This window comes from Sulfitobacter sp. 1A12157 (assembly GCF_043557345.1).
Taxonomy (GTDB): Bacteria; Pseudomonadota; Alphaproteobacteria; order Rhodobacterales; family Rhodobacteraceae; genus Sulfitobacter.
The window spans coordinates 442,268-497,065 of sequence record NZ_JBIFFV010000002.1; the positions used below are offsets into that span (position 1 = coordinate 442,268).

Genomic DNA, 54,798 nt, shown 5'->3' on the forward strand with positions numbered 1-54,798 from the left:
GCCAAGGGGCAGCAGTCGCTTGATGAGGTCATGACCGGCTGGACCAACTCGCCGGGGCATTACCGCAACATGGTCGACGCCCGGGCCGAGGAGATGGGGCTGGTCCGGGCCGATGACGCGGTCTGGGTCATGGTGCTGGGCGCGCCCTGCTGAGCCCAGCTCTCGGCGGGAGGCGCGTTACGCCGTGCCGCCCCGCCGTGCGCCCGCCACCCAAACATCCGCAATCGCGCGGTCGTCGCCCATCATGATCGTGGCGAAGAGGCTTTCCCAAATGTCTTTGGCCGCCGCGTGACGTTGCGCGATGGCGGGGGTGGAGTCGAGAGACAGCACGGTGATGTCGGCCTCCATCCCCTCGGCCAGTGAACCGACATGATCTTGCAAATGCAGGCTGCGGGCCGAGCCTGCGGTGGCCAGCCAAATCAGCTGCGCGGCGTGCAGCGGCGTGCCGCGCAGCTGCCCGACCTCATAGGCCGCCGCCATGGTCCGCAGCATCGAAAAGGACGAGCCGCCTCCGGTATCCGTCGCCAAAGCCAGCGGGATGCCCCGCGCGGCAAGGCCGGTCATGTCGAACAGCCCCGAGCCGATGAAGGTATTGGAGGTCGGGCAGTGGACCAGCGCCCCGCCGACCTCCGCCAGCCGGTCGATCTCGCGCGGTTCCAGATGGATCGCATGGCCGTAGAGGCCGCGTTCGCCCAGCAAGCCATGGGCCTCATAGGTATCAAGGTAATCGCGTGCCTTCGGGAACAAGGCGCGGACCCATTCGATCTCATCTGTCTGCTCGCTGAGATGGGTCTGCATCAGGCAGGTCGGATGCTCGGCCCAAAGCGCGCCGAGGGCGGAAAGCTGCTCGGGCGTGGAAGTGGGCGAGAAACGCGGCGTGATCGCATAGGTGGCGCGTCCCTTGCCATGCCAACGCTCGATCAGCGCCTTGCTGTCGTCATAGGCCGATTGCACCGTGTCGCGCAGCCCTTCGGGCGCGTTGCGGTCCATGCAGGTCTTGCCCGCGACAATCCGCTGGCCCCGCTCCGCCGCCGCTTGAAACAGCGCATCGACGCTATGGGGGTGAATGGTGCAATAAGACGCGACCGTGGTGGTGCCATGGCCCAGCGTCAGGTCCAGATAGCGCGCGGCGATCTCGCCCGCATAGGTGGCATCGGACAGACGCATCTCTTCGGGGAAAGTATAGGTGTTCAGCCAGTCGATCAGCCGCTTGCCCCATGAGGCGATGATGGCGGTCTGCGGGTAATGCACATGAGCATCGACAAAGCCCGGGCAGATCAGCGCATCGGCGTAGCGTGTCACCTCGGCCTGCGGATGAGCGGCGCGCAGGGCGTCCCCCTTGCCGACGGCAGCGATCCGGCCATTTTCGATCAGCACACCGCCTTCGGTGTCGATCTTCACGGCATCCTCCCAGGCGCTTTGCATCGGGTTGCCGGAATAGGTGAGCGTCGCGCCCAAAAGGAGTCGTTGATTTGTCATCCCAGTGGTTTAGGTGAGGGCGGGACGGGGAACAATACCGAAGCGTCGCAGGTGCCGTTGTACGGGCTTGGGCGCTCGCATATCATCCTTCCCAATAGAGGCGCAGAGACGGAGAACAGCGGATGTCAGAGCAGATCGAAGAACTGGATCCGGCAGCATCCCCTGATGAACGTGCCGAGGCCTATGTGCTCGACCGGAAAGCCGTGGCCGCGATCCTTGAGGCGGTGGCGGCCGATGATCAGGCGCATCTGACCCAACTGATGGAGCCGCTGCACGCGGCGGATATCGCCGACCTTCTTGAACAGATCGACGAGGACGACCGCGCCGCCCTGATCCGGCTTTACGGGCAGGAGTTCGACGGGGAAATCCTGTCGGAACTCGACGAGTCGGTGCGTGAGGAAGTCATCGGCATCCTGACGCCGCAGGTTCTGACCCAAGCGGTGCGCGAGCTGGACAGCGACGATGTGGTCGACCTGATCGAAGATCTGGAAGACGCGCAGCAGGAAACCATCCTTGAGGCGCTGGAAGAGACCGACCGCGTCGCGGTGGAACAGGCGCTGAACTGGCCCGAATATTCCGCCGGTCGTCTGATGCAGCGCGAGGTCGTCATGGCGCCAGAGCATTGGACGGTGGGCCAAGCCATCGACCATCTGCGCGCCACCAAGGAAGAAGACCTGCCGGACCAGTTCTATCACATCGTCATGGTCGACCCGCGCCTGCATCCGGTGGGCAATGTGACCCTGGGCAAACTCATGCGCTCGCGCCGCGAAACGCGGCTGGCGGATATTCTGGAGGAGACCTTTCAGATCATCCCCGCCATGCGCGATGAGGGCGATGTGGCCTATGCCTTCAACCAGTACCACCTCATTTCGGCCCCGGTGGTCGACGAAGAGGGGCGGCTTATCGGGGTCATCACCATTGACGACGCCATGGCCGTGCTCGACGAAGAACATGAAGAAGACATCCTGCGACTGGCGGGTGTGGGCGAGGGGTCGCTCTCGGACCGGGTGACGGAGACGACGAAGCAGCGCCTGCCGTGGCTCGCGGTGAACCTTGTGACGGCGATTGCGGCCTCGATGGTGATCTCGCAATTCGAGGCGGCGATCGCGCAGATCGTGGCGCTTGCCGTATTGATGCCGATCGTCGCTTCCATGGGCGGCAACGCGGGCACGCAGAGCTTGACGGTGGCGGTGCGCGCCATCGCGACCAAAGACCTCACCGGCTCCAACGTTTGGCGGGTGATCCGGCGCGAGGTTCTGGTGGGGCTGGTCAACGGGCTGATCTTCGCGGTGATCATGGGCATCGTCGGCGTGCTCTGGTTCGGCTCGCCGGGGCTGGGCTATGTCATCGCCACGGCGATGGTGATCAACCTCGTGGTGGCGGGGCTTGCGGGCACCGGCATCCCGATCTTGCTGGAACGGTTCGGGGTGGACCCGGCGCTCGCCTCGGGCGCTTTCGTGACGACGGTGACGGATGTGGTGGGCTTCTTCGCCTTCCTGGGCCTTGCCGCCATGGTGCTGTTGTGAGCGATTGCGCCGCCCGGAAGGCCGAGGCGCGCAAGGCGGCCTTTGCCCGCCGTAAGCCCCTGTTCGAACAGGCGAATGCGGCCCAAGCGGGCTATCTTTCCGAGGTTTTGGCAGGCTACCGTGGGGTGCCACTGTCGGGTTTCATGCCGATCCGAACGGAGATTGATCCACGCCCTGCCATGGCCGAGGCATGCGCCCATGGTCCCGTCGGCGTGCCGGTGATCGAAAAGCCGAACCACCCTCTGTCTTTTGCCCGTTGGACGCCCGAGACACCGATGGTGCCGGGCACCTTTGGCGCGATGATCCCCGCAGAGACCGATTTTTTCGAGCCGGAAATCGTGATCGTGCCGCTTTTGGCCTTCAACCGCGCGGGCGCGCGGCTGGGCTATGGCGGCGGCTTTTACGACCGAACGCTGACGATGCTGCGCGCGCGGCGGGCCACGCTGGCCATTGGCTTTGCTTTTGCGGGGCAAGAGTGGGACGACATCCCGCTGGAAGACACCGACGCGCCGCTCGACCTGATCGTGACCGAGGCCGGGGTGATCGAGGTGACGCCGGGCCAACCCCCGTCGCAAGCGGAATAAGGGTTGCCGCCAAGTCGCCCGCGTCCTAGTCCATAGGGCATGAAGATTTTGTTTCTTGGCGATGTGATGGGCCGGGCCGGACGGCGGGCGATCACCGAAAATCTGGCGCGTCTGCGGCGTGACTGGAAGCTCGATTTCATTGTGGTCAACGGCGAGAACGCGACCGGCGGCATGGGGCTTTCGGGCGCACATGCCAAGACGCTGCTCGATGCCGGGGCCGATTGTCTGACCCTTGGCGATCACGCTTTCGACCAGAAAGACATGCTCAGCTTTATTGAGCAGGAGCCGCGGGTGATCCGCCCGCTGAACTTCTCCAAATCCGCGCCGGGCAAGGGGGCCAAACTCTTCACGGCGCAGAACGGCAAGAAGGTTCTGGTGACCCAAGTGCTTGGCCAGGTCTTTATGAAACGGCCCTTCGATGACCCTTTCTCGGCGTTGGAGCCGGTGTTGAAAACCCATCCTTTGGGCGGCATGGCGCAGGCGATCATCGTCGACATGCACTGCGAAGCCACGAGCGAAAAGATGGCCATGGGCCATTGGTGCGATGGGCGGGCGAGCCTTGTGGTCGGCACCCATACCCATGTGCCCACGGCGGATGCGATGATCCTGCCGGGCGGGACGGGCTACCTCAGCGATGCCGGCATGTGCGGCGATTATCATTCGGTGATCGGCATGGACAAGGCCGAGCCCTTGCGCCGTTTCATTACCGGCATGCCGCGCGAACGCTTTACCCCCGCCAATGGCGAGGCGACCCTCTCGGGCGTCTATATCGAAACCGATGACCGCACGGGGCGGGCCACCCGGATCGTGCCGGTGCGCGAGGGCGGAACGCTTCAGGCCAGCGCGCCCTGAAGTCTGATGTTCCTCGCCTAAGCGTCAGGCTTGCGCAGGGGGCGGCAATCGGCGTAACTGGACAACGGCCTTTTGCCCGAATGACAGGTTCTTGATGGAATTTTTCAGCTTCTCTCCGATGGAGACGGCGGTGCTGACCCTCGTGGTCGTCGGCATAATGTTCGTGCTTTTCCTGCGCGAAGCCTTTCCGACCGAAGTGGTCGCCATCGCCGGGGCGGCCTTGCTCTTGGCGCTTGGCGTGCTGCCCTATGACGACGCGCTTGAGGTGCTGTCAAACCCCGCGCCTTGGACCATCGCGGCGATGTTCATTATCATGGGGGCCTTGGTCCGCACCGGGGCGCTGGATGTTTTGACGCGGCTGGCCGAACGCTCGGCCAAGACGCATCCCAAAACGGCGGTGGCGGGGGTGATCCTGTCGGTCATGGCGGCCAGCGCCATCATGAACAACACGCCCGTCGTGGTGGTGATGATCCCGGTGGTGGTGCAACTGACCCGCACGCTGAACACCAAAGCCTCCAAGCTGTTGATCCCGCTTAGCTATGCCGCAATCATGGGCGGCTCATTGACGCTGATCGGCACCTCGACCAACCTATTGGTCGACGGTGTGGCGCGGTCGCAGGGCATGGCCCCTTTCGGCATTTTCGAGATCCTGCCCGTGGGCCTTGTGGTCTGCGCTTGGGGTCTGCTTTACATGCTGCTTTTCGCAGACAAGCTGCTGCCCGCGCGCGACAGCATGGCGAATATGCTCTCTGACCGCTCCAAGATGAAATTCTTTACCGAGGCGGTGATCCCGCCCGAAAGCAACCTGATTGGCCGCGAAGTGCTGGACGTGCAGCTTTTCAAACGCGAGGGCGTGAGGCTGATCGACGTGGTGCGGGGCGACGATTCGCTGCGGCGCAATCTTAAAGGGGTCGAGCTTCAGGTCGGCGACCGCGTTGTGCTGCGCACCCAAATGACCGAGCTTTTGAGCCTGCAAAACAACAAGGAATTGCGCCGGGTCGATCAGCTTTCCGCGGTGGAGACCACGACCGTCGAAGTGCTGATCACCCCCGGTTGCCGGATGGTGGGGCGCAGCTTGGGCTCGATGCGGCTGCGGCGGCGCTACGGCGTCTATGCGCTGGCGGTGCATCGGCGGAACCAGAACATCGGCCAGCAACTCGACCAGTTGATCGTCAAGGTGGGCGACACGCTGCTTCTGGAAGGGGCTGCCGAAGACATTCAGCGGCTGGCGAGCGAGATGAACCTCGTCGATGTGACCCAGCCTTCGGCCCGGGCGTTCCGCCGGGGCCATGCGCCGATTGCCATTGCCGCCCTCGTGGGGATCGTGGCGCTGGCGGCCTTCAACGTGGCGCCGATCCTCCTGCTGGCCGTAATCGCGGTGGCGGTGGTGCTGGTGACGGGCTGTATCGACGCGGAGGAGGCTTTTTCTTTCGTCGAGGGGCGTTTGCTGGCGTTGATCTTTGCCATGTTGGCGGTTGGCGCGGCTTTGCAGAACTCCGGTGCGATCACGCTGATCGTCGACAATATCGCGCCGGGGCTGGCACAATTGCCGCCGTTTTTCATCATCTTGGCGGTGTTCCTGCTGACCACGACCCTGACCGAGATCGTCAGCAACAATGCGGTGGCGGTGATTATGACGCCGATTGCCATCAGCCTCAGCACCGCGCTTGGCATGGACCCGCGCCCGCTGGTGGTGGCGGTGATGATCGCGGCCTCCTGCGCCTTTGCCACGCCCATCGGCTATCAGACCAACACGCTGGTTTACGGGCCGGGGGGCTATCGCTTCACCGATTTCATGCGCATCGGGATCCCGCTGAACCTGAGCATGTCGCTGCTGGTCAGCGCGGTGATCCCGCTCATTTGGTAGCTCAGGCGCTGCGCGGCACGTCGGACTGGGCGACAATCGCGTCAAAGCCCGCCTGTGCCTCGAGGAAGTTGCGGGTCAGCGGGGCGGTGAGTTCGGATTGGTCCGAGAAATAGGCCCCGACCCGGCAGATATGCGCCGCGAATTCAGGATGCACCCCGGCGTCGTCATAGCGCCGGATGCGATCCTTGCTCAGCCAGCCTCGTTTCTTGGCCTCTTTGCTGATCAGTTTGAGCCGCTGCACCGCGTGAAAGGTCAGGTAGACGGAGAGATAATCGAGGTAGTCGGGCAGGGCGATGCCGCAGGTTGGATCGAAGGTGTCAATCACCACATCGACCATATCCGACGGGGCGATGGGCCATGCCTCATCCCCGATCAGCCACGCGATGTCTTCGGCCCCGTGGCGCAGCCCGGCATATTCGAAGTCAAACCAGCGCAGCTTGTCATCCGCGCCAATCGCGGCATTGCCCGAGCGGCAGTCCCATTTGACGAATTGCCGCGCCGGGGCGTTGATGCGCTCATAGGCGGCGGTGCGGTCGAACTGGTCTGAGATGCCGCCGCCGAGGTCTTTGAGGAAGTCCACCGCATCGACGAAATTCAGCACCCAGTCGCGGTTGTTGCCCAGATGCGGCATGATCGCGTTTAACTCGGTCTGGCGCGCGGCGCCGTGGATGCGGAAGATGGCCGAGACGGCCTCGGCTGCGAGGTCGAGTTGTTCGGCGCGTTCCACCCGCGCGACTTCGACGTTCAGGCGGCGTTTGCCGACGTCGGATTGAAACATGATCTCGCCCACCACGCCCAGACATTCGGGCAGGTCGCTGCAATGGCGGCCAAGTTCGGTCAGCACATGGGCTTCGAGATGGGTGCGGCGGAAGTTCGGGCGGAGAGTGGCGATCACCGTGCGGTCGGTCAGATGCAACCGAAAACTCGACCGGTTTTCGCCGCCCGGCGCCGATACCCGCGCCACGTCTTGCCCGAAATGCCTGCGCGCCGCCGCGACGATCTGGGCCTGAGCGCTTTGTTCCTTGGGTCGTGCCATGAAGCCTCCGCTGGTGTTTTCGCCTGTCTAGCTCAGCTCGCTGACGAGGGTACGGCGGGTTCTGGGCAAAACAAAGGCAATTTCTACCTATCCCAAGGCAAGTGATTTGGACCCCCTCCGCACATTTGACCTATACGAAAGAACAATGCCCTCTCTGGCTATCTCACTGTTTCGGTTTGGCGCGCATTATCGGCCTAATTTACCCGAAAGATGGAAAGAATTTGGCGTAAATAGACGGCACCTGCTAGGTTCATAGGTCAGTGGGGGACGCGGCGCTGCAAATTGGCCGCGGCTGCAAACGGATATGAGGGATTGGCGTCATGGGTTACAGATTCTCGAAGGGTTGGAACAGCAAGGACAATAGCTGGTCCACCGGCGGCGAAGCGGGCAGCGGTTGCGATGCCAGTGGAACGAAGTCCTATCATAACGGCGGGGTAGAGGGCTCCTCCTTCGCGAAGTGGTACGACGCGCATTTGGCGGGCAAGTTCGACGGGAACGATGACGGCAAAGGCTCCGGTTCGGGTGGCACGAAGGGTTCCGGTTCTGGCGGGACTAAGGGCTCCGGTTCCGGCGGCACCAAAGGGTCCGGCTCGGGCGGCACCAAAGGGTCCAACTCTGGTGGCACTAAGGGTTCCTGTTCGGGCGGTACAAAAGGCTCTGGATCCGGCGGGACAAAAGGCTCCGGTTCCGGCGGCACGAAGGGCTCCGGCTCGGGTGGCACCAAGGGCTCCGGCTCAGGCGGCACTATGGGCTCCGGTTCTGGCGGCACGAAGGGCTCCGGGTCCGGCGGCACCAAAGGTTCCGGCTCGGGTGGCACCAAAGGGTCCGGCTCTGGCGGCACCAAAGGTTCCGGCTCCGGCGGCACGAAGGGCTCCGGCTCGGGTGGCACCAAGGGCTCCGGGTCCGGCGGCACCAAAGGTTCCGGCTCTGGCGGCACCAAAGGTTCCGGCTCGGGTGGTACGAAGGGCTCCGGCTCTGGCGGGACGAAGGGCTCCGGCTCTGGCGGGACGAAGGGCTCCGGCTCTGGCGGCACGAAGGGCTCCGGCTCGGGGGGCACCAAAGGGTCCGGCTCTGGCGGTACGAAGGGCTCCGGTTCCGGCGGCACGAAGGGCTCCGGTTCTGGTGGCACGAAGGGCTCCGGTTCTGGTGGCACGAAGGGTTCCGGCTCGGGTGGCACCAAAGGTTCCGGCTCCGGCGGTACGAAGGGTTCCGGCTCCTGCGGCACCAAGGGCTCCGGTTCCGGCGGCACCAAGGGTTCTGGTTCTGGCGGTACGAAGGGTTCCGGCTCCTGCGGCACCAAGGGGTCCGGTTCCGGTGGTACGCAAGGCGGTGATACCGGCGGCGCTGATAAATCCGTTCTCAATTTCCTGATGGGAGAGAACGGAGAGATCACAATCGCCGTCACGGAAATGCCGAACGGGCAGTTGCACTTCAACCTTTCGCCCACGGATCCTGAGGCCGACTCACACGCCGACATCAACGGGCTTTTCTTCAACGTGACCGATGGCAGCGCAATCGAAGAACTGAACTTCTTCCCTGACGTGAACGCGGAAGGCTATCACCTGACGGACGTGAAGGCTGTGGATGACGGTGTCGACGGCTTCGCGGGTGGTCCCCAAGCAGGGGGCAGTTTCGATGTGGGTCTGCAATTCGGCACGACCGCTGACAGTTCCGATGGCGAAGTCACGAGCACGAACTTCACCCTATGGACCTATCCCGGCTCCCTGTCTTTCGAGGACATCGATCTGAGCGGTATGCGTGTTGTTGTGGACTCGGATGAAAGCGGCGGTGAGGTGCTTGAGGTGTCCGGTATGGTCGATCCTGACATGGAGGGTCCCGAGGCCGATACCTCCGACCCCGCCTCCGCTCTCATGGACGCGCTGACCCTCACCTCCGTGCCGGAGGAGGAAGACGAAGGGGCGGACAGCTATGAGGAAGACGCTTTCGACATGGCCTAGGGGGCCGTCAGTTTAAAAACGAAAGGCGCGTCCCGCGGGGCGCGCCTTTTGCTTGGTGGCTCACGCCCTCAGCGCCCGCGCATCCAAAGGACGAAGGGCAGGGCCACCAGATACATCGTAATGCCATAGACCGCCGAGGGCAGGGCGTAGGCGCTGAACCCCGACGCTTGGCCCGAGATCAACCCGGCGAGGGTGATGCCAAGCGTCGCGTTCTGGATGCCCACTTCGATCGAGATCGCCTTGCGGGTCTGCCACGCCAGCCCGGCTGCCGCAGCAATGCCCAGCCCCAGCAACATCAGCGCCGCATTCATGCTAATGAGCGCGGGACCAAGCCGGGCGAGGTTCTCGGTGAAAACGCTCCAATTTCCGGCCAATGCGGCGAGGACGATCAGCACGAAGAGCAGCGCGGCGAGGGCGGATAGGCCCGGTTCGATCCGCGCGGCAAAGCCGGGGGCGAGGTGACGCAGGGCGAGCCCAAGTGCCACGGGCAGGGTGGTGATCACGAACATGGCCACCGCCAGCGCCGCGACCGAGACATCCGGCGCGGCATCGCCCATGAAGTGCCGCACGGCTATGGCGGTGAAGACCGGCACGGTCAGGATGCTCAGAAGCGAGACCACCGCCGTCAAAGTCACCGACAGCGCCACATCGCCCCGCGCGAATTTGCTGATCATATTCGAGGTCACGCCGCCCGGGCAGAAGGAGAGGATCATCAGCCCCACGGCCAGTTCTCCGCGCAGGCCGAAGGCCATGGCCACCGCCCATGCGGCAGCGGGCACCAACACCACTTGGCAAAGCGCGCCCAAGGCAAAGGCGCGCGGGTATTTCGCCACGCGGGTGAAATCTGAAACCGTGAGGCCCACCCCCAGCGACAGCATGATGACCGCCAATGACAGCGGCAGTACGACGTTGATCAGAATGTCCATTTGTCCCCCCAAAGCTGACACTCAGCCTAGGGGCGGCAAATATGCTCTGGCAAGTCCGACGCCGCGGGGGGCGGCTGTTAAAGCGGCCAGAAGAACAGGATGGCGGGGATCGACACGGCGACGACGATGATCTCCAGCGGCAGCCCCATGCGCCAATAGTCGCCAAAGGAATAGCCGCCGGGGCCGAGGATCAGCGTGTTGTTCTTATGCCCAATCGGCGTCAGGAAAGCCGAAGAGGCCGCCACCGCCACCGCCATCAGGAACGGATCGGGAGAGACGCCAAGCGACTGCGCCATCTGGATGCCCACGGGGGCCGCGACGATGGTCGTCGCCGTGTTGTTGAGCACATCCGACAGCGACATGGTCACCACCATCAGAACCGTAAGGACCACCCAAGCGGGCAGCCCCTCGGTCAGCCCCACCAGCGCGCCCGCGATCAATTCGGTCCCGCCCGAGGTCTCCAACGCAGCACCAAGCGGGATCATGGAGCCCAACAACACGATCACCGGCCATTCGATATGGGTATAGAGTTCCGACAGCGGCACGATCTTGGCCAGCACATAGCCGACCACCACGATGCCAAGCGCGATGGGCAGGTAGATCAGCCCGAAGGAGGCCGCGGCCACGGCCCCTGCGAACATCGCGATGGCGAGCCATGTCTTGCTGTCTTGGGTCACCGCAAGGCCCCGGTCGGCCAGCGGCAGCACGCCCAGCCAGTCGGTGACATGGGCCACCGTGTCGCGCGGGACCAGCAGCAACAGGATATCCCCGGGTTTCAGCTCGGTCGTGCGCAGTTGCGAGGTGATCTTGCGGCCCTGCCGCGACAGGCCCAAGAGCACCGTGCGCTGCCGCCACGACAGGCCCACCGCCTGCGCCGTGCGCCCGTTGAGCCGCGAGCCATCGGTCACCACGACCTCGACGATTTCGACCCCGTCGCCATCGGCCAGCAGCAGGTCTTCGCGGTCCCGGTCGGCCAGCGCGAGGTTCAGCGTGCTGCGGAATTCGTCCAGCGCGTCGGGCGTGGCCTCAAGCACGATCGCGTCTCCGGCTTGCAAAACCACGTTGCGGGCCGTGCCATAGCGCCGCTTGCCGTCGCGCATCAGGCCCAAGATCGCCACATCGGCGCGATGCGCCTCTTCTTGCAACTCGGCCAGACGTTTGCCGATCTGTTTGTTGCCCTCGGGCACGGTCAGCTCGGCGATATATTGGGCGATGTCCTCGGCCTCGATCATGGCGTCTTCGCGAGCGGGGATCAGGCGCCAGCCGATCAGCGCGACAAAGACCAGCCCCGCGATGGCGGCCAGCCCGCCCACGGGGGCGAAGTCGAACATCTTGAATGGCGCGCCCAAGGATTCCTGCCGGATGGAGGCGATGATGATATTGGGCGGGGTGCCGATCAGCGTGGCCATGCCGCCAAGGATGGTGGCGAAACTGAGCGGCATCAGGCTCAGCCCCGGTGCGCGGCCCGCTTTGCGTGCGGTCTGGATGTCGACCGGCATCAGCAAAGCCAAGGCCGCCACGTTGTTCATAAAGGCCGATAGCACCCCGCCGACGGCGCCCATCATGGTGATATGCGCGCCCAGGCTGCGCGAACTGTCGACCAGCGTGCGGGTGATCAGCATCACCGCGCCCGAACGAACCAACCCAGCCGAGACCACCAAGACCAGCGCCACGATAAGCGTGGCCGGATGGCCGAAGCCGTCAAAAGCGTTTTTCGTGGGCACCACGCCCAGCACCACCCCAAGCATCAGCGCCCCGAAGGCTACGATGTCATAGCGAAATCGCCCCCAAAGCAGCAGGCCAAAGACCGCGCCGAAGAGGGTGAAGAGGATGATCTGATCAGGTGTCATAAATCCGGTCTAACTTGGTTGCCCCATCGGCGGAAAGCTAAGCACAGGCCGGGTGGCTTGTTCCAGCGGTGATGCTGGCATATAGAGTGGCGCAAACGCATTGCCAGAACGAGGTATTCATGGCCGGTCACTCCAAATGGGCAAACATCCAGCATCGCAAGGGCCGTCAGGACAAGCTGCGCGCCAAGGTGTTTTCCAAACTCTCCAAGGAAATCACCATCGCGGCCAAGATGGGCGACCCCGACCCGGACAAGAACCCGCGTCTTCGTCTGGCGGTGAAAGAGGCCAAGGGCCAGTCCATGCCCAAGGACAACATCGAACGCGCCATCAAGAAGGCGATCGGCGGCGAGGGCGAGGATTACGAGGAAATCCGCTATGAGGGCTATGGCCCCAATGGCGTGGCGGTGATCGTCGAGGCGATGACCGACAACCGCAACCGCACCGCGTCGACCGTGCGTTCGACCTTCACCAAGAACGGCGGCAACCTGGGCGAGACCGGCTCGGTCGGCTTCATGTTCGAGCGCAAGGGCGAGGTGATCTACCCGGCCTCCGTGGGCGATGCCGACACCGTGATGATGGCCGCGATCGAAGCGGGCGCCGAGGACGTGGAAAGCTCCGAAGAGGGCCATGTGATCTATTGCGCCGACACCGATCTCAACGACGTGTCGACCGCGCTTGAGGCCGAATTGGGCGAGTCGGAATCGACCAAGCTGATTTGGCGTCCGACCACCACGACCGAGATGGACCTCGAGAACATGGAAAAGCTGATGAAGCTGATCGATGCGCTTGAGGAGGATGACGACGTGCAGCGCGTCACCACCAATTTCAAGGCCTCTGACGAGGTTATGGCGCAGCTTTAACGCGCCCCTTGCACCAGCGCCTCGCGCGCCGCGGCCCGGACGGCGGCGGTGAGCGGGGCCAGCGCGGGCGCCATGATCCGCGCGACCTGCCAGTAAAGCGGCACATCCAGTGGCAGCGCGTCGTCCAGCGACACGAGCCGCCCCGCCACCAAATCCTCGGCCACCAGCGGCGCGGGGTTCATGCCCCAACCCAGCCCTTGCCGCGCCGCTGCGACAAAACCATGGCTTGAGGGGAGGTGGTGGCTCGGCGGGGTCAGCCGCTGCCCGGTCTTTCGCTGCAGCCATCGCCCTTGCAGTTGATCCTTGTGGTCGAAGGTGAGCATCGGCGCGCGGGCCAGTGCCTCGGTTGTGACGCCCTCGGCAAACCACTTTTGCCGATAGGCGCGGCTGGCGGTGGCATGATAGCGCAGCGCCCCCAAGGGCAGCACGTCGCAGCCCGGGGCCGCGCGGGCTTGTCCCGTCACCGCCGCGCTGACCTCTCCCCGACGCAGCCAATCGGCCGAGGTGTCTTGATCGTCGATCATCAGATCGAAAAGCATGTCGGGCACCCGCGCCAGCGCCGGGATGAGCCATGTGGCCAAGACATCCGCAGGCACCGCCAGGCGGAGCCGGGGCGGGGCGGTGGCATCGCCTGCCCCAAGCGCCTGCGCTTCGAGCAGGGCCACATCCTCTGCATGTTTGGCAAGACGCTGGCCCATGGGCGTGCCGGTGCAGGGCTGGCCGCGCAGAACGAGCGTGGCCCCCACACGGTCCTCAAGCGCCTTCACCCGCTGCGAGATTGCCGAGGGGGTCACCCCCAGCACCGCCGCCGCGGCGTCAAAACTGCCGAGCCGCAGGATATGGGCTAGAGCGGTCAGCTGCGCGCTGTCGAGCTGCATAAGTTCTGCTAATCCTGACGTAGACTATTGAATTTGAGTAATCTGAGCCGAGGGGCTAGGCAAGGGCAACCCGTTTTACAGGATGCCTTCGATGTTGACCTCTTTCCTTCCCGGCTTTGCTCTTAGCCTTACCCTCATCATGGCCATCGGGGCGCAGAACGCTTTTGTCTTGCGCCAAGGGCTACGGCGCGAACATGTGCTGCCGGTGGTGCTGGTCTGCGCTGCCTCGGATGCTGTGTTGATCATGTCAGGGGTCGCAGGCTTTGGCGCGCTGGCCGAGGCGGCCCCGTGGTTCGGCCCGCTGATGCGCTATGGCGGCGCGGTCTTCCTGCTATGGTACGGCTGGCGCAACGCAGTTTCCGCATGGCAGGGCGGGGAGGCGCTGGAGGCCGAAGGGCAATCCACCCGCAGCCTGCGCAAGGCGATCCTGACGCTGCTGGCGCTGACCTGGCTGAACCCGCATGTCTATCTCGACACCTTGGTGCTGCTCGGCTCGATCTCGGCGCAATATCCCGACCGGCTCAGCTTCGGGCTTGGGGCGGTGCTGGCGAGTTTCGTCTTCTTTTTCTCGCTCGGGTATGGCGCGCGGCTGCTGGCGCCGCTCTTTGCCAAACCGCGCAGTTGGCAGGTCTTGGACGCCGTTATCGCCGTGACCATGTGGGCGATTGCGATTAAATTGCTTGCGATGTGAATAAAAATGCCGCGCCCATCTTGCCCTTGGCAGCGCTTTGGGAAAGGGTCACGGCATGACACAGTCTCCCGCCACCGCCCCCGACATCCCCGTTCCGCCCAACCGCCCGCTTGTCGGGGTCTTTTGGATGTTGGTGACCGGGGCCTGTTTCATCGGCGTGACCGCGCTGGTGAAATACATGGGGCCGCGCCTGCCTTCGGCAGAGGCCGCTTTCCTGCGCTACGCCATGGGGCTGGTCTTTGTCTTGCCGATCCTGCGGTCGCTGCTGGCCACCCCGGTAAGCCGGCGGCAATGGGGGCTGTTTGGCATGCGCGGCTTTTTCCACGCGGGCGGGGTGATCCTGTGGTTCTACGCCATGACCCGCCTGCCCATCGCCGAGGTGACGGCGATGAACTACCTCGCGCCGATCTATGTCACCGTGGGTGCCGCGATCTTTCTGGGAGAGAAGCTGGCCGCGCGGCGCATCGTGGCGGTCTGTCTGGGGCTGGCGGGGGCGGCGATCATCCTGCGCCCCGGGTTTCGCGAAGTCTCCACCGGGCATTTGGCGATGTTGCTGGCGGCGGTGGTCTTTGCCGGATCCTACCTCTTGGCCAAGGTGCTGGCGGATGAGGCGCGTCCGGTAATGATCGTGACCATGCTGTCGATCTTCGTCACCATCGGGCTGGCGCCCTTCGCCTTCTCCGTCTGGATCGCGCCCACCGTGCAGGAGTTGCTGATCCTCGCCGGGGTCGCCTTTTTCGCCACGGCGGGGCATTTCACCATGACGCTGGCCTTTGCCGCCGCCCCGGTGACGGTGACGCAGCCGGTCACCTTCTTGCAACTGGTCTGGGCCACGATCCTCGGCGTGGTGGTCTTTGCCGAGCCGGTGGACCTCTGGGTCGTGCTCGGTGGCGCGGTGATCTTGGGCTCGGTCACCTTTATCACATGGCGCGAAGCGATGCTGAAACGGCAGGTCACGCCCCCCTCACATGCGACGAAATTCTGACCTTCCGCCCTGTCGGGGCGGTACTTGATTGACGAGTCAATAAAGATTCCCCTATCCTGATGCGGTCAACACTGCCCCAAGGATCCGAATCCAATGCCCAAAGTCGGAATGGAACCCATTCGCCGCTCTGCGCTGGTTAAAGCCACCATCGCCGAGATCGGCGAGGCCCAGTCGCTGGACGTGACGGTGAGCCAGATCGCCAAGCGGGCAGGCATGTCGAGCGCGCTGGCGCATCACTATTTCGGCGGCAAGAACCAGATCTTTCTGGCAGCGATGCGGCATATCCTGTCAGAATATGCCGCCGGGGTGCGCGAAAGGCTTGCCACGGCCCGCACGCCGCATGACCGCGCGGCGGCAATCATCGTGGCCAGTTTTGACGACACCGGTTTTCACCCTGGCACGATCAGCGCGTGGATGACACTCTACGCCCATGCCCGCACCAACCCCGAAACCCGGCGTTTGCTGACGGCTTATCAAAGCCGGTTGCGGTCCAACCTCACCCATGCGCTGCGCCCGATCAGCCCCCAGCCCGAAGGCGATGCCGACACTCTGGCGGCCCTGATCGATGGGCTTTACCTGCGCGCGGCGCTGTCGGATGGCGTCAGCGCGGCAGAGGCCATGACCCGCGCGCTCTATACGCTCGACCTGCTGCTAAAAGCGGGCCGTTGAACACCGCGGAGACGGGCGGCACCGCCGCGCTCCGCCTCTCTGAACATTCCTCGCCTCAGGCAAGAAAGTCCCTTTGATGTCCTATGATCCCCAACCCACCGCCAGCCACTTTATCGACGGCACCTATGTCGAAGACACCAATGGCACGCCGATCCCGGTGATCTATCCCGCCACGGGCGAGACCATCGCCACCGTCTATGCCGCCACGCCCGAGATTGTGGAGCAGGCCATCGCCTCGGCCCGCCGCGCGCAGGCCGCATGGGGCGCGCTAAGCGGCACCGAGCGGGGCCGCATCCTGCGCCGCGCCGCCGACATGATCCGCGACCGCAACCACGATCTGTCGGTCTTGGAAACCCAAGACACCGGCAAACCCTATCAGGAGACCTCCGTCGCCGATGCCACCAGCGGCGCGGACGCGCTGGAGTATTTCGGCGGCCTCGCTGGCAGCTTGACCGGCGAGCATATCCAACTTGGCGAAGACTGGGTCTACACCCGGCGTGAGCCTCTGGGCGTCTGCGTCGGCATCGGCGCTTGGAATTACCCCACGCAGATCGCCTGCTGGAAGGCTGCGCCGGCGCTGGCCTGCGGCAATGCGATGATCTTCAAGCCGTCCGAGACCACGCCGCTCTGCGCCCTGAAAGTGGCCGAGATCCTGACCGAGGCCGGTCTGCCCGCGGGGCTTTTCAACGTGGTGCAGGGCATGGGCGCGGTTGGCCAGTCTCTGGTCACCGATCCCCGCATCGACAAGGTCTCGCTCACCGGCTCGGTGCCGACGGGGCGCAAGGTCTATGCCGCCGCTGCCGAAGGTATCAAGCATGTGACGATGGAACTGGGCGGCAAATCGCCCCTGATCGTCTTCGAGGATGCGGATATCGACAATGCCGTCGGCGGCGCGATCCTGGGCAACTTCTACAGCTCCGGCCAGATCTGCTCGAACGGCACGCGGGTCTTCGTGCACCGCGACATCAAGGAGAAGTTCCTCGCGCGGCTGTCCGAGCGGCTGGACAAGGCTGTGATCGGTGACCCGATGGACCCCGACACCAGCTTCGGCCCGATGGTCAGCGAACGCCAGATGCAGATCGCGCTGGACTACATCGAGAAGGGCAAGGCCGAGGGCGCGCGGCTGGTCTATGGCGGGAGCCGCATCGAGCGCGAGGGGTTCTACATGCAGCCCACCGTCTTCGCCGATGTGAAAGACGACATGGTCATCGCCCGCGAGGAAATCTTCGGCCCGGTCATGGCGGTGCTCGACTTCGAGGATGAGGCTGAGGTCATGGCCCGCGCCAATAATACCGAGTTCGGCCTCGCCGCCGGTGTCTTCACCCGTGACCTTGCCCGCGCGCACCGCGTGGCGGCGGGGTTCGAGGCCGGGACCTGCTATATCAACAGCTACAACGACGCGCCGGTCGAGGCGCCCTTTGGCGGCATGAAGAACTCCGGCGTGGGCCGCGAGAACGCCAAGGCGGCGATCGAGCACTACAGCCAGGTGAAGTCGGTCTACGTGCGCATGGGCGATGTCGAGGCACCCTTTTAAGGGGTAAATTTGCTGAGAGGTGCTTGAGGGATCGGCCTGATCCTCAAGTCACCTCGTCAATTCTGGGGAGCGATTCCCCACCGCCTCAAGGACAAGCCGCGCATCCGCGCGGTGCTGCGCATCCTTGACCCGGCGCGGAATCACGGAAGGAAGAGCTATGGAAGCTGAATTTGTCATCGTCGGCGCGGGCTCCGCGGGCTGCGCCATGGCCTACCGCTTGGCCGAGGCGGGTCGCAAGGTTATCGTCATCGAACATGGTGGCAGCGACGTCGGGCCTTTCATCCAGATGCCCGCGGCGCTTAGCTATCCGATGAACATGCCGCGTTACGACTGGGGCTATAAATCCGAGCCCGAGCCGCAACTCAACAACCGCGAGTTGGTCTGCCCGCGCGGCAAGGTCATCGGCGGCTCCTCCTCGATCAACGGCATGGTCTACGTGCGCGGCCACGCCAAGGACTTCGACCATTGGGAAGAGGTCGGCGCGCGCGGTTGGTCTTATGCGGATGTGCTGCCTTACTACAAGCGCATGGAAACATGGCACGAGAACGGCCATGGCGGCGATCCGGCTTGGCGCGGCAAGGACGGCCCGCTGCACGTCAGTCGCGGCCCGCGCGAGAACCCGCTTTTCGACGCCTTCGTGCAGGCCGGGGCACAGGCGGGCTACCAGGTGACCCATGACTACAATGGCGAGCAGCAAGAGGGCTTCGGCCCGATGGAGCAGACGGTCTGGAACGGGCGGCGCTGGTCGGCAGCCAATGCCTATCTGCGCCCGGCGCAGAAGACCGGCAATGTCACCCTGATCCGCGCGCTGGCGCAGCGCGTGGTGATCGAGGAGGGGCGCGCCGTGGGTGTCGAGGTCAAGCGTGGCCGCGCGACGGAGGTGATCCGTGCCAGCCGCGAGGTTGTGCTGGCGGCGTCGTCGATCAACTCGCCGAAACTGCTGATGCTTTCGGGAATCGGCCCTGCCGCGCATCTGGCTGAACACGGCATCGAGGTGCGGGCCGACCGCCCCGGCGTGGGGCAGAACCTGCAGGACCATCTGGAGCTTTACATCCAGATGGCCTCGCGCCAGCCGATCACGCTCTACAAGCACTGGAACCTCCTGTCGAAGGCCGTCATCGGCGCGCAGTGGCTCTTTACCAAGACTGGCATGGGCGCCTCGAACCAGTTCGAATCCGCGGCCTTCATCCGCTCGAAGCCCGGCGTGGAATACCCTGATATCCAATACCATTTCCTGCCCATTGCCGTGCGCTACGACGGTCAGGCGGCGGCGGAGGGGCATGGCTTTCAGGCGCACACGGGGCCGATGCGCTCCAAGTCGCGCGGCGAGATCACCCTGCGTTCTGCCGACCCGGCCGAGGCGCCGCGCATCCGCTTCAACTACATGTCGCATCCTGATGACTGGGAGGAGTTCCGCACCTGCATCCGGCTCACGCGGGAAATCTTCGCGCAGGACGCCTTCAAGCCCTTCGTCAAACACGAGATCCAGCCCGGTGAAGCGCTGCAATCGGACGGGGCGCTTGACGCTTTCATCGCCGAACACGCCGAAAGCGCCTATCACCCCTGCGGCACCTGCCGCATGGGCGCTGCGGACGATCCGGGCGCCGTCGTCGACCCGCAGGCGCGGGTGATCGGGGTCGAGGGGCTGCGCGTGGCCGACAGTTCGATCTTTCCGCGCATCACCAACGGCAACCTTAACGCACCCTCGATCATGGTGGGCGAGAAGGTCTCGGACCTGCTTTTGGGCCGTGACCCGCTGCCGCGCGCCAATGACGAGCCTTGGCTGCATCCGAACTGGCAGGTGGCGCAGCGCTGACGGTTAACCTGACTTAACATCCTGTCTTGAAGGCGGCGGGGCGGGGCGTCATACCTGCCTCATGTTAAGGATTTGTTCACTTTTCGCCCTCAGTCTGACGCTGGGTCTCGTGGCGGGAGCTGCAGGGGCGCAGACGGTCTCGGGCGTGGTCCGCGTGATCGATGGGGATACCTTCGATCTCGGCGGTACGCGCATCCGCCTGCATGGCATCGACGCGCTTGAAGCCAGCCAAACCTGCGAGACCGAGGGCGGGCAGGCATGGGCCTGCGGAGATTGGACAACGAGGGAGGTGCGCGACAGATACCAAGGGGCCGATGCGCGATGTGAGGCGCTGGACCGCGACCGCTATGATCGCATTGTCGCCCGCTGCCACGTGGGTGGCGTCGATGTGGGGCAGTCGCTGGTGCGTGACGGGCTGGCCTTTGCCTATCGTAAATATTCGATGGACTATGACCTGGATGAAAAGGCCGCCTTTGTCGCGGGCCGTGGGATTCACGGGTTCAAGACGGTTTCTCCCGCCCGCTACCGTGTGACCCGCCGCAGCGGGGCAGAGCCTGCCCGGCCCGAAGGCGGCTGCCAGATCAAGGGCAATATCAGCGCCAAAGGGGTCAAGATTTACCATATGCCGGGGCAGGAGTTTTACAGCCGCACCCGCATCAGCACCAGCAAAGGCGAGCGTTGGTTTTGTTCCGAAGCCGAGGCACGCGGCGCGGGGTGGCGGCGCGCCCGGCGCTGATCATTCCACCCGGTAGGGCAGGGTGTCGCGCAGATGCGGGTCGACCACCAACTGCCGCTCCAACGGCGGGACGGAGCGTTGATGACAATCCCGGCGCTCGCAAATCCGGCAGGAAATGCCAATCGGTTCAAAGGCATCGCTGCGGGTGACGTCCATCCCATCGGCATAGACCAAGGCAGGCGCATGGCGCACTTCGCAGCCGAGTGAGATCGCGTAGCGCCGCACCGGCGCGCCAAACCGCCCCGCCGGTTTCGAGATGTCCCGCGCCAAGCTGATATAGCGCACCCCATCCGGCGTCTCGGCCAATTGCCGCAGGAACCGCCCCGGCGTCTCAAAGGCGCGGTGGACGTTCCAGAGCGGGCAGGCGCCGCCGAAACGCGCGAATTGCAACCGGGTGGCGGAATGGCGTTTGGTGATCGTGCCCGCTTGATCGACCCGCACGAAAAAGAAGGGCACCCCCTTCGCGCCGGGGCGCTGCAGCGTCGACAGCCGATGCGCCACCTGCTCGATCGAAGCACCGAAATGCCCGGCCAGCACCTCCAGATCGTGGCGGCAGTCCTGCGCCTTTTGCAGGAACCGCCCATAGGGCAAGAGGGCCGCCCCGGCAAAGTAATTGGCCAACCCGATCTTGGCGATATCCCGCGCCGCAGCGCTGTGGAAACGGGCAAGGTCCAGCGTCGCCTCCAGCAGCGCGTCTTGCTGGGTCAACGCCACCTGCAACAACATCTGAAAGGTCTGCGTCTCAGGCGCCGCACGGGCCGATAGATGCAGCACCCTGCGCGCGGGATCGTAGGCGCGCAGCCGGTCGTCATCCTCAAAAACAACGCGCACCCCAGCACTCTCAAGCGCGCGCGCGGCGGTCGCCCGCGTATCGCTGCCGCTGCCTTCGCGGGTCGCAAAATGCTCTGCCGCACGGTCGACCGCATCAATGTAATTGTCGCAATAGTGAAAGAAGTCCCGCACCTCTTCCCACGGAGAGGGCATCGCCCGCGCGTCCTCGCGGCCCAGGGCTTCGTCCAGCGAGGCCAGCCGTTCATGCACCTGCCGGTAGCTTTGATGCAGGGCGAGAAAGGCATGGGCTAGCCCCGGCGCGTTGGAGGCGGTGAGGCGCAGATCGGCCACCGGGGGTGCCTTTCCGGCAAAAATCGGATCGGCCAGCGCCTCGCGCAGATCGCTGACCAACCGCTCCCCATCGCCGCTGGAAAGCTCGGTCACATCCAGCCTGAACTCCGACGCCAAGGCGAGCACGACATTGGTACTGACGGGCCGGTTGTTGTTTTCCATCTGGTTGAGATAGGGCAAGGAGACGCCCAGCCGGGCGGCGAAGTCTTTCTGCGTCAGCCCCGCGCGGGTCCGGGTCTCACGCAGTTTCACACCGGCATAGAGTTTCTGGATCGCCATCCGCGCACCTTTGCAACTTTGCAGCTAGGCGCAGCCTAGCTTTGCAAAGCCGCGGTCACAAGTGCGGTCGGCCCGGGTCTAGAGCCCCAAGGCTTTCTCACGCCGGATCACCACCCAGATGGAGGCGACCGAGGCGATGGCCGTCAGCAGCATGAGCCACAGCAGCGGATAGGCCCCGGTTTCAGGGGTGAGCAGGGCGCCGGCCAGCGCGCTCAAGGCCGCGCCGCCGACGATCATGATCGCCCCGCCCAGCCCCGAGGCCGTGCCCGCCAAGTGCGGGCGCACCGAGAGCATCCCGGCGGTGGCATTGGGGATGCAGAGCCCGTTGCCCAGCCCCACCAGCGTCATCAGCCCGAAAAAACTGAGCGGAGAGCCATAGCCCGCAATGAAGATCAGCAGCGACACCGTGCCGCCCACGGCATTGGAAATGCAGCCCCAAAGCACCAGCGTGTTCACGCCAAAACGTGTCGCGGTGCGGGCGGTGACGAAGTTACCCACGAAATAGCCGATCGCCGGCGCGCCGAAATAAAGCCCCAGCACCGCAGGCTCCATTCCGAAGACCACGGTGCCCACGAAGGGCGCGCCGCCGAGGTAGGCAAAGAAGGCGCCCGAGCAGAAACCCGTGGCCAACGCATAGCCCCAAAAGCGCGGCGAGCGGAGCAACTCAGGGTATTCGCCGAACTGCTGGCGCAGCGATTTGCCGCTGGCGCGCGCGGTTTCGCCCAAATCGGCCCAAGCCACCCAAAACACCAGCCCACCAAGGATCAACATTGCCCAGAAGGAAGCCTGCCAGCCGAAACCCTGCTCCAGCAAGCCGCCCAAGGCCGGGCTGATCATCGGCACCAGCGCCATGCCCATGGTGACATAGCCGATCATGGAGGCCGATTCATCTTGTGTGTAAAGGTCGCGGATCACCGCACGGCTCAGCACCATGCCCGTGGCGATCACGGCCTGCGCCATGCGGAATACGAGAAACACGGCGATGTTCGGCGCGAGCAGACAGCCGACCGTGGCCACGAAGAAGATGCCCAGGCCCCAAAGCATCACCCGCCGCCGCCCGAGGTTGTCCGAAACCGGCCCGATGAAGATTTGCAATATCCCACTGAAGAACAGGTAGAGCGGCACCGAAAGCTGGATCACCGCGTAATCCGTGCCGAAATGCTCTGCCATCTTCGGCAGGCTTGGCAGGAAGATGTTCATCACCATGGCCGAAAGCCCGGCCAGCAGGATCAGTGTTGAGATATGGGGTGGGGTCGTCCGGTCTAAATACCGGACCCGGGGGATATCGCTCATGCAAATGCAAGTAGTAGCGGCTATAGGAAATGTCCATGTTAACTAGATTTTTTTGCAACTTTTCATTTTGCTGACCCGGGCATGTATTGATTTTGCAAATTTGCAAAATTGCGCTTTGGTCAGTTGCGCTCCTCCGGTAGACTGGTCGAAATCACAATAGGGGTGCGTCATGAAAGACATTCTCGAACAACTGGAGCGGCGCCGCGAAGATGCGCGTTTGGGCGGCGGTCAGGCACGGATCGATGCGCAGCACGGCCGCGGCAAGCTCACCGCGCGGGAACGTGTCGATCTGCTGCTCGACGAAGGCTCCTTCGAGGAATTCGACATGTTCGTCACGCACCGCTGCACCGATTTCGGCATGCAGGATCAAAAGCCCGCGGGCGATGGCGTGGTCACCGGCTGGGGCACAATCAATGGCCGCCTCGTCTATGTCTTCAGTCAGGATTTCACCGTCTTCGGCGGCTCCCTGTCAGAGACCCACGCCCAGAAAATCTGCAAGATCATGGACATGGCAGTGCAAAACGGCGCCCCCGTGATCGGCATCAACGATTCCGGCGGCGCGCGCATTCAAGAAGGCGTGGCAAGCCTTGCAGGCTATGCCGAGGTCTTCCAGCGCAACATCGAAGCCTCTGGCGTGATCCCCCAGATCAGCGTCATCATGGGCCCCTGTGCGGGCGGGGCGGTCTATTCGCCCGCGATGACCGACTTCATCTTCATGGTCAAAGACAGCTCCTATATGTTCGTGACCGGCCCCGACGTGGTGAAAACCGTCACCAATGAAGTCGTCACCGCCGAAGAACTGGGCGGCGCCACGACCCATACGCGCAAATCCTCCGTCGCCGATGCGGCCTTCGAAAATGATGTGGAGGCACTGGCCGAGGTGCGCCGCCTCGTCGATTTGCTGCCCGCCAACAACCGCGAGAAACCGCCGGTCCGCCCCTTCTTCGACGATCCCAACCGGATCGAGCCCTCGCTCGACACGCTGGTCCCGTCGAACGCCAACACCCCCTACGACATGAAGGAATTGATCCTCAAACTGGCGGATGAGGGCGACTTTTACGAAATCCAAGAGGAATTCGCCAAGAACATCATCACCGGTTTCATCCGCCTCGAAGGGCGTACCGTCGGCGTGGTCGCCAACCAGCCGATGGTGCTGGCGGGCTGCCTCGACATCGACAGCTCGCGCAAGGCGGCGCGTTTCGTGCGCTTCTGTGACGCCTTCGAAATCCCGATCCTCACGCTGGTCGACGTACCCGGCTTCCTGCCCGGGACCGGTCAGGAATACGGCGGCGTCATCAAACACGGTGCGAAACTGCTCTTTGCCTATGGCGAGGCGACGGTGCCGATGGTCACCGTCATCACCCGCAAAGCCTATGGCGGCGCCTATGACGTGATGGCCTCGAAACACCTGCGCTCGGATTTCAACTACGCTTGGCCCACCGCCGAAGTCGCCGTGATGGGCGCCAAGGGCGCGACCGAGATCATCCACCGCAAGGATCTGAACGACCCCGAAAAGATCGCCAAACATACCAAGGATTACGAAGACCGTTTCGCCAATCCTTTCGTCGCCGCCGAACGTGGTTTCATCGACGAGGTGATTCAGCCCCGCAGCACCCGCAAACGGGTCGCCCGCGCCTTCGCCTCTCTGCGCAACAAAAAAGTGCAGACCCCGTGGAAAAAACACGACAACATCCCGCTCTGAGCGCCATCATGCAGCTTCATCCTTTCTCAAATACCGATCCCACAGGGGCCGCGCGCGGAACCCTCGGCGGACTGGGCGGTTTTCCTCGCAAAGGAGGACCGGATCATGCCGAATTCATCCATCAAGGACGAAGAGACCTACAAGTCCCTGCGCGAAGATGGGGCGAGCAAGGAGAAAGCCGCCCGGATCGCCAATGCGCAGGCCAACGACAGCCAGCACCCGGGCAAGAAGGGCGGCAAACAGCCGCCCTACGAGGATTGGACCAAGGACGATCTCTACGACCGGGCACAGGAGCTTGGGATCGAAGGGCGCTCGGAGATGGACAAGGGCACGCTGATCGACGCGCTGCGCAACCACTAGGCGCTCTACTGCGCCGGGCCTGGCTGCCTGTTCTGCTGGCGATCGGGCTGGCAGCGCCCGCGCGGGCCATTGACGTCCCCTCTGGGCAAACCGTCGATCTGCAAGAGGTCTTGGTCGAAGAGCTTGGCGGTGAGACATGGCTTCGCTTCCGTTTCATCGCCCCGCAGATCGCCAAGGGACCGGGGGCCATCGCCTATGACCGCGCCGCGCCGGATATGGAGCATCTCTGCGCGGTCGTGGCACTTCCGTATATGACTGAACATGCGCTGGCGGGGCAGGTGATCGTCGTCTCCCTCGCTGACCGCCCCGTGGAATTCGGCGCGGCCGACCCTGAAGCGACCCAATATTTCGAAGCTTTCCGGGCGCAGGATGACGCCTGCATTTGGGAGGGTTTGTGATGCAGGGGCAATATCTTGCAAGAATCCGCCGATCCCCGGATTGGAATGATGCTTTGGAGTCACAACGCGACCGATTGCGCTTGCAACCGTATCCATTGCCATGTGAATCGCATATGATGCGGTCAAGGAATACCCACGTATCCCTTACCTCAGAACCTGGGCTTGGCCGGCGTGTTGTCGTGTCAGGTTCATTTAACACTAATAGGAGATTTACATGTCCAAGAGCATCAAGTTGCTGGCAGCCATCGGTTTCGTTGCAGCGGTTTCGGCCTGCGCACAGCAAGAAGAAGAGTATGTTGTGGTCGAGCCCGAGCCCATCTCGGTTGAGCCCGTCTACACCGGCAAGTACAAGTAATGCCGTTGCAGGGCAGGCGTTTGCGCCTGCCCTGATCCCAGCCACCCCTGCAACCGGGAGGGGTGTCTGATGCCCGCCTATATGCTAAAACACCGCGGGTTCCCCGGGCGTCTGCCCGGCACCGATTTCCAATTCACCATTCGCCGTCCGAACCCCAAGGGGGTCACGCCCATCACCCGGCGTGAGCGTCGTCCAGACCGCCGCGCCCCGGACCGTCGCGCCGATACCGCTTTTGTCAAAGCCCTGTGGGAAGCCTTTGGCGAACATCCTTTCGAGCGGGGCAATCTCGATGCGGGCCGCCTGTCATGGCTCTTTGGCCGTGAGGTTCTGCCCGCGACCGATCCTTTCGATCCTGCCGATTACGAAGCGCTGCTGGTGCTCGACGTGGCCGCCGCCCGCGCCGCATTCCCCGAAGCTTTCGAGGATTGATCGGCATGATGTCGCCGCGCCTATCTGCAGATCAGCATGGCTTTGCCGAAGTGCCGTTTGGGGCCAATACGGGCTTGGCGGCGCTGCAGGCTTGGGCCAAGCTTTCTTGTGCTGGCGGCACATCATTTGTCCTTCGTGCCGCCGGACATGAAGACCATACCCCTTCCCCTATCGGGCAGTCGCGCGTTTGTGCGGGGCTGCCCGACTTTTCGAAAGGGTGGTTTTTGCGTCACAGGGCAGCAGACCAAAAATACGACCGGGAACCCGTCAAACGGCGGGGCGTTGGTCGGATAGTAGATAGCAGTGAAGGAACAGGCACATGTCCATTCGTAACATCATTCTCGCGCTTGGCGCGACCGCCGGTCTGGCCGCTTGCGGCAGCAACATCGGCGAACAAGGTTTGGGCGGCGCAGCCGTCGGCGCAGGTGCGGCAGCCGTTACAGGCGGGTCGCTGGCGCAGGGCGCAGCCATTGGCGCTGCGGCCAACGTCGGGTACTGCCAGCTTAACCCCGGCAAGTGTAACTGATCACAGCCCAATAGCCGCTTTGCCCGCCCCTCGCGCGGGCAGGGCGGCCTCCCCCTTTCATCTTTACCCTACAGGCACCCGCGCAGCTCCGGCTGACGCGGCATTTTGCGTGGCCTGTCACCGTCAAAGGAACTGCTGATGTTTGACAAGATCCTCATTGCCAACCGGGGCGAAATCGCCTGCCGGGTGATCAAGACCGCCAAGAAGATGGGCCTGACCACCGTGGCGATCTATTCCGATGCGGACGCGCAGGCGCTGCATGTGGAAATGGCGGATGAGGCCATTCACATCGGCCCGCCCCCGGCGAACCAATCCTATATCGTCATCGACAAGGTGATGGAGGCGATCAAGCAATCCGGCGCGCAGGCGGTACATCCGGGCTATGGTTTCTTGAGCGAAAACAGCAAATTCGCCGAGGCGCTGGAGGCCGCTGGCGTGGCCTTTGTCGGCCCGCCCAAGGGCGCCATCGAGAAGATGGGCGACAAGATCACCTCCAAGAAGATCGCCAAAGAGGCCGGGGTTTCCACCGTGCCGGGCTACATGGGGTTGATTGAGGACGCCGAAGAGGCAGTGAAGATCTCCAATGAGATCGGCTATCCGGTGATGCTCAAAGCTTCTGCCGGTGGTGGCGGCAAGGGCATGCGGATTGCATGGAACGACGAGGAGGCGCGCGAGGGCTTCCAGTCGTCCAAGAACGAGGCCGCCAATTCCTTCGGCGATGACCGTATCTTCATCGAGAAATTCGTCACGCAACCGCGCCACATCGAGATACAGGTGCTCTGCGACAGCCATGGCAATGGCATCTATCTGGGCGAGCGGGAGTGTTCGATCCAGCGCCGCAACCAGAAGGTCGTCGAAGAGGCGCCGAGCCCCTTCCTTGACGAAGAGACCCGCCGCGCGATGGGCGAACAGGCCGTCGCACTGGCGCAGGCCGTGGGCTACACCAGCGCGGGCACCGTGGAATTCATCGTCGACGGCGACAAGAACTTTTACTTCCTCGAGATGAACACCCGCCTGCAGGTGGAACACCCGGTGACCGAGTTGATCACCGGCGTCGATCTGGTCGAGCAGATGATCCGCGTGGCCAATGGCGAGACGTTGTCGATCACGCAAGGCGATGTGACGTTGACCGGCTGGGCCATCGAGAACCGGCTCTACGCCGAGGATCCCTACCGCGGCTTCCTGCCCTCCATCGGCCGTCTGACCCGCTACCGCCCGCCGCAGGAGGTGGCCGCGGGGCCGCTGCTGGAGCAGGGCACATGGCAGGGCAACGCGCCCGCCGGTGACATGGCCGTGCGCAACGATACTGGCGTCTACGAGGGCGGCGAGATCTCGATGTATTACGACCCGATGATCGCCAAGCTCTGCACATGGGCCCCAACCCGCGAAGAGGCGATTGAGAAGATGCGCGTGGCGCTCGACAGTTTCGAGGTCGAGGGCATCGGCCACAACCTGCCGTTCCTCTCCGCCGTGATGGATCACCCCAAGTTCGTCTCGGGCGAGATGACCACCGCCTTCATCGCCGAGGAATATCCCGAGGGCTTCGAGGGCTTGACCCTGCCAGAGAGTGAGCTGCGCCGCATCGCCGCCGCCTGCGCCGCCATGCACCGCGTCGGCGAAATCCGCCGCGCCCGCGTTTCGGGCCGGATGGACAACCACGAGCGCAAGGTCGGCAGCGACTGGAACGTGAAGCTTCAGGGTGAGAACTTCGATGTGGTCACCAAGGCCGATCCCGAAGGGGCGACGGTGGCTTTCACCGACGGCAGCGAAATGCGGGTCAGCGGCGATTGGACACCGGGTGACCAACTGGCCGAGATGACCGTCGACGGCGCGCCTTTGGTGCTGAAGGTCGGCAAGATCTCCGGCGGCTTCCGCATCCGCACCCGTGGCGCGGACCTGAAGGTCCATGTCCGCACGCCGCGTCAGGCGGAACTGGCGGCCCTGATGCCCGAGAAACTGCCGCCCGATACCTCCAAGATGCTGCTCTGCCCGATGCCGGGTTTGGTGGTGAAACTCGACGTCGAAGTGGGTGACGAGGTTCAGGAACGGCAAGCGCTCTGCACCATCGAGGCGATGAAGATGGAAAACATCCTGCGCGCCGAGAAGAAGGGCGTCGTCAGCAAGGTCAACGCCGGCGCGGGCGACAGCCTTGCGGTGGACGATGTGATCATGGAGTTCGAATAGGGTGCGACGCGCGAGCGATCAGGGCGGGCAGGGCGCGGGGCATCAGCGGATGATGTCGCGCTCCTTTGCCTCTCTGATCTCCCGCTGCCTCAGCGGCATCTTGTCGATGCTGCGGGTGATCTCGCGCACGTCCCATGGAAAGGGTTTGCGCAGTTCGATCTGGCCTTCCTTGTCGACCAGCACCAGCATGAAGCCCCGCGGGCGCATTCGCAGCCTGAGCGCGCTGCGCGCGGCAGGGTCGGTATCGGTCAGCACCACCACATCGCGCAGGCGCAACTCTTCCTCGCGGTCGCGGAGGTATTCCATCTGCGCGACATATGCCGGATCGTTCTCGGAATTGGCAAAGACCAGAACGGGCCGCTTTTTCCATTGGAAGCCGCTGAGATCGGCCATATCGGCGGGCAGGAACAGCGGATCCTCCATCGGGGTATCGGCCCCTTGGGCAATCGCTGTGCTGGCGATCAATCCTGCAAAAACTAGTGAGATCAAACGTTTCATCAAGGCTCCTGTCCCTTCAGATATAGGGGGCCTGTACCATTTTGCGAAGGGCAAAGCGCCGCAGGGGGGATTTATCCCCCTAGGGGCGCGGCGTTTGACAATTCAGCCGCCACAGTTGCGCAGGCCGATGCCTGCCGCCGGGCGCTAAGGGAGAAGGACAAGCATATGACATCCGACCAAAAGGACGAGAAAGCGCGTTGGCGTGAACTGGCCACGGGCGAATTGCGCGGGCGCAGCCTTGACGATCTGACCTGGAAGACGCTGGAGGGGATCGACGTCCAGCCGCTCTACACTGCCGAGGATCTGGACGGGCTGGAGCATCTGGGCAGCATCCCCGGCGAAGCGCCGTTTACGCGCGGCGTGAAGGCCACGATGTATGCGGGCCGCCCATGGACGATCCGGCAATATGCAGGCTTCTCCACGGCGGAGGAATCGAACGCCTTCTACCGCCGTGCGCTGGCCGCCGGTCAGCAGGGCGTCTCGGTCGCCTTCGATCTGGCGACGCATCGCGGCTATGACAGCGATCACCCCCGCGTCGAGGGCGATGTCGGCAAGGCCGGCGTGGCGATTGACTCGGTCGAGGACATGAAAATCCTCTTCGACGGCATCCCGCTTGATCAGGTCTCGGTCTCCATGACGATGAACGGCGCGGTGATCCCGATCCTCGCCAATTTCATCGTCGCGGGCGAAGAGCAGGGCCACGACCGCGCCAAGCTTTCGGGCACGATCCAGAACGACATCCTCAAGGAATTCATGGTGCGCAACACCTATGTCTACCCACCGGAGCCGTCGATGCGGATCATCGGGGACATCATCGAATATACCTCGGACCACATGCCGAAGTTCAACTCGATCTCGATCTCGGGCTACCACATGCAGGAGGCGGGGGCGAACCTCGTGCAGGAACTGGCCTTTACCATCGCGGATGGGCGCGAATACGTCCGTACCGCAATCGCGGCGGGCATGGACGTGGACCGCTTCGCGCCGCGTCTGTCGTTCTTCTTCGCCATCGGCATGAACTTCTTCATGGAGGCCGCCAAACTGCGCGCCGCGCGGCTGCTCTGGGCGCGGGTGATGGAGGAGTTCGAGCCGAAGAACCCCAAGTCCTCGATGCTGCGCACCCATTGCCAGACCTCCGGTGTGAGCCTGGCCGAGCAGGATCCGTACAATAACGTCGTCCGCACCGCCTACGAGGCGCTCTCGGCGGTGCTGGGTGGCACCCAGTCGCTGCACACCAATTCGCTGGACGAGGCGATCGGCCTGCCGACCGAGCATTCCGCCCGCATCGCCCGCAACACCCAGCTGATCCTGCAGGAAGAGACCGGCATCACCAATGTCGTCGATCCGCTGGCGGGTAGCTACTACGTCGAGAAGCTGACCGCCGATCTGGCGGAGGCGGCCTGGAAGCTGATCGAGGAGGTCGAGGAGATGGGCGGCATGACCAAGGCCGTGGCCTCCGGCATGCCCAAGCTCAGGATCGAGGAAGCCGCGGCCCAGCGTCAGGCGGGCATCGACCGCGGCACCGAGGTGATCGTCGGCGTCAACAAGTACCGCCGCGACAAGGAAGAGCCGATCGACATCCTCGATGTCGACAACGTCAAGGTGCGCGCAGGGCAGGTGGCGCGGCTGGAGCGCATCCGTGCCGAGCGCGACGAGGCGGCTTGCACGGCGGCGCTTGAGGAACTGACACGGCGGGCGGCCGAGGGCGGCAACCTGCTCGATGCGGCGGTCGAGGCCGCGCGCGCGCGGGCCACAGTGGGAGAAATCAGCATGGCGATGGAAAAGCAGTTCGGACGGCACCGGGCCGAGGTCAAGACGCTCTCGGGCGTCTATGGCGCGGCCTATGAGGGCGATGCGGGCTTTGCCGACATCCAGAAATCGGTCGAGGAGTTCGCCGAGGCCGAAGGCCGCCGCCCGCGTATGCTGGTGGTCAAGATGGGCCAGGACGGCCACGACCGCGGCGCCAAGGTGATCGCCACCGCATTCGCCGACATCGGTTTCGACGTGGACGTGGGCCCGCTGTTCCAGACCCCCGCCGAGGCCGCGCAGGACGCGGTGGACAACGACGTGCATGTCATCGGCATCTCCAGCCAGGCGGCGGGGCACAAGACGCTGGCACCGCAGCTTATCCAAGCGCTGAAGGATGCGGGCGCGGAGGATATCCTTGTGATCTGTGGCGGGGTGATCCCGCAACAGGACTACAAGTTCTTGCAAGACGCGGGCGTGAAGGCGATCTTTGGGCCCGGCACCAATATCCCGACCGCCGCGCAGGACATCCTGAAGCTGATCCGCGAGACGCGGAAGTGATGCAAGAAAACGGGAGCGCCGCCCGGAAGGACGGCGTGATCCGCCCCGCTTTGGCGCAGGACGCCGCCGCCGTGGCGGCGCTGTGGAACGGCATGATCCGCGGCAGTCTGTCGACCTTCACGACCGACGAAAAGACCCGCGAGGAGATCGCGGCGCTGATCGCCGCCCGCACAGATGCCTTTTGGGTGGCCGAAGGGGACGGCGCGGTGCTGGGCTTTGTCACCTATGGCAGCTTTCGGGGCGGGCCGGGCTATGCCGCGACGGTAGAGCATAGCATCGTCCTGTCCGAGGCGGCGCAGGGGCGGGGGCTGGGCCGCGACCTGATGACACAGGCCATAGAGGCGGCAACGGCGGGGGGGCGTCACATCATGGTTGCCGCGGTCAGCAGCGCCAATCCCGGCGCAGTGGCGTTCCATGAAAAACAGGGCTTTGGGCAGGTCGGGCGGATGCCCGAAGTGGGGCGCAAACATGGGCAATGGCTCGACTTGATCTTGATGCAAAAAACGCTGACTGCATCCTGACTTCCCCGATGTCCGCGGTTAAGCTGGGGGCCGAATACCAAAGGGTCAGCCCATGTCGATCTGGACGCGCATTTCCGAAGCACTGTCAGCCCTCGCCGCAGGCGAGGGGCTGTCGGCTGTCTTTGACCGTCTGCGCAGCCCGCCCGAGCGCTCGGTCGCCTTTACCATCGCGGTGATCGCGCTTGGCGCGAAGATGGCCAAGGCCGATGGGCTGGTGACCCGCGATGAGGTGACCGCCTTTCGCGAAGTGTTCCAGATTGCCGAGGCGGATCAGGAAGGGGCGGCGCGGGTCTTTAACCTTGCCCGCCAAGACGTGACCGGTTTCGAGGATTACGCCCGCCGCATTGCGCGGATGTTCAGCGACCAGCCCCAGACCCTGCATGACCTGATGGAGGGGCTGTTTCACATCGCCATGGCCGATGGCATCTACCATCCCAACGAAAACGCCTTTCTTGAAGACGTGGCCGCGATTTTTGGCATGGACGAAGAGGCTTTCGCCTCGCTCAAAGCGCGTTTCGTGCCCGATAGCTCGCCCCTGCCGCGCACGGTTCTGGGCATCGGCCCCAATGCAACGTTGGAAGAGGCCCGCCGGGCTTGGCGGCGGCTGGTGCGCGAGAACCACCCCGACGCGCTGGTGGCGCGCGGCCTGCCGCAAGAGGCGATCAAGATGGCCGAGAAACGCATGATCGACATCAACCGCGCGTGGGAAACGATCTCGGGCAAACACGCTTGATGCGCATCGCGACCTACAACGTCGAGTGGTTCGCGAGCCTTTTTGACGATGACAACCGGCTTTACGACGATGACGCTTGGGCCGGGCGGCACGGGGTGACCCGTGCCCAGCAGACGGCGGCTTTGGGCCAAGTGTTCAGCGCGCTGGATGCCGATGCGGTCATGGTGATCGAAGCGCCGAACCACGGGCGGCGGCAATCCACTGTGGCGGCGCTTGAGCATTTCGCCGCGCGGTTTTCCCTGCGCACCCGAGCTGCCGTCATGGGGTTTTCCAACGATACCGAGCAAGAGATCGCGCTGCTCTATGACCCCGACAGGCTCAGCGCCCGCCATGTGCCGCAGGGTGCCGCCGATGCCCCACGCTTTGACCGGACGCTGCGGATCGACTTGGATGTGGACGCCACCGAAGACGCTGTGGTCTTTTCCAAACCGCCCTTGGAGTTGGAGGTAACGACGAAGGCCGGTTTCGCCTTTCAGATGATCGGCGCGCATCTCAAATCCAAAGCGCCCCATGGCGCCAAGTCCGAGGCCGATGTGCTGCGCATCGCCATCGCCAATCGGCGCAAGCAATTGGCGCAGGCGATCTGGCTGAGGCGGCGGATCGACATGCATTTGGCGGCGGAGCGGCCCGTGATGGTCTTGGGCGATCTGAACGACGGGCCGGGGCTTGATGAATTTGAAAGCCTGTTTGGCCGGTCCTCGGTCGAGATCGTACTGGGAGAGGGGGCGGCGGCGCTGTTCGACCCCCACGCCAAACAGGCGCTCAGCCGCCGCCTTGGGGCCGCACCCACCAGCGCGCGTTTCTGGATCACGCCGGAGGGGCGCTATCTTCAGGCGCTGCTGGACTACATCATAGTCAGCCCGCAGATCGCCGCCCCTGCGGCCCGCTGGCGGATTTGGCACCCGATGGATGACCCGGCCTGCTGGCAAGACGTCGCCCTGCGTGACGCGCTGCTGGCCGCCTCGGATCACTTCCCCGTCACGCTGGATGTCGACCTTTAGGCGGGGGGCTGCCAGCGGCGTGGCGTAAGACTGGAAATGCCCGCCGCGCCACCTACCTCAATCCTATGACACGATTTATGCCCCTTATCGCCCTTTGTGCGCTGCTGCCCCTTGGCGCCCATGCGCAGGAGGAGTCCGAAGAACGCGGCCTCGGCCTGATGGAGCGCGGCGCGCAGATGTTCATGGACGGGATCATGGATGAAATGGGCCCGGTCATGGAAGGTTTCGAGGGGTTCACCGAGGCCATGCGCCCCGCGCTGCGCGATTTCGCGCGGGAGATGGGGCCGAAGCTGACGGAGCTTTTGGACGAGGTCGAAGATTGGAGCGTCTATCAAGCGCCCGAGATGCAGCCCAACGGCGATATCATCATCCGGCGCAAGCCCGAGCACCCGATGGTCCCGCCAGAGACCCCGACCGAACCCGCCCCACAGATCGAGCTTTAACCCGCAGCACGTTTGCCGGTTCGGACGTGGACCTCGGCCCCAAGCGATTTAGCGAGCGAGTTCAGCCGCGCCTCTGCGACCTCTCCGAAAAGGGGGACCATGTCGGGGGTGAGCCAGAGTTCCAATTGCTTTTTCTTGGGGAACCAGCGCAATTCGCCGCGCTGTTCGCCCTTGTCCATCCAAAGCATCGCGCCAAAGCGCATGGCTTTGCCGAGGATCTCGGCCTCCAACCGGGTCTTTTCGTCGACCATCTCATAGAGGTCTTCGAAACGGGTGTTCTCCCGCTTGTTGGAGTAGCGGTGCAGCAGGGCCAGCCCGAGGTAGATGCGTTCGGCGTGTTTTAGCCCGCCGAGGTTGGCGCGGGTGGCATTGTCGAAACAGGTCTCGGCCCGGTAGTCGGGATGGGCGCGCCAGCTTACGTCATGCAAAAGGCAGGCCGCTTTGACCAAACGCCTGCGGGCGTGGGGGGCAGAGCGGTAGAGCGGCAGGATGAAGTTATAAAGCACCTTGCCGAAACCGGGCATCCGCGCGTCTTTGGCCTCGGCGAAATAGCAGGCCTCAATCAGTGGATCACGGTCGCGCAGGCGCTGCGGCATCTGCTCATAGAGCATGCCTTCGCGGATGCCGTAGCTGGAAATGGCGATGTCCTTGGGCCGGAAAGTCTTGACCAGACGGCTCAGCACCTCGGCGGCATAGGGCACCAGCGACATCCGGCTGGAGGAGACGCCGCAGGCGCTGCGCAATTCCTCAAGATCGGAGGTTTGGATGAACTTCACCGTCTCGCGAACCGAGGTCACGGTCATGCGGTATTCGTGTAGCACATGCAGTGGATAGCCCCGGCGGTACATGTCGATCCGCGCGATCGCCCGCCATGAGCCGCCCACAAGGAACAGCCGGTCGCGCTGGCTGCCCATCTTTTCCTGAAGCCCGGTGATGACCTCTTTGATATGCGCCTGCCGCCCCTTGGCCCCGCCTTTGAGGTCGCGCAGCTTGAGCGGGCCAAGCTGCGAGGTGACCCGCCGCCCGACGCGCCCGCCCGAGATTTCGGCAAGCTCCATCGAAGAGCCGCCAATGTCGCAGACAAGGCCGTAGGCACCGGGCCAGCCCAAAAGCACCCCTTGGGCCGAGAGCCGCGCCTCCTCCTCGCCGTCGATCACCCAGATGCGCAGCCCGGTCTCGCGCAGCACATCGGCGCAGAAGGCGCGCCCGTCGCTGGCATCGCGCACCGCCGCCGTGGCGACGACGGTAAGCTCCGACAGGCCCATGCCATCGGCCAATTTGCTGAACCGTCGCAGTGCCGAGAGGGCGCGGGCGCGGCCTTCGGGCGACAGATGCCCGGTCTCGGCCATGCCTGCGCCCAAGGCGCACATGATCTTTTCGTTGTAGAAATAGGCCGGAGAGCGCGCCGCGCCGTCAAAGACCACCAGCCGGACGGAGTTCGACCCCACATCTACCACGCCGACGCGTGCCAGCGCCCGCGCGCCCGGATCCTGAAACAAGGGTTTTCCGAAAAGTCCCAGTTCCGCCACACCCGTCTCAGGGACGGGGGCGGCTCGGGAAGGGTCGGTCTGGTCTGCCATCCATGCTCCTGCGGGCCATCCGTTTCACTGGATAATTGGCGCAGGGGGGCGGTGAGGTCAATTGCCAAAGGGGCGCTTGCCGGTCAATCCTCGGTATGGGTCAGCTTGGGCACATCCGAGGCCCCGGCGCTGCCCCGGCCCGAAAGCGAGGGGTTTTCCATGAAAAAGCGGTGGCAGTTGAAGGCGAAAGTGCCTTCGGGGATCGCCGGGCGGGTGAATTTGCCATCCGGCCCCATGACCCAGCTTTGCGCCACGTCAGCCAGATTGGCCGCCATGATCTGGCTGGTGATCTGGGCCTTGACGGTGGGGTTCTCGATCTCGACCAATGTCTCGACCCGGCGGTTCAGGTTGCGGCCCATCCAATCGGCGGAAGACATGAAGACCCGCGCCTTCTTGTGCGGCAACCCGTGGCCATTGCCGAAGCAGACGATGCGGCTGTGCTCCAGAAAACGCCCGATGATGGATTTGACGCGGATGTTATCCGACAGCCCCTTCACCCCGGGGCGCAGCCCGCAGATGCCACGAATGACAAGGCTGATTTCCACCCCGGCTTGGCTCGCGTCATACAGCGCGTCGATCACTTCGGCGTCGATCAGCGCGTTCATCTTGGCCCAGATCACGGCGGGGCGTCCGGCGCGGGCATGTTCGGCCTCGGCGCGGATCATCTCAAGCAGGCGCGGCTTCAGCGTCGTGGGGGAGATGGCGAGGTTTTCCAACTGTTCCGGCGGTGCGTAGCCCGATAGAAAGTTGAACACTTTCGTCGCATCACGCCCAAGGCTCGAGTCGCAGGTGAAGAGCGACAGGTCCGTATAAATCCGCGCGGTGATCGGGTGGTAGTTGCCGGTGCCGTAGTGGGTATAGGTCACCAGTTGGTCGCCCTCGCGCCGCACCACGGTCGAGATCTTGGCATGGGTCTTGAGGTCGAGAAAACCGTAGACCACATGCGCGCCCGCCCGTTCCAACCGGCGCGATTGGCGGATATTGGCGGCCTCGTCAAAGCGGGCCTTCAGCTCGACCAGCGCGGTGACCGATTTGCCATCCTCCGCCGCTTCGCAAAGCGCGCTAACGATGGGGCTGTCGCGCGAGGTGCGGTAGAGCGTCTGCTTGATCGCCACCACATCCGGGTCGCGCGCCGCTTGGGCAAGGAAACGCACCACCATGTCGAAGGTCTCGTAAGGGTGGTGCAGCAGCATGTCTTTCTGCCGGATCGCCGCGAACATGTCGCCGTCATGGTCGCTGACCCGCTCAGGCACGCGCGGGGTGAACTGCGGCCAGAGCAGGTCTGGCCGTGCGTCGGTCACCAGCTTCGACAGGTCGGCGATGCCCAACATGCCATCGAGCTCGATCACGTCTTGGGGGCGCACGCAAAGCTCGCGCATGACGACGGATTTCAACTTTTCCGGCGCGCCTGCAGAATGGGTCAGGCGCACGACCTCGCCCCGGCGGCGGCGTTTCAGGGCGACCTCGAATTCCCGCACGAGGTCTTCGGCCTCATCCTCCACCTCAAGATCGCTGTCGCGCAGCACGCGGAATTCGAAATGCGCCTTGAGTTTGTAACCCGGAAAGAGGTTGGGGATGTTGATGATCAGCAGGTCTTCGAGCGGCAGGTAGCGCAGGCAGCCATCGGGGGCGGGCAGGCGCACGAAACGGTCGATCTGTGCCGGGATCGGCAGCAGCGCCTGCAGCGGGCGCTTGTCGCGGGTCCGTTCCAGTTGCAGCGCCAGCGCGTAGCCGGTGTTGGGAATGAAGGGAAAGGGATGCGCGGGGTCGATCGCCAGCGGGGACAGCACGGCGAAGACTTGGTTGAGGAAGACCCCTTCGAGATATTTGTAATCGGCCGCGCTCAGGTCGGCGGTGCGCTCCAGCATGATGTTTTGCGCGTCCATCTCGGCCATGAGGTCGACCAGTACGCGCTGCTGGGACAACATCAGATTGCGCGCGTCTTCGTTGATCAGCACCAGTTGCTCACCGGGGCTGAGCCCATCGGCGGCGGCGGTGGTGTTGCCCGCCTGCGCAAGCTCGCGCAGGCCCGCCACGCGCACGGTATAGAATTCATCCAGATTGGTCGCCGAAATCGACAGGAAGCGCAGCCGCTCCAACAGCGGCACGCGCGGGTTCTCGGCCTCTTCCAGCACCCGCCAGTTGAAGTCGAGCCAGCTTAGCTCACGGTTAAAGAACCGGCCCGGCCCGGCGGTGTCGAGATCGGGGAGATCGGTGGCGGGCGGAAAGGGAGCATGCAGGAAATCGGCTTGGGTCATGCGGGCCTCATGACATTGGAATGTAACGGGTTTGCGAAGGCTTGCGTTAATTATTCCAGTATCACGTGCGCGGCGGGGCGATGTCCAGCACCTGCGCGGCCAGTGCGCGGGTCAGGGGGCGCTTCTGCGCAAGGCTGGCGGCATCCAGCCGGTCCACCAGCGCGATGGCAGCGGCAAAGGACCGGTCCATCCGCGTCATGAGGTAGTTGATCAGTTCCGGCTTGGGCGTCAACTGCCGGTCGGCCAGCAGTTTGACCAGCAGGGCCGAGAGCAGCGCATCGTCGGGCGCCTCCATCTCGACCATCGTGGCGCCACGCATCCGGCTGACCAGATCGGGCAGGCTCAGCCCCCAATGCGCCACCGGCCCGGTGCCGGTGAGCAGCAGCGCCTGCCCCTCGGCCAGCACGAGGTTGTGCAGATGAAAGAGCGCCGTTTGCGCCACCGCGTCCCCGGCGATCAGATGCACGTCCTCCACGGCCACGGGAGCACGGGCGAGGGCGGGAATGTCGGCCTCCAGCAGGTCCGCCGCGCCGATGATCCGCGCGCCCGAAAGGTCTGCCCAAACATGCGTCAGATGGGTCTTGCCCGAGCCTTGCGGCCCGGTCAGCGCCAGCTTGCCGCCCGCCCAACCGCGCCAGCCGTCGATCATCGCCATGGCCATGGCGTTGGAAGGCGCGACAAAGAAAGCGTCGCGGCCCAGAGCCGTTCGGCTGGGCAGGTTCAACCCGAGTTGGTGGGCCATGTTAGCGGATGTCCTCGTCGACGGTCGTTTCAGGCTCGCGGCCTTTGTAGAGCACGCTTTCGCGGTAGCGTGCCGTGGCGAAACGCGCGATCACGCCGATGGCGGCGGCCACGGGCACTGCGACCAAAAGGCCCACGAAGCCGAAAAGCGTGCCGAAGACCGACAGCGCCAGCAGCAGCCAGACCGGATGCAGCCCGACCGAGTTGCCCACGAGCTTTGGCGTCAGCAGGTTGCCCTCGACCACTTGGCCCAGCACGAAGATGCCCGCGACGAGACCGATGGAAAGCCAATCTCCCCAGAATTGGAACAATGCCAGACCGATCGCCAGCGCCCCGCCGATCAACGCGCCGAGGTAGGGGATGAAGGTCACCAGCCCCGCGACAAAGCCGACGACGAGGCCGAATTGCAGCCCCACCAGCATCAGCGCCACGGCGTAATAGGTGCCAAGGATCAGGCAGACCGTGCCCATGCCGCGCACGAACGAGGCCAGCGTCGCGTCAATCTCGCGTGCCAATTGGCGAATCGTCGGGGCGTGGTCACGCGGCAGCAGCCGGTCGATGGCGGCGACCATACGGTCCCAATCGAGCAGCAGGTACACCGCGACCACCGGGACGATGACGAACAAGAGCAGGACGTTGATCAGCGAGGCAAAGGAGGCCAGCGCGGTTTGCAGCAATTGCCCGCCGCGTTCCTGAATCGTGGTCCCCAGTGTCGTGAGCGAGGTGCGCAGGGTCGAATCGTCGTCCAGAATCGACGGGAAGCGATCGGTGATGAAATCGGTGAAATTACGGGTCAGCTTGGGTGCCGTCTCGATCAGGTTCACGGTTTGGTTGACCAGCGTCGGGATCACCAAAAGCGCCATCAGCACAAAGACCAAAAGCGCCACCACGGTGATAACGGCGGTGGCCATGGTGCGGCTGAGCCCCAAACGCTCCAACCGGTCGGCCACGGGGTCGAGAAAATAGGCAATCGCCCCGCCCAGCAGGAAGGGCAGCATCACATCGCCGATGAACCACAGCGCCACCATGAACACCGCTGCCGCGATGCCCCAGTATTTCAATTGGTCTCTGATTGGCAGGGCCATGGCGCTCTCCGGCAGGGAATGCCATCACATCGCCCATGTGGCGTTTCGTTTCAAGCCTTGGCTGCGGGTGGCGCGCGCGTCAGAGGCGCGGAACGGGGGCGTGGTGGAACTGGCCCGGCGGGCCGCCAGACCTCAGCGATGTGATTGTCTCGCCCTTTGACATGCACTAGTCAGGGGGCAATGCGTCAATGAGGAAACACCATGCGTCTGTCCCAATATTTTCTGCCCGTGCTGAAGGAAAACCCTGCCGAGGCGCAGATCGTCAGCCACCGGTTGATGCTGCGGGCGGGGATGATCAAGCAATCCAGCGCGGGGATCTACTCTTGGCTGCCGCTGGGCTACAAGGTGCTGCGCAAGGTCGAAGAGATCGTGCACCAAGAGCAGCAGCGCGTGGGCCATATCCCGATGCTGATGCCGACGCTGCAATCGGCGGACCTGTGGAAGGAATCGGGCCGCTATGACGCCTATGGCCCCGAAATGCTGCGCATTCGCGACCGGCAGGACCGGGACATGCTCTATGGTCCCACCAACGAGGAGATGATCACCGATATCTTCCGCAGCCACGTCGGGTCATACAAAGACCTGCCGCTGACGCTCTACCACATCCAATGGAAATTCCGTGACGAAATCCGCCCGCGTTTCGGCGTGATGCGGGGGCGTGAGTTCCTGATGAAGGACGGCTACAACTTCGATCTCACCAAAGAGGACGCGCTGCACGCCTATAACCGCCATCTGGTCAGCTATCTGCGCACCTATGAGCGGATGGGCCTGCAAGCGATCCCGATGCGCGCCGACTCTGGCCCCATCGGTGGCGATGACACGCATGAGTTCCTCGTGCTGGCCGAAACGGGCGAGTCTGAGGTTTTCTACGACAGCGAGATCACCGATCTGACCTTTGGCAACCGCGAGATCGACCCCAATGATCACGACGCCTGCCGCGCGGTGCTGGAGGAGTTCACCTCGCGCTACGCCCGCACGGATGAGACCCACGACCCGGAGGTTTTCGCGCAGGTGCCGGAAGAACGCCAGCGCAGCGCGCGCGGCATCGAAGTGGGGCAAATCTTCTATTTCGGCACCAAATATTCCGACGCGATGAACGCCAAGGTGCAGGGGCCGGACGGCAAACAGGTGCCGGTGCATATGGGCAGCCACGGCATCGGCGTCAGCCGCCTGCTGGGCGCGATCATCGAGGCCAGCCATGACGACAAGGGCATCATCTGGCCCGAAGGGGTGACGCCCTTCCACGCGGGGATCGTGAACCTCAAACAGGGCGATGCGGAGGCTGATGCCGCCTGCGACGCGCTTTACAACAGCCTCAAGGCGCTGGGCCTCGATCCGCTTTATGACGACCGCAAGGGCGGGGCGGGGATGAAGTTCGCCACGATGGACCTCATCGGTCTGCCGTGGCGCATCACCGTCGGCCCACGCGGGTTGAAGAACGACGTGGTTGAATTGACCAGCCGCCGCACGGGCGAAAGCGAAGAGCTGCCGCCCGAACAGGCGGTTGAGAAGATCGCCAAGATCTACGCCGGTATCGTCTGAGGCCCGCGATGATCCTGCGGGCGCTAACATTGGCCGGTGGGATCGTAAGCGCAGGCATTGCCGCACAAGGCCCGGGGGTCACCCGGGCCTATGTGTTTCAGCTCGAGGCGGCGGAGCAGCGCCTCGCCAAAGTCGTGGCGGATTTCGATGCCTCTGCGCAGGCCGCAGGGCTCAACCGGGAAGAGGCCATAGCGCGGCTGCGCGGATCGGCGCTGCTGGAGCGCCGGGGCTTGGACATGCGCCGCAACTTCGAACGGCATAGAAGGCTTGAGGCCGCAGTGCCACGGCTCCGGTCGGCAGGCCCGTTCCTGCGCAGCTATCTGCTGTGGCGCAGCCCGGATGCCGAAGCTTTGCGGGCGACGCGGCAGGGTTTTGCCCCCACCGCCCCGCGCAGCCGTGCCGAATGGCTCTTCGCCGGTTTGGGGTTCATCACAGGGGCCAGTCTCACCCGCCTGCTGCTGTGGCTGCCCAGTTGGCCCGCGCGCTTCCGCCGCCGCCGGGCATTGCGTTCTTGACCCTTCTGGGGCAAAGCCTCAGGTTGCGCGCACCTCAGACCGGAGCCTTCCCGCATGGCCAGCAAACCCACACGCACCGCCCCATTCGCGGCCTTTGAATGGATGATCGCTTGGCGCTACCTGCGCGCCCGCCGCGCCGAAGGGGGCGTCAGCGTCATGACGTGGATCAGCCTCATCGGCATCACGCTGGCGGTCTTCGCGCTGATCGCGACACTCTCGGTCCGCTCGGGCTTCCGCGCCGAGTTCGTCGACACGATCCTCGGGGCCAATGCCCATGTCACCGTCTACACGATGGGGGAGGTACAGCCCAACGGCCAGATCGACCGCACCATCGGTGATTACGAGGCGATGGCCGAGCGGGTGGCAGCCGTCAAAGGCGTCACCCGCGTGGCCCCGCTGGTGCGCCAGCAGGTCATGGCCAACCGCCGCCAATCCAACGCGGGCGTCGAGGTTTTCGGCATCGCCTCGGGCGATTTGATGACCATCCCCGGCATCCAACCCTCAGAGCGCTCTTTCGGTGACATCACGCGTTTTGAAGAGGGCATGGCCATCGGGAGCGGCGTGGCGCAGGCCTTGGGCGTGCAGGTCGGCGATAGCGTCAAACTGATCTCGCCCAACGGGGTCAAGACCGCCTTTGGCACCAGCCCGCGCGTCAATGCCTATGAGGTGGTCTATATCTTCTCCGCCGGGCGCTACGACATTGATAAGACACGGGTTTACCTACCAATTGCCGAGGCGCAGAGCTTTTTCAACCGCGAAGGCGTGGCCGATGAACTGGAGGTCATGGTCGAAGACCCCGAGGGGGTGGACGCCATGGCGCCTGCGTTGATGCAGGCGGCGGGTGAGCGCGCACAGGTCTGGACATGGCGCGACGCCTCGGGCTCCTTCCTCTCGGCGCTCGACATCGAGGACCGGGTGATGTTCGTGATCCTGAGCGTATTGGTGCTGATCGCGGCGATGAACATCGTTTCGGGACTGATCATGCTGGTCAAGAACAAGGGTCGCGACATTGGCATCCTGCGCACCATGGGGCTGAGCGAAGGCTCGGTGCTGCGGGTGTTCTTCATCTGCGGGGCCTTTACCGGCATCATCGGCACAATCGCGGGCGTCGTGCTGGGGGTGCTCTTTGCCACTTACGTCGACCAGATCTTCGCCTTTGTGAACTACCTCAGCGGTGGCACGGCATGGGACGCCTCGATCCGCGGCATCTATTTCCTGCCCGCGAAACTGCAAGTGGGCGATGTGCTCTCGGCCGTGGCGCTGTCGCTCGGCCTGTCCTTCGTCGTCACGATCTTTCCCGCCCGCCGCGCGGCGCGGATGAACCCGGTGGAGGCCCTGCGCTATGAATGATCCCGTCCTGCGCCTGAGCGGCATTTCCAAGTCCTACAACCCCGGCGAGCCGAACGAGGTGCAGGTGCTGCGCGGGATCGACCTTACCGTCGCCCCCGGCGAGGTGGTGGCGCTGGTCGCCCCCTCCGGGGCGGGCAAGTCGACGCTGCTGCATATCGCGGGGCTTCTCGACACCGCCGACAGCGGCACGGTGGAGATCGCGGGCGATGACCTGACGGGCCAGAGCGACCGCCGCCGGACCGGCGTGCGCCGCGCCGACGTGGGCTTCATCTACCAGTTCCATCATCTTCTGCCCGAGTTCACGGCGCTCGAAAACATCGTGCTGCCGCAGCTGGCCAATGGCGTGGCGCGCAAGGAGGCCGAGGCGCGGGGACGGGAGCTTCTGACGCAGGTCGGCATCGCCGAGCGCGCCGAGCACCGCCCCGCTGCCATGTCGGGTGGCGAGCAGCAGCGGGTGGCCTTCTGCCGCGCGCTGGCCAATGCGCCGCGCCTGCTGCTCGCGGACGAGCCTACGGGCAACCTCGACCCTTCGACCTCGGATCAGGTCTTCGCCGCGCTGATGGCGCTGGTGCGCGGCACCGGGCTTTCGGCGGTGATCGCCACGCATAACCTGGAACTGGCCGCGCGGATGGACCGTCAGATCAGGCTTGAAGCGGGGCAATTGGTGCCGGTCTGACTCAGCCGCAGATGTTTTCTAACTCGACCCCGTCCCAGGGCAGGCCCACGTCGCTTAGGCGGCTTTGGGGCAGGGGGGCCACGGGCATGACCTCCGAGAGCATCGCATGCAGCCGCTTGGTGCGCGGCGCCTGCGGGTCCAGCGCGCGGCAACAGACGAATTCCTCCACGATCGAGCCTTGCTGCTCATAGCCGAAATCGAGGAAGCGCGGCTTGGTGTCGACCTCGAAGAGATAGGGGTCCGGGCTGGTGAACTGCTCGGAGGCCGCGCGCAGGGGCGAATAGCCGGTGAGACGGCGGTTTTGCCATTGCCAGACGTGGGTGATCTCATGCGCCAGCAGCATCGCCGCGATTAGCCCCACGCGGTCGGGGTAATCGGGCAGGTAGTCGTCGAGATACCAGTCCTTGTCGAACAGCAGGTGGTTGAACAGCGCCACGGCGGCGGGTTTCGAGGTGACGGTATCGCCCACCTGCGGCGGCAAGATGCGCTCGCGGCAGGTGGTGCGCGGGCGGGGTTTGCGGCGGAAGGTGACGGCGCGGGTGGGGGCGCCGTCATAGAGGCGCACGCGGTCGTAATCGACCGAGGCGCCGTGGAGGGTGGCGAGATAGGCGCGTTCGTTGACCGTCAGCGGCCGGCCGCAGGCGGTGAGGAGGAGGCAAAGGAGAAGCGCGCGGATCATGGGGTGAGTTAGGCGCGGGGAAGGCGGGGGATCAAGGGGGAAGTTTGGAAGCCGCTTGCGCATCGGCAGGGCCGCGCCCGACCTCGGGCCGGAGGGCTTCTTGGAAAAGGTCCAGTGGACCTTTTCAGCCCGGAGGGCGGCGCAAGCCGCGGGGTGCACGCATGTGCGCCCTCCCCGTGGGGGAGGGTGAAGACCGTCTCGCAAACTCTCCGGGGGAGAGTTTGAGGTCTGAACGGGCGGAGCCCCGGACAGGCGTGGCCCGGGCGGGGTCCCGGGCGGAGCGTTACACAATTCTTGCTATCTTTGAAGGCGAGGGTTTCGTTGTTTCACAACTTTGTAATTTTTGAACGCAAGCCTAGAGGTAACGACCTTTACATTGGCGCATTCAGATTGTTCTCTTACCACTGCAGACGTGAGGGATGATCGCGGCCCAAGAATGACTTCACGCAGAACTAAATTTCTTCCAAACTGCATAAAGTAGAGGTTCGTCTTTGGGCAGACTTCATCCGCTTTGACAAATGCTCTTACTTCGTTTTCATATTCCCAATGTTTGTACTTATGGACGAGCGCCGATTGGATCAGTTTAGAGTGTTTCGCCGCTGGTAGTTCCGAAAGATTGGGTATGGTCGGACGATGCTTGGTATAAGTGATTGCTAATAGCAAATCTGTCGGAACATCAAACCCCAACGCCATACCTTTGTGACTGTCAGCATAATGGCTCCATAAAACAGGATTGCTCCATGTTTTAGAAAAACAAAGGAGACCACTGTTCTGAAAGGTCAGCTTCCGTACCCTATCCCATAGGTGGCGCGATTGGACTGTCGAGAAGGAAAATCCATTGAACTCATAAGGGTCATTCAGATCGTCTAAAGTGGAAATTTTCAGGCGCCCTTTCGCCAAGTTACTTAGGCCAAATTCTTCGTTACAGAATTTATAGACTCGAACAACTTCCCTCAAACATCCAACTCCTCCACAAACTGCGCATTCTGCTGAATATAGGCAAACCGCATCTCCGGCTTCTTCCCCATCAGCCGCTCGACCAGATCCCCGGTCTCGCCCGGCACGTCCTCGTCCACTGTCACGCGGATCAGCTTGCGGGTCTCGGGGTCCATCGTGGTCTCCTTGAGGTCCTTCGCGTCCATCTCGCCCAGACCCTTGAAGCGGCTCACGTCGATCTTGCCTTTGCCGCCCAAGCCCTTCTCCAGCCACAAGTTCTTCTCCGCCTCATCAAGGCAATAGACCCGCTTGGCGCCTTGGGTGAGGCGGAACAGCGGCGGGCAGGCGAGGTACAGATGGCCTGCGTCGATCAGCGGGCGCATCTGGGTGAAGAAGAAGGTCATCAGGAGCGAGGCGATATGCGCCCCGTCGACGTCGGCGTCGGTCATGATGATGATCTTGTCGTAACGCAGATCGTCGAGGTTGAACTTCGTGCCCATGCCGACGCCGAGCGCCTCGCAGAGGTCGTTGATCTCGGCATTGGTCGACAGTTTGCTCGAGGCGGCGCCCAGCACGTTGAGGATCTTGCCCTTAAGTGGCAGCAGCGCCTGTTTCTCGCGGTTGCGCGCGCCCTTGCCGGAGCCGCCAGCGCTGTCGCCCTCGACGATGAAAAGCTCGGTGCCCTCGCGAGATTTGCTCGTGCAGTCGGTCAGCTTGCCGGGAAGGCGCAGTTTCTTGGTGGCGGATTTGCGGGCGGTTTCCTTCTCCTGCTTGCGGCGCATCCGCTCCTCGGCGCGCAGGACCAAAAAGTCGAGGATCGCGCCCGCGGATTTCGTATCCGCCGCCAGCCAGTTGTCGAAATGGTCGCGCACCGCGTTTTCGACCAGACGCTGCGCCTCGGTGGTGGCGAGACGGTCCTTGGTCTGGCCGACGAACTCCGGCTCGCGGATGAAGCAGGACACCAGCGCACAACCCCCGGTGATCAGGTCGTCGCGGGTGATGTCCTTGGCCTTGCGGTTGTTCGCAAGCTCGCCGTAGGCGCGGATGCCCTTGAGGATCGCGGCCCAGAAGCCGCTTTCATGGGTGCCACCCTCGGGCGTGGGGACGGTGTTACAGTAGGACTGGATGAACCCGTCGCGCGCGGGCGTCCAGTTGATCGCCCATTCCACCTTGCCCGGCACGCCGAAGCGCTCCTGAAAGTCGACCGTCCCGGCAAAGGGGTTCTCGGCATAGGTGGTGGCCTTGCCCAGCGTCTCGCGCAGGTAGTCAGCGAGGCCACCGGGGAAGTGGAAGGTCGCCTCCATCGGGGTGTCGCCGTCCTCGATCTCGGACTTCCAGCGGATTTCCACGCCGGAAAAGAGATAGGCCTTGGAGCGCACCATCTTGAGCAGACGCGCGGGCTTAAAGCGATGCGCGCCAAAGATTTGTTCGTCGGCGTGGAAAGTGACGGTGGTGCCGCGCCGGTTGGGCGCCGCGCCGATCTTCTCCACCGGGCCTTGCGGGATGCCGCGCGAGAACCGCTGCTCGAAAAGCTCGCGGTTGCGCGCGACCTGCACCACCATGGAATCCGACAGCGCGTTCACGACCGAGGCGCCGACGCCGTGCAGGCCGCCCGAGGTCTGATAGGCCTTGCCCGAGAACTTACCCCCCGCGTGCAGCGTGCAGAGGATCACCTCCAGCGCGGATTTGTCCGGGAACTTCGGGTGCGGGTCGATCGGGATGCCGCGGCCATTGTCGCGGATGGTGACCGAGTAATCGGCGTTCAACTCCACCTCGATCCGGTTGGCATGGCCCGCGACCGCCTCGTCCATCGAGTTGTCGAGCACCTCGGCCACCATATGGTGCAGCGCGCGCTCATCGGTGCCGCCGATATACATGCCGGGGCGCTTGCGGACGGGCTCCAGCCCCTCCAGCACTTCGATGGAGGAGGCATCGTATTCGGTGGGTTCCTGGCCGGAAAGAAGGTCGGTCATGCGGGCCTGCTCTTTGTTTGTGGGTGGGGGCCATTTTGACAGCCCCGCGCGCCGGGGGCAATCGCGGGTTTGCCTTGGGCTGCGGTTTTGCCCCGGTCAGCCAGCTTTGGCGCGCAGCCAAGCGGCGAGGGTCTCTTCGTCGATGCGGCCTTGGGCCACCTCGCGGATCAGATCGCCAGCCTCGATGGTTTCGTGGGCAAGTTGCACCCCATTGAGATCAAGGCAGATATCGAGAACGAGATGCGCGGTTCGCTTGTTGGCGTCGTTGAAGACATGCCCAGTGGCAACTGCCACGCAATAGGCCGCGGCAAGGTCGAAAACATCTTCGATCATGCCGTAGACCAGCCGGTTATCGACCCGCGCCAATGCCCCTTCTAGCGATTTGTCCAAGGCCATGCCGGCCAACTCGCCTGGGTTTAGTGCGGAATCGTGAATCCTGACGACGAGGTCAGGTGAAAGCAGCACATAGGTCATTTATCTTTGAGGTAGTCCAGAACGGGCTGATTGATGTGCTTCCTGCGGGCAATGCTCTCCATCACCTCACCCAACGTGGCCACGCGCGGCTCTTCTTGCAATGTCGCCTCGGCGGGTACGAAATAGCCCACGCAGCGCGAGTTCTTCATCACCGCCACGGGCTTGCCGCCCGAGCGTTCCAACACCTTATGCGGCTCGCGCATTTCGGTCATGGTGGCGATGTGGTTGGTATGAATGCGGGTCATAGTGCGGCTCCTGAATGCATATACGAATATACATTATTTCACCCATTTTGCAAGCGCCGCTGCCCACACCAGTCGAGCACCGCCGCCGCGACCTCCGATGGCTTTTGATGGTGCAGCCAATGATCCGCCCCTTCGATCTCGACCCGCGTGAGGTTTGGTGCGAAGGTTTCCAACCCGGCGGTGGCTTCGGGCAGAAGGGCGGTGTCCTGCGTTCCCCAAATCAACAAATGTGGGCAGGAGACGCGCAAACGGTCGACCGGGAACTCTGGCAGGTCGCGCAGGGGCTTGTCCGGCGCGGCGACTTGCAGGGGGGAGGCGCGATACCAGTTGATCATCGCTCTGAGCCGCCCCGGCCGCCCCCATTCCGCGCGGTAGTCTTCAAGCCGCGCGGGCGTCAGCCAGCTTAGGTCCATATTCGCGGAAAAGAGGTCGAGCAGGCCCGCGAAATCGTCCCGCGCCAGCTGCACCGCGCTGCCTTCGGCGCGCAGGGCATTGATATACTGCGAAGCGCGCGACTGCGCGCCGCCTGCGGCCATGGCGCGCTGAAACGGCACGGGATGCACGCCGTTGAGCACGATCAGCCGGGCCACCAGCTCAGGCCGGAACATCGCCAAAGCGTAACCCACGGAGGCGCCCCAGTCATGCGCCAAGAGGGTCACCCGCCTGTCGCCGATCAGGGCGGCCATATCGGCCATGAGATGCGCCATGGCATAGGGTTCGATCCCCTCAGGCGCGCTGCTTTGGCCATAGCCGCGTTGGTCGGGGGCGATGCAATGGAAGTCTTGGCACAGCAGCGGCGCCAGATCACGCCAAGCGCCGCCATATTCGGGAAAGCCGTGAAGCATCAACAACGGCGGCAGGCTTTCATCGCCCCAGTGGCGAATGAAAATCTCCTGACCGTTCAATCGGCGGGTTTCGGTCCGTGTCGGTTCCATCGCGAGCCCTCCTGTCATCAGCTTTGCCGTTAAGGGCCGGGGGCGCAAGGATTTCATGGCAAAACAGTGGCATCGACACCGCGCAAACCCATGGCAGAGCGTAAAAACCGCACTTCCCCTTTGCAGCGGCCCGGCGTAAGGCTCGTGTCATGACCAAGACAATGACCAACCGCAATCACGTCCGGGCGATCCTGACACTTGGCCTGCCGCTGATCGGCGGGCATCTGGCACAGATGGCGATCGGGGTGACCGACACCGTGATGCTCGGCTGGTATTCGGTCGAGGCGCTGGCGGCGGTGGTCTTGGGCAGCACCTATTTCTTCGTGCTCTTCATCTTTGGCTCGGGTTTTGCCATGGCGGTGATGCCCTTGGTGGCCGCCTATGACGCCGAAGATGACGAGATCGGCCTGCGCCGCGCCACGCGCATGGGGCTGTGGCTCTCGGTAGGGTTCGCCATGATCGCGCTGCCCGCGATGATCTGGTCGCCCGCGGTGCTCGACCTTTTGGGGCAGGGGCCGAACCTTGCCGACCGGGCGGGCGATTACCTCAAGGTGGCGGGCTGGGGCATTCTGCCCGCGCTTTTGGTGATGGTGCTGAAATCCTACCTTGCGGCTTTGGAGCGCACGCAGGTGGTGCTGTGGATCACCCTGCTGGCCGCCGGGGTCAATGCGCTGGCGAATTACGCGCTGATCTTCGGCAACTGGGGCGCGCCGGAGCTTGGCGTGATGGGCGCGGCGGTCGCCTCGGTCACGACGCAATGCGTCTCGTTGATCGGGGTGGTGATCAATGTGCTGATCGCCCTGCCGCAGCACAGCCTGTTCCTGCGGCTCTGGCGGGTGGACGGGCAGATGTTGTTGCGGGTGTTCACGCTGGGGCTGCCGATCGGCTTGACCACGCTGAGCGAAGTCGGCCTTTTCGCCGCCTCCTCGCTGATGATGGGCTGGCTGGGGACGATCCCGCTGGCGGCGCATGGCATCGCCATTCAACTCGCCTCGCTGACCTTCATGGTGCATCTGGGGCTGAGCAATGTCGCCACGATCCGCGCGGGCAATGCCTATGGCCGCCGCGACGTGCCGCATATGAAGCGCGGCGCGGTGATCGTGACCGTGCTGTCGCTGGTCTTTGCGCTGCTCACCATGGTCGGCTTTGTCGGCTGGCCCGAGCCGCTGATCTCGGTCTTCATGCAAGAGGATGAGCCGGCGCGGGCCGAAATCCTTGCCATTGGCACCGGCCTTCTGGTGATGGCGGCCCTGTTCCAACTGGTGGATGGGGCGCAGGTGGTGGCTCTTGGGCTGTTGCGCGGGGTGCAGGATACCAAAGTGCCGATGGTCATGGCCGCGGTCAGCTATTGGATCGTCGGCATGCCCTGTTCCTACCTGCTGGGCTTTGTGCTGGGCTTAGGGGCCATGGGCATCTGGGCAGGGCTGGTGGCGGGGCTGGCGGTGGCCGGGCTGCTGCTGAATGCGCGTTTCTGGGGCGTGATCGTCAAGCGGTTGGCATTTTAGGCCTCAGCCCCGGTCCATCCGATCCGCCTTTTTGCGCACCAGCGTGCTGCGCAGGTCGTGCATGGCGAGCAGCAACTCATCCGTCACCGCCTCAAGCTCGGCATCTGTGGCGCGGGACTGCGCCCATTGGGTAGTGAGGTTCAGATGTTCCACCGCGCGGCGGATGTCGTCGATCTCGCGCGCCGCAAGGGTTTCGCGGCGGGCCTTGGTCCAGCGGGCAATCTCGGTCTGATCGGCTTCGGTCAGACGGTGCTGCCCATGGGGCTTCACCTCTCCGTTGCGGATGTTGACCACGGCGATCTGCTCCATCTCGATCCGGCGCTGGCGGTTCGCGGCATCCAGCCGAAACACCGCCGCGCCATTCTCGCGGATCCTGAAGTAATAGTCGGGAAGTTCGCCCGCCATGGTGTTGTCCCTTACGTCAGCCCGGCGCAGAAGCTCTGGATGCGGCTGCACGCCTCTTTCAGCGCCTCATCCGAGGTAGCGTAGCTGACCCGGAAATTCGGCGAAAGCCCGAAGGCCGCGCCAAAGACGACCGCAACGCCGGTCTCCTCAAGCAAAGCGGTGGCGAAAGCCTCGTCATCCGTGATCTTGGTGCCCGCCGCCGAAGTCTTGCCGATCAGCCCGGCGATGGAGGGGTAGACGTAAAACGCCCCCTCAGGCGTGGGGCAGGTGATGCCCTCAATGGCCGAGAGCATCTCGACCACCAGATTGCGGCGGCGCACGAAGGTCTGGTTGTTTTCGGCGATGTAATCCTGCGTGCCGTTCAGCGCCTCGACGGCGGCCCATTGGCTGACCGAGCAGGGATTCGAGGTGCTTTGCGACTGGATCTTGCGCATCGCACCGATCAGCTTTTCCGGCCCCGCGGCATAGCCGATGCGCCAGCCGGTCATGGCATAGGCTTTCGACACGCCGTTGACCGTCAGCGTGCGGTCGTAGAGCGCGGGTTCCACCTCTGCCGGCGTGCAGAACTCGAACCCGTCGTAGGCGAGATGCTCATACATGTCGTCGGTCATCACCCAGACATGCGGATGGCGCATCAGCACGTCAGTCAGCGCCTTCAGCTCGTCGCGGCTGTAGCCCGCCCCGGTGGGGTTCGAGGGGGAGTTGAAGATGAACCATTTGGTTTTCGGCGTGATCGCCTCTTCCAGCGCCTCGGGGGTGAGCTTGAAGTCGTTCTCCAGCGTCGCGGGGGCAATGACCGGCGTGCCGCCCGCCAAGAGCACCATGTCGGGGTAGCTGACCCAATAGGGCGCGGGGATCACGACCTCTTCTCCGGGGTTCATCGTGGCCATCAGCGCGTTGTAGAGGATCTGCTTGCCCCCCGTGCCGACACTGACCTGCGTGGGTGTGTAATCCAGCCCGTTGTCGCGTTTGAACTTGGCGCAGATCGCCTGTTTCAACTCGGGGATGCCATCGACGGGGGTGTATTTCGTCTTGCCCGCGTTGATCGCGGCCACGGCGGCGTCCTTGATGTTCTGCGGCGTGTCGAAATCCGGCTCGCCCGCGCCAAGCGCGATGATGTCGCGCCCCGCGGCCTTGAGTTCTGCCGCTTTGGTGGTGACGGCGATGGTGGGCGACGGTTTGACCCGATCAAGGGTCGCGGACAGCAGTTCCATTTCAGCCTCGGGTTGCTTATGAATATCTCCACGTTCATAGGGGGCGTCCCCGCACCCGGCAAGGGTGTCTGGCAGGAGAGGAAGCATGACCGACGAGATTGACTGGTACGGCCCCGAGGCCGCCACCTTTGGCGACCGGGTCGCGGCGGCCCGCGAACAGACCGGCATGACACAGGCGATGCTGGCCAAACGGCTGGGCGTGCGCCTCGCCACCCTGCGCGGCTGGGAAAACGACCTGTCCGAGCCGCGCGCCAACCGGCTGTCGATGCTGGCGGGGCTGCTCAATGTCTCGATGATGTGGCTGATCACGGGCGAGGGGGAGGGGGTCGACGCCCCCGAAGCGGGAGAGACCGCGCGCCGTGTCGACCTCGAAGAGGTGCTGGCCGATATGCGCGCCCTGCGCAGCGACCTGCTGAAAAAGGCCGAAACTGTCGGCAAATTGGAAAAGCGCATTCGGCGCCTCATGACGGAGCCCGCAGATGGCTGAAGCCCCCGAACACCGGATCAAACGCCTGCAAATGCGCTCGATGCGCCGGGGCATCAAGGAGATGGACCTGATCCTTTCGGCCTATGCCGAGGCGCGGTTGCCCCAGATGGATGACGCGGGCCTCACGCTTTACGACCAGATGCTCAACGAGAATGACCACGACCTCTATCTTTGGGTCAGCGGACAGGCCGAGGCACCTGCCGAATACGCGGCTCTGATCGCGGATATTCGCGGGCAATTGGCCGAAGCGCGGGGCTAATTCAGAAAATCCAAAGGGGTTTAACGAATTATTCTGATTTTTTAGCGAGTTTCCGGTTCAAACAGAGTGAACCGGAGATTTCGCATGAGCATTCAAGACCCCGCCACGCAGCCGATGGCCATAAAGGGTTTCATGGCAGGCTATCTTGAGTCCCTGTCTTTGGTCGAGCGTTTGCACCGCTTGCTGCTGGACGTGATCAAGGACGAATTCGAACGTGTCGGCGTGTTGGAAATCAACGCCGTGCAGGCGCTGCTTTTGTTCAACATCGGCGATAATGAGGTCACCGCGGGGGAGCTTAAAAGCCGCGGCTACTATCAGGGCAGCAACGTCAGCTACAACCTCAAGAAGCTGGTCGAAATGGGCTATATGCACCATCAGCGCTGCGAGATCGACCGCCGTTCCGTGCGTGTGCGGCTGACCGAAAAGGGGCGCTATATCCGCGATGTCGTCGCCGATCTTTTCTCGCGTCATGCCGATGGAATGGAGAGCAAGGGCGTCTTGGGTGACGCAGGGATCGAGGATATCACCCGCTCGCTCAAACGAATGGAACGCTATTGGACGGATCAGATCCGCTATATCTACTGATCGCGGGCAGGGGGGAGCTGGGCATAGGCCCGCCCGTCCAATTCGCGCAGGAGTTTTCGCGTCATGGCGCGGGCGTAGTCGTCGAACCCCTCTGCGATCTCGACGAATGCTTCGGGGCCGAGGATGACCTCGGCCCGGTAGTATGACGCCAGCGCGCCGAGCTCGGTCTGCGTATTGTCGCCAAGGCCCGCGTCTTTCGCGCCGATCACCAAGCCGTTGACGGTCAGCCCCTGCGGCCCTTGGGGCGGGTTCTGCAGACTGTCGCCTATATCCCGGGGCCGCGGCCCGAAGTTTGAGATACCATCGCCGGAGATATCCAGCGTGTGTTTCCGGCAATCGAGGCGCGCCGCCACCTGCCGCGCGCCGAATTGCATCGCATCGCCCAAGGCGGTGCCGGGAGAGGCCGCGCGCCGCTCGGTGCTGCGCAGAAGGGTTATGGCATCGTCAAGCGCGGCGGCATCGTGCAATGGAGTCCAAGGCAGGATCACCCGCTGATCGCTGGACCCGCTCCACTCATAGACCATCAGATCGACGTGATGCCCGGGCCGCGCCAGAAGGGCATCCCGCAGGCGCGGATCGTCCAGCGCCTCGGCCACACCGCCCAACTGCAACCGATACTCCCGCGCATCGACAGAACCGGAAACGTCCAGCCCCAAGGCCAGTGCCTGCCGGCAGGCGGCCTCGGCCCATTGCGGGCCGAATTGGGTGAGAAACAGGGCAAGGGCGGCGCGGATCATCTCTTTGCCTTCGTCAGGGCGTCGGAAAAGCGCGGATAACGCGCGGGAGGCGGAAAAGCCCCCCCGCAGCGGTCATCTGCGCCGGGGCGGCGCGGAGGCTCCCCCTTACCAATGGCCGGTGTTTTCCATGCTGGCCCATGGCTCCTGCGCGGGCAGGGCGTCCCCCTCTTGCAGCAATTCGACGGAAATATTGTCGGGCGAGCGGACAAAGGCCATGCG

Annotated in this window: 55 protein-coding genes (2 of these 55 only partly in view); 33 read left to right on the forward strand and 22 right to left on the reverse strand. The window is 63.9% G+C overall.

The window, feature by feature from the left end; all coding sequences use genetic code 11:
- A protein-coding gene (locus ACGYLC_RS06110; protein WP_394400262.1) for a CAP domain-containing protein crosses the window boundary here: on the forward strand, window positions 1-153 show its 3' portion. Its footprint begins 267 nt before the window's first position; the window shows 153 of its 420 coding nt (coding positions 268-420); its start codon lies beyond the left edge, outside the window; its stop codon occupies window positions 151-153.
- A 24-nt stretch (window positions 154-177) separates the two neighbouring features.
- On the opposite strand, the gene guaD is transcribed toward ACGYLC_RS06110, so the two are convergent.
- Window positions 178-1,479: a guanine deaminase gene (gene guaD, locus ACGYLC_RS06115; protein ID WP_394422171.1), complete on the reverse strand. Its 1,302-nt coding sequence runs from the start codon at window positions 1,477-1,479 to the stop codon at window positions 178-180.
- A 122-nt stretch (window positions 1,480-1,601) separates the two neighbouring features.
- Here guaD and mgtE point away from each other — a divergent pair, with 122 nt between their 5' ends.
- The 4 genes from mgtE (at window position 1,602) to ACGYLC_RS06135 (ending at window position 6,308) form a co-directional block, all read left to right on the forward strand.
- Window positions 1,602-3,005, forward strand: a complete 1,404-nt coding sequence (gene mgtE, locus ACGYLC_RS06120; protein ID WP_394422173.1) for a magnesium transporter — start codon at window positions 1,602-1,604, stop codon at window positions 3,003-3,005.
- Window positions 3,002-3,589 carry a 5-formyltetrahydrofolate cyclo-ligase gene (locus tag ACGYLC_RS06125; RefSeq protein ID WP_394422174.1) on the forward strand — a complete coding sequence of 196 codons (588 nt, stop codon included), beginning with the start codon at window positions 3,002-3,004 and terminating at the stop codon, window positions 3,587-3,589. Before mgtE ends, ACGYLC_RS06125 begins: the two co-directional genes overlap by 4 nt.
- A gap of 39 nt (window positions 3,590-3,628) precedes the next feature.
- A complete protein-coding gene (locus ACGYLC_RS06130; protein ID WP_394422175.1) occupies window positions 3,629-4,441 on the forward strand; it encodes a TIGR00282 family metallophosphoesterase in 813 nt (270 codons plus the stop codon).
- Window positions 4,442-4,535: 94 nt separating this feature from the next.
- A complete protein-coding gene (locus tag ACGYLC_RS06135; RefSeq protein ID WP_394422176.1) occupies window positions 4,536-6,308 on the forward strand; it encodes an SLC13 family permease in 1,773 nt (590 codons plus the stop codon).
- Between the two features lies 1 nt (window position 6,309).
- Here the strand turns inward: ACGYLC_RS06135 and ACGYLC_RS06140 are convergent, their stop codons facing one another.
- Window positions 6,310-7,344 (reverse strand): hypothetical protein, encoded by a 1,035-nt coding sequence (locus ACGYLC_RS06140; protein ID WP_394422177.1) that lies wholly within the window; start codon window positions 7,342-7,344, stop codon window positions 6,310-6,312.
- 320 nt (window positions 7,345-7,664) lie between these two features.
- On the opposite strand from ACGYLC_RS06140, the gene ACGYLC_RS06145 reads away from it, so the two are divergent.
- Window positions 7,665-9,302, forward strand: coding sequence for a hypothetical protein (locus tag ACGYLC_RS06145; RefSeq protein WP_394422178.1), 1,638 nt, complete (start codon window positions 7,665-7,667; stop codon window positions 9,300-9,302).
- Window positions 9,303-9,370: 68 nt separating this feature from the next.
- On the opposite strand, the gene ACGYLC_RS06150 is transcribed toward ACGYLC_RS06145, so the two are convergent.
- Both ACGYLC_RS06150 and ACGYLC_RS06155 read right to left on the reverse strand, forming a co-directional pair.
- On the reverse strand, window positions 9,371-10,228 hold the full coding sequence (locus tag ACGYLC_RS06150) for a bile acid:sodium symporter family protein (RefSeq protein WP_394422179.1): 858 nt from the start codon (window positions 10,226-10,228) through the stop codon (window positions 9,371-9,373).
- Window positions 10,229-10,305: 77 nt separating this feature from the next.
- A complete protein-coding gene (locus ACGYLC_RS06155; protein WP_394422180.1) occupies window positions 10,306-12,078 on the reverse strand; it encodes an SLC13 family permease in 1,773 nt (590 codons plus the stop codon).
- 119 nt (window positions 12,079-12,197) lie between these two features.
- Here ACGYLC_RS06155 and ACGYLC_RS06160 point away from each other — a divergent pair, with 119 nt between their 5' ends.
- On the forward strand, window positions 12,198-12,938 hold the full coding sequence (locus tag ACGYLC_RS06160; protein ID WP_394422181.1) for a YebC/PmpR family DNA-binding transcriptional regulator: 741 nt from the start codon (window positions 12,198-12,200) through the stop codon (window positions 12,936-12,938).
- Here the strand turns inward: ACGYLC_RS06160 and ACGYLC_RS06165 are convergent.
- On the reverse strand, window positions 12,935-13,816 hold the full coding sequence (locus ACGYLC_RS06165) for a LysR family transcriptional regulator ArgP (RefSeq protein WP_394422182.1): 882 nt from the start codon (window positions 13,814-13,816) through the stop codon (window positions 12,935-12,937). The genes ACGYLC_RS06160 and ACGYLC_RS06165 overlap by 4 nt on opposite strands.
- 91 nt (window positions 13,817-13,907) lie before the next feature.
- Between ACGYLC_RS06165 and ACGYLC_RS06170 the strand changes: the two genes are divergently transcribed.
- The 6 genes from ACGYLC_RS06170 to ACGYLC_RS06195 all read left to right on the forward strand — a co-directional run bounded on the left by ACGYLC_RS06170 (window position 13,908) and on the right by ACGYLC_RS06195 (window position 20,247).
- Window positions 13,908-14,507, forward strand: a complete 600-nt coding sequence (locus ACGYLC_RS06170; RefSeq protein ID WP_394422183.1) for a LysE/ArgO family amino acid transporter — start codon at window positions 13,908-13,910, stop codon at window positions 14,505-14,507.
- 55 nt (window positions 14,508-14,562) lie between these two features.
- Entirely contained in the window at window positions 14,563-15,492 is a 930-nt protein-coding gene (locus tag ACGYLC_RS06175) for a DMT family transporter (protein ID WP_394400238.1), read from the forward strand.
- A gap of 93 nt (window positions 15,493-15,585) precedes the next feature.
- The gene (betI, locus tag ACGYLC_RS06180) at window positions 15,586-16,161 is read left to right on the forward strand and encodes a choline-responsive transcriptional repressor BetI (RefSeq protein ID WP_067263489.1); all 576 of its coding nucleotides are present in this window, start codon (window positions 15,586-15,588) and stop codon (window positions 16,159-16,161) included.
- Between the two features lie 76 nt (window positions 16,162-16,237).
- Complete coding sequence (gene betB, locus ACGYLC_RS06185; protein WP_394422184.1) at window positions 16,238-17,695, forward strand: betaine-aldehyde dehydrogenase; 1,458 nt, start codon at window positions 16,238-16,240, stop codon at window positions 17,693-17,695.
- A gap of 157 nt (window positions 17,696-17,852) precedes the next feature.
- A complete protein-coding gene (betA, locus tag ACGYLC_RS06190; protein ID WP_394422185.1) occupies window positions 17,853-19,511 on the forward strand; it encodes a choline dehydrogenase in 1,659 nt (552 codons plus the stop codon).
- Window positions 19,512-19,572: 61 nt separating this feature from the next.
- A complete protein-coding gene (locus ACGYLC_RS06195; protein ID WP_394422186.1) occupies window positions 19,573-20,247 on the forward strand; it encodes a thermonuclease family protein in 675 nt (224 codons plus the stop codon).
- Here ACGYLC_RS06195 and ACGYLC_RS06200 read toward each other — a convergent pair whose 3' ends face one another.
- Together ACGYLC_RS06200 and ACGYLC_RS06205 are read right to left on the reverse strand one after the other, a co-directional pair.
- Window positions 20,248-21,648, reverse strand: coding sequence for a short-chain fatty acyl-CoA regulator family protein (locus tag ACGYLC_RS06200; RefSeq protein ID WP_394422187.1), 1,401 nt, complete (start codon window positions 21,646-21,648; stop codon window positions 20,248-20,250).
- 78 nt (window positions 21,649-21,726) lie between these two features.
- Window positions 21,727-22,941: a multidrug effflux MFS transporter gene (locus ACGYLC_RS06205; RefSeq protein ID WP_394422188.1), complete on the reverse strand. Its 1,215-nt coding sequence runs from the start codon at window positions 22,939-22,941 to the stop codon at window positions 21,727-21,729.
- Window positions 22,942-23,110: 169 nt separating this feature from the next.
- Here ACGYLC_RS06205 and ACGYLC_RS06210 point away from each other — a divergent pair, with 169 nt between their 5' ends.
- From ACGYLC_RS06210 to ACGYLC_RS06240, 7 genes are all read left to right on the forward strand, one after another.
- The gene (locus tag ACGYLC_RS06210) at window positions 23,111-24,643 is read left to right on the forward strand and encodes an acyl-CoA carboxylase subunit beta (protein ID WP_394422189.1); all 1,533 of its coding nucleotides are present in this window, start codon (window positions 23,111-23,113) and stop codon (window positions 24,641-24,643) included.
- A gap of 105 nt (window positions 24,644-24,748) precedes the next feature.
- On the forward strand, window positions 24,749-25,003 hold the full coding sequence (locus ACGYLC_RS06215) for a Rho termination factor (RefSeq protein ID WP_394422190.1): 255 nt from the start codon (window positions 24,749-24,751) through the stop codon (window positions 25,001-25,003).
- Entirely contained in the window at window positions 24,901-25,401 is a 501-nt protein-coding gene (locus tag ACGYLC_RS06220) for a DUF6497 family protein (RefSeq protein WP_394422191.1), read from the forward strand. Before ACGYLC_RS06215 ends, ACGYLC_RS06220 begins: the two co-directional genes overlap by 103 nt.
- A gap of 214 nt (window positions 25,402-25,615) precedes the next feature.
- Window positions 25,616-25,756: a hypothetical protein gene (locus ACGYLC_RS06225; RefSeq protein WP_168613065.1), complete on the forward strand. Its 141-nt coding sequence runs from the start codon at window positions 25,616-25,618 to the stop codon at window positions 25,754-25,756.
- Between the two features lie 81 nt (window positions 25,757-25,837).
- Window positions 25,838-26,185, forward strand: a complete 348-nt coding sequence (locus ACGYLC_RS06230) for a hypothetical protein (RefSeq protein ID WP_067261657.1) — start codon at window positions 25,838-25,840, stop codon at window positions 26,183-26,185.
- Between the two features lie 319 nt (window positions 26,186-26,504).
- Window positions 26,505-26,711, forward strand: a complete 207-nt coding sequence (locus ACGYLC_RS06235; RefSeq protein WP_394400220.1) for a hypothetical protein — start codon at window positions 26,505-26,507, stop codon at window positions 26,709-26,711.
- Window positions 26,712-26,849: 138 nt separating this feature from the next.
- Window positions 26,850-28,895 carry an acetyl-CoA carboxylase biotin carboxylase subunit gene (locus ACGYLC_RS06240; protein ID WP_394422192.1) on the forward strand — a complete coding sequence of 682 codons (2,046 nt, stop codon included), beginning with the start codon at window positions 26,850-26,852 and terminating at the stop codon, window positions 28,893-28,895.
- 42 nt (window positions 28,896-28,937) lie between these two features.
- Here the strand turns inward: ACGYLC_RS06240 and ACGYLC_RS06245 are convergent, their stop codons facing one another.
- Window positions 28,938-29,393 (reverse strand): DUF4174 domain-containing protein, encoded by a 456-nt coding sequence (locus ACGYLC_RS06245; protein ID WP_394422193.1) that lies wholly within the window; start codon window positions 29,391-29,393, stop codon window positions 28,938-28,940.
- 165 nt (window positions 29,394-29,558) lie between these two features.
- On the opposite strand from ACGYLC_RS06245, the gene scpA reads away from it, so the two are divergent.
- The 5 genes from scpA to ACGYLC_RS06270 all read left to right on the forward strand — a co-directional run bounded on the left by scpA (window position 29,559) and on the right by ACGYLC_RS06270 (window position 34,398).
- The gene (scpA, locus tag ACGYLC_RS06250) at window positions 29,559-31,700 is read left to right on the forward strand and encodes a methylmalonyl-CoA mutase (protein ID WP_394422194.1); all 2,142 of its coding nucleotides are present in this window, start codon (window positions 29,559-29,561) and stop codon (window positions 31,698-31,700) included.
- Window positions 31,700-32,221 (forward strand): GNAT family N-acetyltransferase, encoded by a 522-nt coding sequence (locus tag ACGYLC_RS06255; RefSeq protein WP_394422195.1) that lies wholly within the window; start codon window positions 31,700-31,702, stop codon window positions 32,219-32,221. Before scpA ends, ACGYLC_RS06255 begins: the two co-directional genes overlap by 1 nt.
- 52 nt (window positions 32,222-32,273) lie before the next feature.
- Window positions 32,274-32,954, forward strand: a complete 681-nt coding sequence (locus ACGYLC_RS06260; RefSeq protein ID WP_394422196.1) for a TerB family tellurite resistance protein — start codon at window positions 32,274-32,276, stop codon at window positions 32,952-32,954.
- The gene (locus ACGYLC_RS06265) at window positions 32,954-33,955 is read left to right on the forward strand and encodes an endonuclease/exonuclease/phosphatase family protein (RefSeq protein WP_394422197.1); all 1,002 of its coding nucleotides are present in this window, start codon (window positions 32,954-32,956) and stop codon (window positions 33,953-33,955) included. The genes ACGYLC_RS06260 and ACGYLC_RS06265 overlap by 1 nt, the downstream gene beginning before the upstream one ends.
- Before the next feature lie 77 nt (window positions 33,956-34,032).
- Entirely contained in the window at window positions 34,033-34,398 is a 366-nt protein-coding gene (locus ACGYLC_RS06270; protein ID WP_394422198.1) for a hypothetical protein, read from the forward strand.
- Here the strand turns inward: ACGYLC_RS06270 and ACGYLC_RS06275 are convergent.
- The 4 genes from ACGYLC_RS06275 to ACGYLC_RS06290 form a co-directional block, all read right to left on the reverse strand.
- Window positions 34,395-35,978: a Ppx/GppA family phosphatase gene (locus ACGYLC_RS06275; protein WP_394400204.1), complete on the reverse strand. Its 1,584-nt coding sequence runs from the start codon at window positions 35,976-35,978 to the stop codon at window positions 34,395-34,397. The genes ACGYLC_RS06270 and ACGYLC_RS06275 overlap by 4 nt on opposite strands.
- An 83-nt stretch (window positions 35,979-36,061) precedes the next feature.
- Window positions 36,062-38,236, reverse strand: coding sequence for an RNA degradosome polyphosphate kinase (locus ACGYLC_RS06280; protein ID WP_394422199.1), 2,175 nt, complete (start codon window positions 38,234-38,236; stop codon window positions 36,062-36,064).
- Between the two features lie 61 nt (window positions 38,237-38,297).
- Window positions 38,298-38,978: a chromosomal replication initiator DnaA gene (locus ACGYLC_RS06285; protein ID WP_394422200.1), complete on the reverse strand. Its 681-nt coding sequence runs from the start codon at window positions 38,976-38,978 to the stop codon at window positions 38,298-38,300.
- Window position 38,979: 1 nt separating this feature from the next.
- Window positions 38,980-40,062: an AI-2E family transporter gene (locus ACGYLC_RS06290; RefSeq protein ID WP_394400198.1), complete on the reverse strand. Its 1,083-nt coding sequence runs from the start codon at window positions 40,060-40,062 to the stop codon at window positions 38,980-38,982.
- Between the two features lie 201 nt (window positions 40,063-40,263).
- On the opposite strand from ACGYLC_RS06290, the gene proS reads away from it, so the two are divergent.
- From proS to ACGYLC_RS06310, 4 genes are read left to right on the forward strand one after another with little or no spacing between them, the layout of a single operon-like run.
- The gene (gene proS / locus ACGYLC_RS06295) at window positions 40,264-41,604 is read left to right on the forward strand and encodes a proline--tRNA ligase (protein WP_394422201.1); all 1,341 of its coding nucleotides are present in this window, start codon (window positions 40,264-40,266) and stop codon (window positions 41,602-41,604) included.
- A gap of 8 nt (window positions 41,605-41,612) precedes the next feature.
- Window positions 41,613-42,119 (forward strand): DUF2937 family protein, encoded by a 507-nt coding sequence (locus tag ACGYLC_RS06300; RefSeq protein WP_394422202.1) that lies wholly within the window; start codon window positions 41,613-41,615, stop codon window positions 42,117-42,119.
- 54 nt (window positions 42,120-42,173) lie between these two features.
- Entirely contained in the window at window positions 42,174-43,469 is a 1,296-nt protein-coding gene (locus tag ACGYLC_RS06305) for a lipoprotein-releasing ABC transporter permease subunit (protein WP_394422203.1), read from the forward strand.
- On the forward strand, window positions 43,462-44,145 hold the full coding sequence (locus ACGYLC_RS06310; RefSeq protein WP_394422204.1) for an ABC transporter ATP-binding protein: 684 nt from the start codon (window positions 43,462-43,464) through the stop codon (window positions 44,143-44,145). Before ACGYLC_RS06305 ends, ACGYLC_RS06310 begins: the two co-directional genes overlap by 8 nt.
- A gap of 1 nt (window position 44,146) precedes the next feature.
- On the opposite strand, the gene ACGYLC_RS06315 is transcribed toward ACGYLC_RS06310, so the two are convergent.
- From ACGYLC_RS06315 to ACGYLC_RS06340, 6 genes are all read right to left on the reverse strand, one after another.
- Window positions 44,147-44,824, reverse strand: a complete 678-nt coding sequence (locus tag ACGYLC_RS06315) for a hypothetical protein (RefSeq protein ID WP_394422205.1) — start codon at window positions 44,822-44,824, stop codon at window positions 44,147-44,149.
- A gap of 297 nt (window positions 44,825-45,121) precedes the next feature.
- Window positions 45,122-45,781 carry a DUF2971 domain-containing protein gene (locus ACGYLC_RS06320; protein WP_394422206.1) on the reverse strand — a complete coding sequence of 220 codons (660 nt, stop codon included), beginning with the start codon at window positions 45,779-45,781 and terminating at the stop codon, window positions 45,122-45,124.
- Window positions 45,778-47,733 carry a DNA topoisomerase IV subunit B gene (parE, locus tag ACGYLC_RS06325; protein ID WP_394422207.1) on the reverse strand — a complete coding sequence of 652 codons (1,956 nt, stop codon included), beginning with the start codon at window positions 47,731-47,733 and terminating at the stop codon, window positions 45,778-45,780. The genes ACGYLC_RS06320 and parE overlap by 4 nt, the downstream gene beginning before the upstream one ends.
- 96 nt (window positions 47,734-47,829) lie before the next feature.
- The gene (locus ACGYLC_RS06330) at window positions 47,830-48,207 is read right to left on the reverse strand and encodes a type II toxin-antitoxin system death-on-curing family toxin (RefSeq protein ID WP_394422208.1); all 378 of its coding nucleotides are present in this window, start codon (window positions 48,205-48,207) and stop codon (window positions 47,830-47,832) included.
- Window positions 48,204-48,452 carry a hypothetical protein gene (locus ACGYLC_RS06335; RefSeq protein ID WP_394422209.1) on the reverse strand — a complete coding sequence of 83 codons (249 nt, stop codon included), beginning with the start codon at window positions 48,450-48,452 and terminating at the stop codon, window positions 48,204-48,206. The genes ACGYLC_RS06330 and ACGYLC_RS06335 overlap by 4 nt, the downstream gene beginning before the upstream one ends.
- A gap of 38 nt (window positions 48,453-48,490) precedes the next feature.
- Window positions 48,491-49,387: an alpha/beta fold hydrolase gene (locus tag ACGYLC_RS06340; protein ID WP_394422210.1), complete on the reverse strand. Its 897-nt coding sequence runs from the start codon at window positions 49,385-49,387 to the stop codon at window positions 48,491-48,493.
- Window positions 49,388-49,536: 149 nt separating this feature from the next.
- Here ACGYLC_RS06340 and ACGYLC_RS06345 point away from each other — a divergent pair, with 149 nt between their 5' ends.
- Entirely contained in the window at window positions 49,537-50,892 is a 1,356-nt protein-coding gene (locus ACGYLC_RS06345) for an MATE family efflux transporter (protein ID WP_394422211.1), read from the forward strand.
- Between the two features lie 3 nt (window positions 50,893-50,895).
- On the opposite strand, the gene ACGYLC_RS06350 is transcribed toward ACGYLC_RS06345, so the two are convergent.
- Together ACGYLC_RS06350 and ACGYLC_RS06355 are read right to left on the reverse strand one after the other, a co-directional pair.
- The gene (locus ACGYLC_RS06350; RefSeq protein WP_394422212.1) at window positions 50,896-51,297 is read right to left on the reverse strand and encodes a hypothetical protein; all 402 of its coding nucleotides are present in this window, start codon (window positions 51,295-51,297) and stop codon (window positions 50,896-50,898) included.
- Between the two features lie 11 nt (window positions 51,298-51,308).
- The gene (locus ACGYLC_RS06355; protein ID WP_394422213.1) at window positions 51,309-52,511 is read right to left on the reverse strand and encodes a pyridoxal phosphate-dependent aminotransferase; all 1,203 of its coding nucleotides are present in this window, start codon (window positions 52,509-52,511) and stop codon (window positions 51,309-51,311) included.
- A gap of 85 nt (window positions 52,512-52,596) precedes the next feature.
- On the opposite strand from ACGYLC_RS06355, the gene ACGYLC_RS06360 reads away from it, so the two are divergent.
- From ACGYLC_RS06360 to ACGYLC_RS06370, 3 genes are all read left to right on the forward strand, one after another.
- Window positions 52,597-52,998: a multiprotein-bridging factor 1 family protein gene (locus ACGYLC_RS06360; RefSeq protein WP_394400172.1), complete on the forward strand. Its 402-nt coding sequence runs from the start codon at window positions 52,597-52,599 to the stop codon at window positions 52,996-52,998.
- Window positions 52,991-53,257 carry a succinate dehydrogenase assembly factor 2 gene (locus tag ACGYLC_RS06365; RefSeq protein WP_322328133.1) on the forward strand — a complete coding sequence of 89 codons (267 nt, stop codon included), beginning with the start codon at window positions 52,991-52,993 and terminating at the stop codon, window positions 53,255-53,257. Before ACGYLC_RS06360 ends, ACGYLC_RS06365 begins: the two co-directional genes overlap by 8 nt.
- Window positions 53,258-53,341: 84 nt before the next feature.
- Complete coding sequence (locus ACGYLC_RS06370; RefSeq protein ID WP_067262129.1) at window positions 53,342-53,842, forward strand: MarR family winged helix-turn-helix transcriptional regulator; 501 nt, start codon at window positions 53,342-53,344, stop codon at window positions 53,840-53,842.
- On the opposite strand, the gene ACGYLC_RS06375 is transcribed toward ACGYLC_RS06370, so the two are convergent.
- Window positions 53,836-54,579, reverse strand: a complete 744-nt coding sequence (locus ACGYLC_RS06375) for a DUF1194 domain-containing protein (protein ID WP_394422214.1) — start codon at window positions 54,577-54,579, stop codon at window positions 53,836-53,838. The two genes, ACGYLC_RS06370 and ACGYLC_RS06375, sit on opposite strands and share 7 nt — an antisense overlap.
- A 105-nt stretch (window positions 54,580-54,684) precedes the next feature.
- On the reverse strand, window positions 54,685-54,798 hold the final stretch of the coding sequence (locus tag ACGYLC_RS06380; RefSeq protein ID WP_067262125.1) for a VOC family protein. Its footprint extends 321 nt past the window's final position; only the last 114 of its 435 coding nucleotides appear in the window; its start codon lies beyond the right edge, outside the window; it ends in the stop codon at window positions 54,685-54,687.

What these genes read in the sequence shown, in the direction of transcription:
- guaD (WP_394422171.1), bottom strand. Translation starts at nt 1,479, where the DNA reads ATGACAAATCAACGACTCCTTTTGGGCGCGACGCTCACCTATTCCGGC.
- mgtE (WP_394422173.1), top strand. Translation starts at nt 1,602, where the DNA reads ATGTCAGAGCAGATCGAAGAACTGGATCCGGCAGCATCCCCTGATGAA.
- ACGYLC_RS06130 (WP_394422175.1), top strand. Translation starts at nt 3,629, where the DNA reads ATGAAGATTTTGTTTCTTGGCGATGTGATGGGCCGGGCCGGACGGCGG.
- ACGYLC_RS06135 (WP_394422176.1), top strand. Translation starts at nt 4,536, where the DNA reads ATGGAATTTTTCAGCTTCTCTCCGATGGAGACGGCGGTGCTGACCCTC.
- ACGYLC_RS06140 (WP_394422177.1), bottom strand. Translation starts at nt 7,344, where the DNA reads ATGGCACGACCCAAGGAACAAAGCGCTCAGGCCCAGATCGTCGCGGCG.
- ACGYLC_RS06145 (WP_394422178.1), top strand. Translation starts at nt 7,665, where the DNA reads ATGGGTTACAGATTCTCGAAGGGTTGGAACAGCAAGGACAATAGCTGG.
- ACGYLC_RS06150 (WP_394422179.1), bottom strand. Translation starts at nt 10,228, where the DNA reads ATGGACATTCTGATCAACGTCGTACTGCCGCTGTCATTGGCGGTCATC.
- ACGYLC_RS06155 (WP_394422180.1), bottom strand. Translation starts at nt 12,078, where the DNA reads ATGACACCTGATCAGATCATCCTCTTCACCCTCTTCGGCGCGGTCTTT.
- ACGYLC_RS06160 (WP_394422181.1), top strand. Translation starts at nt 12,198, where the DNA reads ATGGCCGGTCACTCCAAATGGGCAAACATCCAGCATCGCAAGGGCCGT.
- ACGYLC_RS06165 (WP_394422182.1), bottom strand. Translation starts at nt 13,816, where the DNA reads ATGCAGCTCGACAGCGCGCAGCTGACCGCTCTAGCCCATATCCTGCGG.
- ACGYLC_RS06170 (WP_394422183.1), top strand. Translation starts at nt 13,908, where the DNA reads ATGTTGACCTCTTTCCTTCCCGGCTTTGCTCTTAGCCTTACCCTCATC.
- ACGYLC_RS06175 (WP_394400238.1), top strand. Translation starts at nt 14,563, where the DNA reads ATGACACAGTCTCCCGCCACCGCCCCCGACATCCCCGTTCCGCCCAAC.
- betI (WP_067263489.1), top strand. Translation starts at nt 15,586, where the DNA reads ATGCCCAAAGTCGGAATGGAACCCATTCGCCGCTCTGCGCTGGTTAAA.
- betB (WP_394422184.1), top strand. Translation starts at nt 16,238, where the DNA reads ATGTCCTATGATCCCCAACCCACCGCCAGCCACTTTATCGACGGCACC.
- betA (WP_394422185.1), top strand. Translation starts at nt 17,853, where the DNA reads ATGGAAGCTGAATTTGTCATCGTCGGCGCGGGCTCCGCGGGCTGCGCC.
- ACGYLC_RS06195 (WP_394422186.1), top strand. Translation starts at nt 19,573, where the DNA reads ATGTTAAGGATTTGTTCACTTTTCGCCCTCAGTCTGACGCTGGGTCTC.
- ACGYLC_RS06200 (WP_394422187.1), bottom strand. Translation starts at nt 21,648, where the DNA reads ATGGCGATCCAGAAACTCTATGCCGGTGTGAAACTGCGTGAGACCCGG.
- ACGYLC_RS06205 (WP_394422188.1), bottom strand. Translation starts at nt 22,941, where the DNA reads ATGAGCGATATCCCCCGGGTCCGGTATTTAGACCGGACGACCCCACCC.
- ACGYLC_RS06210 (WP_394422189.1), top strand. Translation starts at nt 23,111, where the DNA reads ATGAAAGACATTCTCGAACAACTGGAGCGGCGCCGCGAAGATGCGCGT.
- ACGYLC_RS06215 (WP_394422190.1), top strand. Translation starts at nt 24,749, where the DNA reads ATGCCGAATTCATCCATCAAGGACGAAGAGACCTACAAGTCCCTGCGC.
- ACGYLC_RS06225 (WP_168613065.1), top strand. Translation starts at nt 25,616, where the DNA reads ATGTCCAAGAGCATCAAGTTGCTGGCAGCCATCGGTTTCGTTGCAGCG.
- ACGYLC_RS06230 (WP_067261657.1), top strand. Translation starts at nt 25,838, where the DNA reads ATGCTAAAACACCGCGGGTTCCCCGGGCGTCTGCCCGGCACCGATTTC.
- ACGYLC_RS06235 (WP_394400220.1), top strand. Translation starts at nt 26,505, where the DNA reads ATGTCCATTCGTAACATCATTCTCGCGCTTGGCGCGACCGCCGGTCTG.
- ACGYLC_RS06240 (WP_394422192.1), top strand. Translation starts at nt 26,850, where the DNA reads ATGTTTGACAAGATCCTCATTGCCAACCGGGGCGAAATCGCCTGCCGG.
- ACGYLC_RS06245 (WP_394422193.1), bottom strand. Translation starts at nt 29,393, where the DNA reads ATGAAACGTTTGATCTCACTAGTTTTTGCAGGATTGATCGCCAGCACA.
- scpA (WP_394422194.1), top strand. Translation starts at nt 29,559, where the DNA reads ATGACATCCGACCAAAAGGACGAGAAAGCGCGTTGGCGTGAACTGGCC.
- ACGYLC_RS06255 (WP_394422195.1), top strand. Translation starts at nt 31,700, where the DNA reads ATGCAAGAAAACGGGAGCGCCGCCCGGAAGGACGGCGTGATCCGCCCC.
- ACGYLC_RS06260 (WP_394422196.1), top strand. Translation starts at nt 32,274, where the DNA reads ATGTCGATCTGGACGCGCATTTCCGAAGCACTGTCAGCCCTCGCCGCA.
- ACGYLC_RS06265 (WP_394422197.1), top strand. Translation starts at nt 32,954, where the DNA reads ATGCGCATCGCGACCTACAACGTCGAGTGGTTCGCGAGCCTTTTTGAC.
- ACGYLC_RS06270 (WP_394422198.1), top strand. Translation starts at nt 34,033, where the DNA reads ATGCCCCTTATCGCCCTTTGTGCGCTGCTGCCCCTTGGCGCCCATGCG.
- ACGYLC_RS06275 (WP_394400204.1), bottom strand. Translation starts at nt 35,978, where the DNA reads ATGGCAGACCAGACCGACCCTTCCCGAGCCGCCCCCGTCCCTGAGACG.
- ACGYLC_RS06280 (WP_394422199.1), bottom strand. Translation starts at nt 38,236, where the DNA reads ATGACCCAAGCCGATTTCCTGCATGCTCCCTTTCCGCCCGCCACCGAT.
- ACGYLC_RS06285 (WP_394422200.1), bottom strand. Translation starts at nt 38,978, where the DNA reads ATGGCCCACCAACTCGGGTTGAACCTGCCCAGCCGAACGGCTCTGGGC.
- ACGYLC_RS06290 (WP_394400198.1), bottom strand. Translation starts at nt 40,062, where the DNA reads ATGGCCCTGCCAATCAGAGACCAATTGAAATACTGGGGCATCGCGGCA.
- proS (WP_394422201.1), top strand. Translation starts at nt 40,264, where the DNA reads ATGCGTCTGTCCCAATATTTTCTGCCCGTGCTGAAGGAAAACCCTGCC.
- ACGYLC_RS06300 (WP_394422202.1), top strand. Translation starts at nt 41,613, where the DNA reads ATGATCCTGCGGGCGCTAACATTGGCCGGTGGGATCGTAAGCGCAGGC.
- ACGYLC_RS06305 (WP_394422203.1), top strand. Translation starts at nt 42,174, where the DNA reads ATGGCCAGCAAACCCACACGCACCGCCCCATTCGCGGCCTTTGAATGG.
- ACGYLC_RS06310 (WP_394422204.1), top strand. Translation starts at nt 43,462, where the DNA reads ATGAATGATCCCGTCCTGCGCCTGAGCGGCATTTCCAAGTCCTACAAC.
- ACGYLC_RS06315 (WP_394422205.1), bottom strand. Translation starts at nt 44,824, where the DNA reads ATGATCCGCGCGCTTCTCCTTTGCCTCCTCCTCACCGCCTGCGGCCGG.
- parE (WP_394422207.1), bottom strand. Translation starts at nt 47,733, where the DNA reads ATGACCGACCTTCTTTCCGGCCAGGAACCCACCGAATACGATGCCTCC.
- ACGYLC_RS06330 (WP_394422208.1), bottom strand. Translation starts at nt 48,207, where the DNA reads ATGACCTATGTGCTGCTTTCACCTGACCTCGTCGTCAGGATTCACGAT.
- ACGYLC_RS06335 (WP_394422209.1), bottom strand. Translation starts at nt 48,452, where the DNA reads ATGACCCGCATTCATACCAACCACATCGCCACCATGACCGAAATGCGC.
- ACGYLC_RS06340 (WP_394422210.1), bottom strand. Translation starts at nt 49,387, where the DNA reads ATGGAACCGACACGGACCGAAACCCGCCGATTGAACGGTCAGGAGATT.
- ACGYLC_RS06345 (WP_394422211.1), top strand. Translation starts at nt 49,537, where the DNA reads ATGACCAAGACAATGACCAACCGCAATCACGTCCGGGCGATCCTGACA.
- ACGYLC_RS06350 (WP_394422212.1), bottom strand. Translation starts at nt 51,297, where the DNA reads ATGGCGGGCGAACTTCCCGACTATTACTTCAGGATCCGCGAGAATGGC.
- ACGYLC_RS06355 (WP_394422213.1), bottom strand. Translation starts at nt 52,511, where the DNA reads ATGGAACTGCTGTCCGCGACCCTTGATCGGGTCAAACCGTCGCCCACC.
- ACGYLC_RS06360 (WP_394400172.1), top strand. Translation starts at nt 52,597, where the DNA reads ATGACCGACGAGATTGACTGGTACGGCCCCGAGGCCGCCACCTTTGGC.
- ACGYLC_RS06365 (WP_322328133.1), top strand. Translation starts at nt 52,991, where the DNA reads ATGGCTGAAGCCCCCGAACACCGGATCAAACGCCTGCAAATGCGCTCG.
- ACGYLC_RS06370 (WP_067262129.1), top strand. Translation starts at nt 53,342, where the DNA reads ATGAGCATTCAAGACCCCGCCACGCAGCCGATGGCCATAAAGGGTTTC.
- ACGYLC_RS06375 (WP_394422214.1), bottom strand. Translation starts at nt 54,579, where the DNA reads ATGATCCGCGCCGCCCTTGCCCTGTTTCTCACCCAATTCGGCCCGCAA.